Annotated in this window: 37 protein-coding genes and 3 tRNA genes; 19 read left to right on the forward strand and 21 right to left on the reverse strand. The window is 36.9% G+C overall.

The genetic code is table 11. From position 1 onward, the window contains the following. Positions 1–165: 165 nt before the first annotated feature. The 4 genes from cas2 to murD all read right to left on the reverse strand — a co-directional run bounded on the left by cas2 (position 166) and on the right by murD (position 6,088). Entirely contained in the window at positions 166–495 is a 330-nt protein-coding gene (gene cas2, locus BBROOKSOX_RS01240) for a CRISPR-associated endonuclease Cas2 (protein ID WP_139659338.1), read from the reverse strand. Continuing rightward, on the reverse strand, positions 485–1,381 hold the full coding sequence (gene cas1, locus BBROOKSOX_RS01245; protein WP_139659339.1) for a type II CRISPR-associated endonuclease Cas1: 897 nt from the start codon (positions 1,379–1,381) through the stop codon (positions 485–487). Before cas1 ends, cas2 begins: the two co-directional genes overlap by 11 nt. 2 nt (positions 1,382–1,383) lie before the next feature. Then, positions 1,384–4,545: a type II CRISPR RNA-guided endonuclease Cas9 gene (gene cas9 / locus BBROOKSOX_RS01250; RefSeq protein ID WP_139659340.1), complete on the reverse strand. Its 3,162-nt coding sequence runs from the start codon at positions 4,543–4,545 to the stop codon at positions 1,384–1,386. 247 nt (positions 4,546–4,792) lie between these two features. Then, the gene (gene murD / locus BBROOKSOX_RS01255) at positions 4,793–6,088 is read right to left on the reverse strand and encodes a UDP-N-acetylmuramoyl-L-alanine--D-glutamate ligase (protein WP_139659341.1); all 1,296 of its coding nucleotides are present in this window, start codon (positions 6,086–6,088) and stop codon (positions 4,793–4,795) included. 58 nt (positions 6,089–6,146) lie between these two features. Between murD and BBROOKSOX_RS01260 the strand changes: the two genes are divergently transcribed. The 11 genes from BBROOKSOX_RS01260 to BBROOKSOX_RS01310 all read left to right on the forward strand — a co-directional run bounded on the left by BBROOKSOX_RS01260 (position 6,147) and on the right by BBROOKSOX_RS01310 (position 15,221). After that, positions 6,147–6,812: a Bax inhibitor-1 family protein gene (locus BBROOKSOX_RS01260; protein WP_139659342.1), complete on the forward strand. Its 666-nt coding sequence runs from the start codon at positions 6,147–6,149 to the stop codon at positions 6,810–6,812. A 27-nt stretch (positions 6,813–6,839) separates the two neighbouring features. Next, complete coding sequence (locus BBROOKSOX_RS01265) at positions 6,840–7,379, forward strand: RNA pyrophosphohydrolase (RefSeq protein WP_139659343.1); 540 nt, start codon at positions 6,840–6,842, stop codon at positions 7,377–7,379. A gap of 63 nt (positions 7,380–7,442) precedes the next feature. Then, the gene (locus tag BBROOKSOX_RS01270) at positions 7,443–8,720 is read left to right on the forward strand and encodes a homoserine dehydrogenase (RefSeq protein ID WP_139659344.1); all 1,278 of its coding nucleotides are present in this window, start codon (positions 7,443–7,445) and stop codon (positions 8,718–8,720) included. Positions 8,721–8,732: 12 nt separating this feature from the next. After that, a complete protein-coding gene (gene thrC, locus BBROOKSOX_RS01275) occupies positions 8,733–9,797 on the forward strand; it encodes a threonine synthase (RefSeq protein WP_139659375.1) in 1,065 nt (354 codons plus the stop codon). A 4-nt stretch (positions 9,798–9,801) separates the two neighbouring features. Then, complete coding sequence (locus BBROOKSOX_RS01280) at positions 9,802–11,178, forward strand: AAA family ATPase (protein WP_139659345.1); 1,377 nt, start codon at positions 9,802–9,804, stop codon at positions 11,176–11,178. 1 nt (position 11,179) lies between these two features. After that, complete coding sequence (locus tag BBROOKSOX_RS01285; protein WP_139659346.1) at positions 11,180–11,725, forward strand: hypothetical protein; 546 nt, start codon at positions 11,180–11,182, stop codon at positions 11,723–11,725. Beyond that, on the forward strand, positions 11,710–12,615 hold the full coding sequence (cysM, locus tag BBROOKSOX_RS01290; protein WP_180323801.1) for a cysteine synthase CysM: 906 nt from the start codon (positions 11,710–11,712) through the stop codon (positions 12,613–12,615). Before BBROOKSOX_RS01285 ends, cysM begins: the two co-directional genes overlap by 16 nt. Before the next feature lie 14 nt (positions 12,616–12,629). Then, positions 12,630–12,926, forward strand: coding sequence for a hypothetical protein (locus BBROOKSOX_RS01295; RefSeq protein WP_139659347.1), 297 nt, complete (start codon positions 12,630–12,632; stop codon positions 12,924–12,926). Positions 12,927–12,982: 56 nt separating this feature from the next. After that, complete coding sequence (locus BBROOKSOX_RS01300) at positions 12,983–13,402, forward strand: helix-turn-helix domain-containing protein (protein ID WP_180323802.1); 420 nt, start codon at positions 12,983–12,985, stop codon at positions 13,400–13,402. A 3-nt stretch (positions 13,403–13,405) separates the two neighbouring features. Then, the gene (locus tag BBROOKSOX_RS01305; RefSeq protein ID WP_139659349.1) at positions 13,406–13,858 is read left to right on the forward strand and encodes a hypothetical protein; all 453 of its coding nucleotides are present in this window, start codon (positions 13,406–13,408) and stop codon (positions 13,856–13,858) included. An 82-nt stretch (positions 13,859–13,940) separates the two neighbouring features. Beyond that, positions 13,941–15,221: a chloride channel protein gene (locus BBROOKSOX_RS01310; protein WP_139659350.1), complete on the forward strand. Its 1,281-nt coding sequence runs from the start codon at positions 13,941–13,943 to the stop codon at positions 15,219–15,221. Here the strand turns inward: BBROOKSOX_RS01310 and hemJ are convergent. Then, complete coding sequence (gene hemJ, locus BBROOKSOX_RS01315) at positions 15,208–15,630, reverse strand: protoporphyrinogen oxidase HemJ (protein ID WP_139659351.1); 423 nt, start codon at positions 15,628–15,630, stop codon at positions 15,208–15,210. The genes BBROOKSOX_RS01310 and hemJ overlap by 14 nt on opposite strands. A 164-nt stretch (positions 15,631–15,794) precedes the next feature. Here hemJ and BBROOKSOX_RS01320 point away from each other — a divergent pair, with 164 nt between their 5' ends. Both BBROOKSOX_RS01320 and BBROOKSOX_RS01325 read left to right on the forward strand, forming a co-directional pair. Further along, positions 15,795–19,478: a DUF3683 domain-containing protein gene (locus BBROOKSOX_RS01320; RefSeq protein WP_139659352.1), complete on the forward strand. Its 3,684-nt coding sequence runs from the start codon at positions 15,795–15,797 to the stop codon at positions 19,476–19,478. Positions 19,479–19,881: 403 nt separating this feature from the next. After that, on the forward strand, positions 19,882–20,655 hold the full coding sequence (locus BBROOKSOX_RS01325) for an N-acetylmuramoyl-L-alanine amidase (protein WP_139659353.1): 774 nt from the start codon (positions 19,882–19,884) through the stop codon (positions 20,653–20,655). Positions 20,656–21,129: 474 nt separating this feature from the next. On the opposite strand, the gene BBROOKSOX_RS01330 is transcribed toward BBROOKSOX_RS01325, so the two are convergent. The 7 genes from BBROOKSOX_RS01330 to BBROOKSOX_RS01360 form a co-directional block, all read right to left on the reverse strand. Next, the gene (locus BBROOKSOX_RS01330; protein ID WP_139659354.1) at positions 21,130–21,861 is read right to left on the reverse strand and encodes a pseudouridine synthase; all 732 of its coding nucleotides are present in this window, start codon (positions 21,859–21,861) and stop codon (positions 21,130–21,132) included. Between the two features lie 205 nt (positions 21,862–22,066). Beyond that, positions 22,067–23,263 carry a tryptophan--tRNA ligase gene (locus BBROOKSOX_RS01335; protein ID WP_139659355.1) on the reverse strand — a complete coding sequence of 399 codons (1,197 nt, stop codon included), beginning with the start codon at positions 23,261–23,263 and terminating at the stop codon, positions 22,067–22,069. Further along, on the reverse strand, positions 23,253–23,858 hold the full coding sequence (locus BBROOKSOX_RS01340) for a type III pantothenate kinase (protein WP_180323803.1): 606 nt from the start codon (positions 23,856–23,858) through the stop codon (positions 23,253–23,255). Before BBROOKSOX_RS01340 ends, BBROOKSOX_RS01335 begins: the two co-directional genes overlap by 11 nt. Further along, positions 23,848–25,206: a sodium:proton antiporter NhaD gene (gene nhaD, locus BBROOKSOX_RS01345; RefSeq protein WP_139659357.1), complete on the reverse strand. Its 1,359-nt coding sequence runs from the start codon at positions 25,204–25,206 to the stop codon at positions 23,848–23,850. Before nhaD ends, BBROOKSOX_RS01340 begins: the two co-directional genes overlap by 11 nt. A gap of 27 nt (positions 25,207–25,233) precedes the next feature. Beyond that, entirely contained in the window at positions 25,234–25,881 is a 648-nt protein-coding gene (gene ygfZ / locus BBROOKSOX_RS01350) for a CAF17-like 4Fe-4S cluster assembly/insertion protein YgfZ (RefSeq protein ID WP_139659358.1), read from the reverse strand. A 163-nt stretch (positions 25,882–26,044) separates the two neighbouring features. Then, the gene (locus BBROOKSOX_RS01355) at positions 26,045–27,283 is read right to left on the reverse strand and encodes a hypothetical protein (RefSeq protein WP_139659359.1); all 1,239 of its coding nucleotides are present in this window, start codon (positions 27,281–27,283) and stop codon (positions 26,045–26,047) included. 153 nt (positions 27,284–27,436) lie between these two features. Continuing rightward, complete coding sequence (locus BBROOKSOX_RS01360; protein WP_139659379.1) at positions 27,437–27,943, reverse strand: urate hydroxylase PuuD; 507 nt, start codon at positions 27,941–27,943, stop codon at positions 27,437–27,439. A 157-nt stretch (positions 27,944–28,100) separates the two neighbouring features. On the opposite strand from BBROOKSOX_RS01360, the gene mutM reads away from it, so the two are divergent. From mutM to BBROOKSOX_RS01375, 3 genes are read left to right on the forward strand one after another with little or no spacing between them, the layout of a single operon-like run. Then, a complete protein-coding gene (gene mutM / locus BBROOKSOX_RS01365; protein ID WP_139659360.1) occupies positions 28,101–28,910 on the forward strand; it encodes a bifunctional DNA-formamidopyrimidine glycosylase/DNA-(apurinic or apyrimidinic site) lyase in 810 nt (269 codons plus the stop codon). Between the two features lies 1 nt (position 28,911). Next, complete coding sequence (locus BBROOKSOX_RS01370) at positions 28,912–29,307, forward strand: S24 family peptidase (protein WP_139659361.1); 396 nt, start codon at positions 28,912–28,914, stop codon at positions 29,305–29,307. Between the two features lies 1 nt (position 29,308). After that, the gene (locus BBROOKSOX_RS01375; RefSeq protein WP_139659362.1) at positions 29,309–29,542 is read left to right on the forward strand and encodes a DUF2798 domain-containing protein; all 234 of its coding nucleotides are present in this window, start codon (positions 29,309–29,311) and stop codon (positions 29,540–29,542) included. Here BBROOKSOX_RS01375 and pgeF read toward each other — a convergent pair. The 5 genes from pgeF to BBROOKSOX_RS01400 form a co-directional block, all read right to left on the reverse strand. Then, complete coding sequence (pgeF, locus tag BBROOKSOX_RS01380; protein WP_139659363.1) at positions 29,523–30,242, reverse strand: peptidoglycan editing factor PgeF; 720 nt, start codon at positions 30,240–30,242, stop codon at positions 29,523–29,525. The genes BBROOKSOX_RS01375 and pgeF overlap by 20 nt on opposite strands. After that, positions 30,229–31,173: a 23S rRNA pseudouridine(1911/1915/1917) synthase RluD gene (gene rluD / locus BBROOKSOX_RS01385; RefSeq protein WP_139659364.1), complete on the reverse strand. Its 945-nt coding sequence runs from the start codon at positions 31,171–31,173 to the stop codon at positions 30,229–30,231. Before rluD ends, pgeF begins: the two co-directional genes overlap by 14 nt. A 42-nt stretch (positions 31,174–31,215) precedes the next feature. Next, positions 31,216–31,292, reverse strand: a tRNA-Glu gene (locus tag BBROOKSOX_RS01390). A 598-nt stretch (positions 31,293–31,890) separates the two neighbouring features. Continuing rightward, positions 31,891–32,535: a hypothetical protein gene (locus BBROOKSOX_RS01395; protein WP_139659365.1), complete on the reverse strand. Its 645-nt coding sequence runs from the start codon at positions 32,533–32,535 to the stop codon at positions 31,891–31,893. A 190-nt stretch (positions 32,536–32,725) separates the two neighbouring features. Continuing rightward, on the reverse strand, positions 32,726–33,745 hold the full coding sequence (locus BBROOKSOX_RS01400; protein WP_139659367.1) for a hypothetical protein: 1,020 nt from the start codon (positions 33,743–33,745) through the stop codon (positions 32,726–32,728). Positions 33,746–34,041: 296 nt separating this feature from the next. Between BBROOKSOX_RS01400 and BBROOKSOX_RS01405 the strand changes: the two genes are divergently transcribed. Beyond that, complete coding sequence (locus BBROOKSOX_RS01405) at positions 34,042–34,410, forward strand: hypothetical protein (protein WP_180323805.1); 369 nt, start codon at positions 34,042–34,044, stop codon at positions 34,408–34,410. Positions 34,411–34,772: 362 nt separating this feature from the next. On the opposite strand, the gene BBROOKSOX_RS01410 is transcribed toward BBROOKSOX_RS01405, so the two are convergent. Beyond that, positions 34,773–34,847: transfer RNA gene (locus BBROOKSOX_RS01410), tRNA-Glu, on the reverse strand. Positions 34,848–34,869: 22 nt separating this feature from the next. Beyond that, positions 34,870–34,945, reverse strand: a tRNA-Ala gene (locus BBROOKSOX_RS01415). Between the two features lie 71 nt (positions 34,946–35,016). On the opposite strand from BBROOKSOX_RS01415, the gene BBROOKSOX_RS01420 reads away from it, so the two are divergent. Both BBROOKSOX_RS01420 and nadD read left to right on the forward strand, forming a co-directional pair. After that, positions 35,017–35,739 carry an MBL fold metallo-hydrolase gene (locus BBROOKSOX_RS01420; RefSeq protein ID WP_139659369.1) on the forward strand — a complete coding sequence of 241 codons (723 nt, stop codon included), beginning with the start codon at positions 35,017–35,019 and terminating at the stop codon, positions 35,737–35,739. Between the two features lie 37 nt (positions 35,740–35,776). Beyond that, on the forward strand, positions 35,777–36,322 hold the full coding sequence (nadD, locus tag BBROOKSOX_RS01425; RefSeq protein ID WP_139659371.1) for a nicotinate (nicotinamide) nucleotide adenylyltransferase: 546 nt from the start codon (positions 35,777–35,779) through the stop codon (positions 36,320–36,322). Positions 36,323–36,579: 257 nt separating this feature from the next. On the opposite strand, the gene BBROOKSOX_RS01430 is transcribed toward nadD, so the two are convergent. Continuing rightward, on the reverse strand, positions 36,580–38,208 hold the full coding sequence (locus BBROOKSOX_RS01430) for a hypothetical protein (protein ID WP_139659374.1): 1,629 nt from the start codon (positions 38,206–38,208) through the stop codon (positions 36,580–36,582). 158 nt (positions 38,209–38,366) lie between these two features. After that, the coding region (locus BBROOKSOX_RS01435) for an Ig-like domain-containing protein (protein ID WP_180323806.1) at positions 38,367–40,650 on the reverse strand (2,284 nt) is incomplete at its 5' end.

Here is a 40,650-nt window from a genome sequence, read left to right on the forward strand (position 1 = left end):
TTTTATTCGTTATAGACCCCTCCCTCTCTCTGGTCTGATATACTATCTCCCCATTGAGCAAGTGCTAGTTTTGTTATAGACCCCTCCCTCTCTCTGGTCTGATATACTCCAAAGCCATACAAACCTTATATATAAAGGCTTGCATGGCTTTGTAGTGTGTATTTTTCAAAATAACAACAACTGTTTTCCTGCATTTTTCTCCGTTTTTCTAACCGTTCCAAGCAATATTTCCATACGTGCATATTGTTTTTCGGTGACTTGCAACATTCGAATATTGCCCTTAGTTGGTAATATTGACCTTAGATATTTTAAATGGGACTCTACACTATCTAGTCCTTTACAGACCCTTGAATAAACTGAAAATTGCAACATAATAAATCCATCCTTTAAAAGATATCGCCTAAATACAGTGTAAACTTTTTTATCATATTTAGTTTTGGTAGGCAAGTCAAAAAATACAATTAATCGCATAAAGCGGTCATCTTTATTTAACATGTTGTGGTAACAATAAGAAATCAGAACTTCCACATTCGCTAGCTTTTAACAAACTAAAAATTAATTTCTGAATGGCATTCAACATAGTAGTTTTTTGGTTATCAAACGCAATCTGTTTATTTAAAATACTAACTAGCTCTATACGCACTTGTTGACTTAATTTGTTGCCACTATTGTTATAATCCTTGGTTAGTAAGTAAACCTCATAATCAACAAATGGTCTAAATGGTTCAATCAAATCATCAACTAAATTAAAGGCATTCAATTCATTTTTATGATGAAAACCAAATGCTGGAATAAATCCGCTAGCACTTACGCATCTAGCAATAACGCCACGAACAATACTGTATCCATAATCTAACGCTGAATTTCTAATATCATCCACATTGTTGCGCCTAAAATCTTCAAATAGAATGCGCCAATAAATAGTAGCAGCGTGCGCCTCACGATTGGTTTTATCTGCTGATTGCACTTTAGATGCAATTAAATTTAATTGCTTATTAGGCTGTTGAGTTATTTTTACCAGTGTTTGTTGTTGATTGTGTATTTTGGCTTTTACTAATTTTTGCCACGCTCTATTCTTAAAAGATTTAGACCAATTGTTTTGTAAAAAAGCATGTTTTGTCATTCTACTATGCTGATAAAAAGGTTGAAATACACCTATTGGCATATGCTTTTCATCTGAAAAAATAACGGCAATATTATAACTTGCGCAATGTGCCATAAAAACTGCAGTTAAAGTAACTTGTGGGTTCTCAATAACAACTGCAGAAACTTCGCTAATGACAACAATAACATCTTCTTCATCTAAACGCCTTAATAAAATATTATTATTCTTAATAGAAAGTTTACAAGGATTGCTAATTAAAATAGTTTGCCATGACATTATTATTTTTGTTGCTTTGATTTGTTTTTACGCATTTGCTTGATCAGTGGCAAGCGTTTTTCATTAATTACTTCTTGGTAATCGCCCAATATAGACACTTGATATTTTTTGATAGATTGTAAATCACTTTTTGTTGCAAGTAAAATATCTATAAAGCCTTTTTTGTTATCAGATTTTTTTCGCTCTATTTCTGCCTTATTATGTCGTTGATAAGCAATTTTCCCATCTGATTGAATATATTTAAAATAAGCCAACAAATCTCTACTTGGATTTTTTTTATTACCTTTAGTTTCAAACTTAATCAAATCATCTTTAAACAAAGAAAATAAAAACTTAGAGTCTTCATCTATTTCCTTACCCGATAAATCCAATTTTGGAAAATCATCTTTATAAAAATCTGCTGGATAAAATACTACAAATTGATATTTATTTTTTGCATTTTTAAACACGTCAACTCTTTGAATTACACCATTTTCTGCCACACCTTGATTAACGGAAAATTTATATTTTCCACCTATATTTTTTGATTTTATTGTAGCTTTATGTGCTGCTCCAGCTACTTTTCGTCTTGGTGCAAAAGAGACAAAAATATCGTTAATACTTTGATCTAAAGCATTTTTAAAATTAACAAAAGGCGGAGTGAATTTAACTAGTCTTTCATCAGTGGTTTGATATTTAAAATCTTCTCTTTTGGCGGAAATAGTTGACATTCTTTGCACTTCTCCTTGAGTTGAAAAAGCTAGAATAATTGCATCTTCAGCATGATGTAGATTATTATCTCTATTTTTTGCTTCAACGCCCCAGTTATAACGCAACTGGCTTGTCAATGCTCCATTCCTAGTTTTTACTTTTTGTTTGATTTCTGAATTTTCTAAGAATGCTAAATTTCGTTCAACAAAGTTTTTAATAAATTTAGAAGCATAAGCGGTATCATTTAAATTGCGTGCTAGAAAACCACTTTCTGGATTTTCAATATCATTATCGGTTAAATCATTGCCTCGTCTTTTAGGGAGGTTAGTGTTGAGTAATTTATTCCTCTTTGCCTGTTTAATATTAACAAAGCTGTTGATATAATTTTTATATTCTTGCCACTCACTATTATTTTTTTCGCCATTTGCCAAATATTCAAATGGTGTTTGATTGGTTTTATTTTGGTTTTCTACTTTCAAGCATAAAACTTTATTATTTAAACTGTTATCAAAAGTTCTACTCCATGGTAAGATATGGTCAATTTCAACATATCCATCCTCTAATAGCCTATCTATTTCAATAGATTGTCTAGAGTAAATGCATTTGCCGTGCTGTTGTTCGTAAAGTCTAAGCTTTAAAAGCTCCCTTCCTGTTCCTTCATAGACAAAAATCTCTAAAAATTGTGCTTTAATTGCTGCTTTTTCTTGTTGATATTCTTTTTGTCCTGTTACAATTTCAAACTTTCTTTTTTTAGAGTTTTTTAATTCTCTTGCCATTTCAATATGCATCACATCAAAACTACCATGTTTACGAATAACCGCATTTAGTACCTTTCTAAATTGAGAAAAAACACGCTTAATTGTTGGATTGGTAATTTGATAATTCTCCTCCTTGTTGAGTGGTCGTAGGTATTGCTGCGGATTAGTATTTTTAAAATGAGAGTGATGCTCATAGACCTCTTTAATAGCATTATGATATTTAAGCCCTTCTTCCTGATGAGGGATAATCTTATCAAGAGCCTGCACAGAAAGATTGTTAAACCCAGAAAAAGATATATTTAACAAACCATCAATCGCCTCATTTATAGCAATTTCGTCCAAGTCTAAATTTTTAAAAACTTGTTCTTCTAAATCTTGAGTCGCGCTTTTATCGTCTTTTTGATAGGTAATAATTTCTGCTATTTTGTTAAATTTAATCTTACTGGTAAACAATAAATCAAATACCTTTTGATTTAATTCTTTTTTGATGGAGTGATAACCATTTAATTTACCAAAAACAGTGTCCTCAACTTTAGTATCATATTTAACGCCCTTAAATTTTTGAGAATCTTGTAATGATAAAATACTGCGAATACTGCTATATTTATAGCGTTTAAATTTTTCTTTTTTATCGTCTAGCACTTGTTTTTCAAGTTTTTCTTTTTGCTCTGGCGTCAACCAATCCTCTAACTTGTAAAAATCAACTATTTTGGCTTTAATATTGGTTTTATATTCAAAATTTTGATGATAGTCTAATTGCTTAAATTCAAAATTACCCGATATTTCTAATTGTTTTCTTAAAGTGGCATACTTAACTTCTTTTGTTTTGTAAAAAATATCAAGCAATTTATCAAGTGCTGAAAACTCAAATAACCGCTTAATCTCACCAGTATTTTCATCAATTAAATCGGTGTTGTTTATTTTATTAAGTAAAACTGATTTCTCTGCCGAAAAACAATTTTTTGCACCTCTATATTTGCCTTGTTCAAAAGTGCATTTTCCTACTAAATCAGCTTTAAACTGTATTGGACGCTGAGTAAAGACAATCTGTTTATATTTTTGTTTTAATTCGTCGGTGGTAAATTGATTACCAAGCTCCGCTTGTTTTTCAAACAACACATCAATTTCCTCCCTTAAAAAAATACGAGATACTGACCAAGTATAATTGTCTTTTTTATTACGTCTAACTCTACCGCTACTCGGGTGTTTGGTTTCACTATATATCATTTCGCCAATGGTTTGATAGCCTCCTTGCTTCATCTTTTCTTGGTTTGTTTTAATGGCGGATAAAACTTTTTTCTTATCAGTGTTGCCACTTTCTTCTGCTTTTCGATTAGATTGGTAAGCTCGTCTTTTGGCAATATGATACAAAACTCTTGCCCATTCTTTATTATCAAGTTGCCTCTCTAAACCTTTTGCTCGTAGTTGCCAAATATCTAAACGCTTTTCACTATTAAACAAGTGCATAAATTCTGACTTTGAAAGTAATTTATTGCTAATAAATAATTTCTTTAATTGAATAAGTCGCTGTTTTTTACGATTTAAAGCTCTTCTACCACCTCTAAATTCTCGTCTAACGGAAGCAAGAGTTTTCCCATCTTTATTAGTAGACTGAGTAAAAATACGCACTCCAGAGTCAATAATTTCATTCTTCTTGTCATCAACCAATGCCCAGCCAACTGAAGCAATTCCTAAATCAACGCCTAATATTTTCATCTTTTACTCCGGTGCATAAAAAGTTGTTTATAATACACCTTTATAGTGTGTCAAACCAGAGAGAGGGAGGATTTACTATAATAAGGTTTCTAGGTTTCTTGATCCGATAGGCGCTAATATTTAATATTATCCTCAATAAGAAATCACCTTTTTAAAATATTTAGTCCTTCCTTAGAATTATAAATTAGGCTAAATAAAAAATATCAGGCTTGTCCTGATATTTTTTTATTTAAGATTCAAATTTTAATTATTTGACAATATCCTTAAATACATTTCCTCGCTGTTCAAAATCATCAAACATATCAAAACTCGCACAAGCTGGGGATAACAAAATTGCACCCTTGTCAATTAAGGTACTGGCAACATTAACCGCTGCTTCCATAGAGTTGGCATAGGTAACTTTTGCAGTGTGGATGTTGTTGCCTAGCTCTTTGGCGCTTTGCCCGATTAAAACAACATGGGGTATATGGTTATCAATCAATGCAAATAAAGCGTTGTAGTCTTCTTGCTTTTTGATACCACCTGCAATGAGTACAATGTTTTCGTATTGGTTTATTAATGCCTTGATTGCGGTTATAGTGGCTATGGCGTTGGTGGCTTTGGAGTCGTTGTAATAATCAATATTTTGCTTTTTTGTGACCCACTCTATGCGGTGTTCCAAGCCTTTAAAGGTTTTGATGGTTATCATCATTGAATCGGTGTTAAGCCCAATTTGCCTACCCAAAGCAAGTGCTGCTAATACATTGACTATATTGTGTTGTCCGATAAGTGGCAACTCATCTGCATCCATCAGTGCGTCATCGCCTTTTAGAATATAGCAACTACCATGACAGGTAACCGTGCCAAAATCACTGCCTTGCTTAGGCATATCCATACCAAAATATTTGGCATTGTCTAGCGTTGGGGTGAGTGGCTCATCTGCGTTAATAACTGGATGTTGGCAATATTGGTATAGACTCAGTTTGGATTTAATATAGTGTTCAAAACTGGGGTATCGGTCGAGGTGATCAGGGGTGATGTTGAGCACCACGCCAGTTAATAGTGTTAAATTTTGTGTGTAATCTAGTTGGTAACTAGACAACTCTAATACATAGTAATCAATTTTATCACTTAAACACTCTAATGCTGGCTTGCCGATATTGCCGCCAATAGCGACTCTGTTGCCATCATTGGCAATCATTTCACCGAGTAGTTGGGTAACGCTTGATTTGCCATTAGAGCCGGTAATGCCGATAATTGGGGCATTGGCATGGCGTGAAAATAACTCTATATCACTAATAACAGGGATGTTATTAACCCTAGCCAAAACCACAATAGCCTCGTTTTGAGCGATTCCAGGGCTAATAATAACCTCATCAATATTATTTAACAACTCGGGCTTCCAGTCGCCTAAAAATAAATTTTCTGTGTTAAATTGGCTTTTAAATGGCAATAAAAATGGGGGGGCGTTTCGATTATCCGCTATCCTAAAAGCAACCTGTTGTTTGGTTAAAAACCGTGCAATAGAAACACCTGTTTTTCCTAAGCCTAAAATCAGCTTCATCTTGGTTTTTTAGTATAAAATTAAATCATTTTACACGGTTAACAACAAAGGATAAATTATGAATACATTTGCAAATATGGCAACAATGAGAGTTGCCAAGGTTAAAAATAAAGTTTTGTCAGATACCATGAAATTATTATCATACACACTGGTGTTTGGTGGTTTGTCTTCTTGGTTTTCAATCTCTATTGGTGCAGGTTTTAGCTCGGCAATCGTGAGTTTAATTGCAGCAATTGCGGTCATTTGGTTTGTCTTACCAAGAACTCAAAATAGCAATATGGGGATTTTAACTGCATTTTCAGTTGCAGGCCTATTGGGCTATTCCCTTGGTCCGATGTTAACACATTACTTAGCAATGCCAAATGGCGCAAGTTTGGTCATGCAAGCACTCACTGGTACCGGCGTTTCCTTCTTTGCAATTAGCTTTTATGTACAAAATACCAAAAAAGATTTTAGTTTTCTCAATGGCATGATATTTTTTGCTATGGTTGGCATTATTGTTTTGTCTTTAGTTAATATATTTTTTATTGAATCTTCTTTTGTTGGCTTGGCCATTTCATTTGCTGTGGTATTAATCATGGGTGCATTTATGCTTTCACAAATGTCCGCTATTATTAATGGCGGAGAGACTAATTACATCTCAGCAACGGTTGGTCTATATTTAGCACTACACAATATGTTTACGAGTTTGCTGCATATTTTAGGTGCTTTTGGCGACGATTAGTCACTCAACAACAAACCACCCCTTCTTATGATTGATAAAGAAGGGTATCGTGCCAATATTGGTATCGTTATTACCAATGACAAAAAGCAGATACTCTTAGCCAAGCGCCACCAGCAGGATGCTTGGCAATTGCCACAAGGTGGCATTAACAAAGGTGAGAGTGAACTTGAGGCATTGTTTCGTGAATTAAATGAAGAAATTGGACTCTTACCTAAGCATGTGGATTTGGTTGCTAAAACACCAAAATGGTTGCGTTATGATTTACCAAAACAACACATAAGACACAGACAAAAACCACTTTGTATTGGGCAAAAGCAGATATGGTTTTTGCTAAAACTTACGGGTAAAGAGAATGATATCAAACTAGACACACACTCTGATGTTGAGTTTGACGATTGGCAATGGGTGGATTATTGGCACCCTATCGAAGCAGTCGTTGACTTCAAAAAGTCAATTTATGAAGACATGCTCAAATCTTTAGCCCCTGTGTTGTTTGACAATCAACATAAAGTGCCTGCACAATATTCCCGTTCACTTAAATGCGTGGCAATTACACTCAACAAATAATCTAATGCAGTGGTCTATTGGTATAATTCCAACCTTTGTTCATTCATAGATAGGACTAAACTTATGAATATAGGAATTTTAGGGCTGGGCACCGTTGGTGGTGGCGTGGTTAATGTCTTGGCAAAAAATCAAGCCGAAATTATGCGTCGCACGGGCGCACAAATACAAGTAACGCACGCTGCAGTTAGAGATATTAATCAATCTCGTATTTGCCCGACAAAAGGCATTCAGCTCACTCAATCGCCCCTTGACATCGTCAACAATAACTCAATTGATATTGTGCTCGAATTAATGGGTGGTACGACTTTGGCCAAAGAATTGGTAGAGACAGCCCTTAAAAATGGCAAGCATGTGATTACTGCCAATAAAGCCTTGATTGCCACACACGGCAATGAATTACTGGCTTTGGCAAAAGACCACAACGCGCATTTATTGTTCGAGGCGGCAGTGGCTGGTGGCATCCCAATCCTTAAAGCTTTAGAGCAAGGGATGAGTGCCAACCAAATTGAAATGGTCGCTGGTATTATCAACGGTACAGGCAACTTTATCCTGACTGAGATGCGTGATAAGGGTAGAGATTTTGCTGATGTGTTGAAAGAAGCACAGGAGTTAGGCTATGCGGAAGCTGACCCAACTTTTGATGTTGAAGGTATTGATGCAGCGCACAAATTAGCCATATTGTCCGCCATTGCTTTTGGTTGTGAATTGCAATTTGACAAAGTATCCACACAAGGCATTAGTCAAATCAGTGGTGAAGATGTGGCTTTTGCTACAGAGCTGGGTTATTCTATCAAACACTTAGGCATTGCCAAAAAACTCAACGGTAAAATTCAAATGCGTGTACATCCAACACTCATTCCAAAAACTCGCCTATTGGCAAATGTTGATGGGGTCATGAATGCCGTATTAGTCAAAGGCAATGCGGTGGGTCCAACGCTGTATTATGGTGCTGGGGCAGGCGATGAAGCCACTGCCAGTGCCGTGATTGCTGATTTGGTTGACATAATTAAAGGCTCGCTCAGTCGTGATGTTTTGGGTTGGCAGTCACTTGAAGCAACCCCCTATCAAAACCAAGATGATATTGAGAGCATTTTTTATCTACGCTTATTAGCCACTGACAAACCAGGCGTATTGGCAGATATTACCGCAATTTTTGCCAATCACCATATCAGTGTAGAAGCAGTCATACAAAAGCAAATTGATGCACAAGACAATGCGCATATTGCCATTATCACCAACCAAGTAAAAACCAAAGATATTAATGCAGCGGCAGCAGCAATCCAACAACATGATTCTATCCAAGAAGAGGTTAAAATCATTCATGTAGAAACACTCGATTAAAAGGACAATATGATGAGATATACCGGCTTAATTAACCATTATAAAGACAGACTACCTGTTGATGAAAACACAAACTTTATCAGCTTAGGTGAAGGCAACACACCACTAATTCGCTTAGAAAATATCCCCACCCTACTAGGCAAAAAAGTGGATATTTATGTGAAATACGAAGGCTTAAATCCAACCGGTTCATTTAAAGACCGCGGTATGACGATGGCAGTAACTAAGGCGGTAGAAGCAGGCTCAAAAGCCATTATTTGCGCCTCTACAGGCAATACCTCTGCCTCTGCTGCGGCTTATGCAGCGCGCGCTGGTATTAAAGCATTCGTACTCATTCCAGAAGGTAAGATTGCCTTAGGAAAATTGGCACAAGCCATGATTCATGGCGCTGTCATTATCCAAATCAAAGGTAATTTTGACGATGGCATGCGCTTGGTAAAAGAAGTGGCTGAGCATGCGCCCGTATCCATTGTAAATTCAATCAATCCGTTTCGTCTGCAAGGTCAAAAAACAGCGGCATTTGAGATTGTTGAAGAATTGGGCGATGCCCCTGATTACCACTGTTTACCTGTGGGCAATGCAGGTAATATTTCCGCCCACTGGATGGGCTACAAGGAATACCACCAAGATGGCAAGGCCGCCAAAACACCTGCCATGGTAGGTTATCAAGCAGAAGGTTCTGCGCCTTTTAAACAAGGGGCAATGGTGGACAATCCTGAAACCATTGCAACGGCTATTCGTATTGGTCATCCGCAAAGTTGGGATTTGGCTCATGAAGTTGAAAAAGAATCCAATGGCTGGTTTGACGCATTAAGTGATACCGATATTTTGAGCGCACAAAAACTATTAACTGAAAAAGAAGGTATTTTCTGTGAACCCGCCTCAGCCACCTCACTAGCAGGTGCGATGCGTGATATTAAAAGTGGCAAGATTCCTGAAGGCTCTACAATCGTTTGTACCTTAACAGGTCATGGCTTAAAAGACCCTGATACTGCGATTACACAATGCAAAGATACAATGATTAATATTAATCCTGTGATGGAAGAAGTTAAAAATGCAATTTTAGATAATATGTAATTTTATGAAAATTAAACTAAAAAATCTTGGGGCAATCAAACAAGCAGAATTTGAAATAGGTGATTTAACGATCATTTGTGGTAAAAACAACACGGGGAAAACTTACACAACCTATGCTTTATTTGGCTTTTTAGATTTAAAAAACGAATTTTTACGAATAACTGTTCCTGATGCCAGTGTTGAAGATTTATTGCGTGACGGCAGTACATCCATCGATTTAATGCATTACGCCACTCAAATTGATGATATTTTACAAATAGCATGCCAAGAATACAGCAAACAATTAGCAATCACTTTTGCCTCAGAAAAGAGTTTGTTTCAAACTTCTAAATTTAGCATTGAAATTGCTAAAAATCCACCTTTAGAAAAAGAATTTAAACAAACTATTGGTAGTGGAGAGGGTGAAATGTTTTCTTTAACCAAAGAAGAAAATAGTAATATCTTATTGATTTCCTTATTGAGCAAAGAGAAAATAACATTTCCACATCACATTATTAAAGATATTATTGCAAATTTTATTATTGAAATTTTATTTGATAATTTATTGCCGAATGTCTTTATTGCAAGTGCAGAACGAACAGGGGCGGCAATTTTTAAAGATGAGCTAGATTTTGCTCGCACTCGATTGTTAAAAGAAATGCATAAAAATAAAGACATTGACCCATTGGAATTATTGCTTAAAAATTATCATGATTATGCTCTTCCAGTTGAAAAAAATGTAGAATTTCAAAGAAAGTTGTCAAGTATATCTAAAAAAGACAGTTTTATCACAAAAGAACACCCAGAGATTCTAAAGAAATTTAATCGTATTCTTGGTGGTAAATACCAATTAGATAAAGACGACAATTTAAACTTTCATCCAGAAAAATCAAGGGTAAAACTAGAAATAGGAGAAAGCTCTAGTGCGGTGCGCTCATTGCTAGATCTTGGTTTTTACATGAAACATATTGCCAAACCTAATGATTTGTTAATTATAGATGAGCCAGAATTAAATTTACACCCTGAAAATCAACGCCTTATTACTCAGGTTTTAGCCAACTTGGTCAATATAGGTATCAAAGTATTTATCACAACCCACAGTGATTATATTATCAAGGAATTCAGCACTTTAATTATGCTTAACGCTGACTCTGAAAATGATTATTTAAAAACAATTGCCAGTCAAGAAGGTTATTGTTCTGATGACTTATTAAAAGCACAACAAGTTAAAATGTATGTCGCTAAAAAAGAATTAGTAAAATTAGATGGCAACAGCAAAAAAACCAAAAACAACACTCTAACCTCGGTAGAAATAGACGATAAATTGGGAATTGGAAACAGTGGTTTTGATGACACTATCGACAAAATGAATAAAATTCAACAAAGCATTATTTGGCAATAAAATGGATGATTTTGAATTATTGCAGCAATTATTTGGCGATAAATTAATTCAAGCAGAAGAAGGTGGATATGGAAGACCTCAATTAATTCTTCAAGAAGAGGATTGCTACTCTATCTGTATTAGAAATGTACCTGAGAATGTCGTTGCCATTAAAACAGATAGTTTTCCAGATTTAAGACACTTTTTCCACTGCTCTAGTAATGTGGGTCAATGTAAGCGCGCAGATTTTGTTGTTATTAGTAATGACAAAAAGTTAATTTTTATTGAACTTTCTACTACTAAAAAACAAACAAAAGAGGTTGAGCAACAATTACAAGGCGCACAATGTGTTATAGAATATTGTCGCAGTATTGGTGAAAAATTTTACCAATGCGATTCTTTTTTGAAGGACTATAATCCCTATTTTGTTAGTATTTATAACATCGGTGTTGATAAAAAAACCTCAACAAGTATATTAAATGAAGGAAATAATAATAGCCCCAACAATTTTCTTAAAATAAACGCACCGAATAACATACAATTTAAGCAACTATGTCACAAAAGATAATACACAAAACCATAGAGCAAACCATCGGCAACACACCACTGGTACGCCTACAGCGCCTTAATCCTAATCCATCTAATGTTATTTTGCTTAAGCTTGAGGGTAACAATCCTGCGGGTTCGGTAAAAGACCGCGCCGCATTGAATATGATTAGCCAAGCTGAGGTGCGCGGTGAAATTAGTGTCGGTGATACCTTGATTGAAGCTACCAGTGGCAATACAGGGATTGCTTTGGCAATGGTGGCAGCAATTAAAGACTATAAAATGATATTGATTATGCCTGAAAATCTCTCCCAAGAGCGTAGAGATGCGATGGTAGCATATGGTGCTGAGTTGATTTTGGTCAGCGAAGCAGCGGGGATGGAAGGTGCACGAGATTTAGCCGACACCATGGAAAAAGAAGGCAGGGGCAAGCAACTTGACCAATTCTCTAATAGAGATAATTCAGGTGCACATATCAACACCACTGCACAAGAAATATGGCAAGATACCAATGGCGAGGTTACGCATTTTGTCTCGGCTATGGGGACGACTGGCACGATTATGGGGGTGTCTGAAACCCTCAAAAAGCACAACCAAGCCATTCAAATTATTGGGGTGCAACCCGAAGACGGGGCAAAAATTGCAGGCATTCGTCGTTGGCCAAAGGCATATTTACCTAAAATATTTGATGCTGCTAAAGTTGATGCAATCATGGATGTCTCACAAACTGCCGCCGAACAAACCACCCGTGATTTGCCCACAAAAGAAGGTATTTTTGCTGGCGTATCGTCTGGAGGTGCCGTGTCTGCTGCTATTGAGCTGTCTAAGCAAGTGGATAATGCGGTGATTGTGACTATCGTTTGCGACCGAGGCGATCGCTATCTTTCTACCGGATTATTTAATAAAAATTAACTTATAAGTTAATTATGAAAAGAAATAAGGTAAAATTATTCGGTGATGGTGAAATAGAATTTTATATTGACGAGGAAAATAAAGACAACATAATAGACTTCTTAGATGAGAAAGGTATGGATAAGTTACGCCATATCTTTTCAAGAATATGTAATGGAAAACAACCACCAAAGGATGTCTATAGTCAAGAAAATTATGATAAAAATATTAAAGATGTAACCGCAATTAAATTTAAAGGAACAAGCTTTAACAATGCACGAATTTATTGCAAAGATTATGGTAAAAATAAACCAAGAATTATTGAAAAGTAAAAAACAAAAAAAACTTACATACAAAGAAAAGAGTTTAATAAAAAAGGTAAATGACTATGACTACTAAATATACCAACCAAGAGGCAATTGATTTTTTCCATGATATTTTCAATCCCACAGGCGATGCACTAATTGACACTAAAGCTTATGATTTGATGGGGCAATACTTAACCCAAATAGAGCAAGTACTAGACCAGCAATCAATGACGCAAAAAGACTTGGCAAATAAAATCGGCACATCTGCCAGTTATATTTCTCAGTTTTTTAATTTTAATAAATTAATTAATTTCAAAACATTGGCAAAAATAGAGCTGGCATTAGACATTAACTTTGAATTAAAACAACCTATTACAGATAGTGTGAGAAACGAGAATAATATTATTCCTGTAACAGAAAAAATTTCCATTAGTAATGAAGAATTTCCCGTTAGTAATGAAGAATTTCCCGTTAGTAATGTTGAATTGTATGCAGCATAAAATATGAAAACACAAAATTCACCCTTACAATGTCAAGCAAGTTTTTTAAACTCATTATCAGTTAAAGCATTTGTCCCTAAACAGGGTATTAAAGAATCTCTTTCAATGTCTGATTATGTAATAGATTTAAATTTTGATATTTTAGAAGACGCTAATGAGGCGAATGAATTTATGGTTCGCATTGAAATAGATATTAACAACAAAGGTAAAAAAATGCCTGGTTATGTTATTTCATTAAAAACAGACTATATATTTCAAATAACAGATATTGGGTTAGATGAAACTGCTATTAATAATTTAAAAACCCTATCAGCAATCTCAATCTCTATTGCCAAACTACGAGGGGATTTAGAGCGTATGACCCAATCATATCAATTTGGCATATACAACCTGCCTTCCATTGATATGAAAGATTTGCTTACAAAAAAAAACGCTTTAATTGATCCTAAAAAGTAAAACTCTTTTATAAACCTTGAATTAAAGCATTTTTTATACATATCTTCCATAAACATATATTTATGGAAAAGCATTTTTAATAATGAAAAGATACATTACCCACCAATTTCCCAATGAGTTAAAAACTTATGCGTTACTAACGCTTGCCAGTGTTTTAACAGTCGTGGCTGTTACTTTTTTCTTATCTGTTAGTGGATTTTCACAGCATGTTTTTAAAACTTTCATTGTTGAACATCCTATTTTAAATTTTATTATTACACCAATTACTTTTGTGGTGATTATTTATTTTGCCAAACAGTATTGTCACTTTGTGCAGGGTAGCGGTATTCCACAACTCATTGCCGCTACTGACTCTCGTAATAAATCTATTCGTGAGCAATTACTTTCTTTTAGGGTGGCAGCGGGAAAAATAGGTTTGATTTTTTTGGCGATGTTGGGGGGTGCACCCATTGGCATTGAAGGGCCTAGCATTCATATTGGTGGCTCAATTTTTTATGGCTTTAATCGTTTTATCAAACTCAATCGCAAGTTTTTAATTCATGCCCTGATTGCCATTGGTGGTAGCGCAGGACTGATTGTAGCGTTTAATGCACCTATTGCTGGTGTGTTGTTTGCTTATGAGGAAATCGGCAGAAACCTAAAAAAACAAGCTTTAATTCTTATTACAATTGTGAGTGCAATGGTTTATTTATTGGCCGTTATTTATCGCGGCAATACACCTTATTTAGGTGACCTATCTTCACATTCATTTGACTTAAGCTTAATTTGGCAACTATTGCCTTTGGTGATTGTCACAGGGATTTTGGGTGGTTTATTTTCTATGGCAACACTTTATTTGATTAAAAAATTTATTGCCCATACCAAAACCAAAGTTATTACTATTGCTTTGTTGCTGGGTGTTGTTGTTGCGATTTTTAATTATTTGTCTGCGGGGAAAATTGCAGGTTCTGGACACGCTGAAGTTTTGCAAATCCTTAATAACAAACCACTAGGCTTAGACTTTGTTGTGATGAAATACTTTGCCACACTCAGCTCATTTGTATCCACCATTCCAGGTGGCGTCTTTATGCCAAGTATTTCAATTGGTGCAGGGCTTGGCTCAGAAGCAGCTAATTTCTATACACAAATTGATACACAAGTTGTGATAATAATGGCAATGATTGGGTATTTAAGTGCGGTGATTAGAGCGCCACTTACTTCTACTTTTGTCGTTCTTGAAATGACGCTAAGCCTGCATTTGTTAATACCAGGATTAGTGGTTGCCTTTGTTGCTAGTTTTATCTCTAAACAAATCTATAAGCAACCTATCTATGAAGCATTGGCTGATAATTATCTTAAATTATCTAAATCTAAAAAGGCTTAACCACCACTAAAATAACAATTGCCACTAATATTAAGACTGGAAACTCGTTAAACCAACGATAGAAAATATGCGAATAGGTGTTTTTATCCGCTTTGAAAACTGACAATAAATACCCACAATAAAAATGATAAGCAATCAGTGGCATAACCAGTGCCAACTTAGCATGTAGCCAATATTGAGTGCTATAAACTACCCAGTTATCAATCACCATCCAAGCACCTAATATTGTTGCCAAAACAAAACTCGGCATCATAATACCGCGATAGAGTTTACGCTCCATCACTTTAAAACGCTCAATACTCACTTGGTCATCACTCATGGCATGATAAACAAAAAGGCGCGGCAAATAAAACAAAGCCGCAAACCAAGTAATCACACTAATAATATGAAAGGCTTTTATCCACAACATCAAACAACTCCGAACAAACAAACAATAACTATTATTATAGTAGAGACCTTTGCATAAATATGAATAATCACCTATTCGGCAAAACTTGTCATTTTGCTAATCATCTCTATTGATGCAAAAGTCTCTAGTAAAATAAATGCAGTTTAACAACCCTCTTTACAAACTTGCAACAATATCGCGAAATTCCTTACAACTATACTTCGTTCTCAGACAAGGAAATCGTGTGTCGATTTTTGGGTGATCAATCGTGGGAATTACTTGAACAACTACGAGAAAATCGCAACACAGGTCGCAGTGCAAGAATGTTGTTTGAAGTATTAGGCGATATGTGGGTAGTGAATCGCAACCCTTACTTGCAAGAAGACCTGATTAACAACAAAAAACGCTGGAAGGCACTTACCCAAGCACTGTATTCTCGTCTTAACCAAATTCGCCTGCGCGCTAATGGCAATAAAAAAGTATTGGAGTTATTAAATAGTGCTGATCAAGCCGTCGATGATTTTAAATCTTGTTTGCGTGAATTTAAAAACAACAAAACACGCATTAAAAAAGCACTACTCAAAGTCACCCACAATAATAATATTCGCTTTGATGCCCTATCACGCTCATCCCATGCCACCGATGCAACTGACTGGCGTGTTGAATATCCTGCGGTGGTTATCACCCCAGATACTGAGCTGGAAATTGCCAACATCATCAAAACTTGTATTAAATTAGGGCTCACAATCATCCCGCGTGGTGGTGGCACGGGCTATACAGGGGGTGCTATTCCTCTGAGTGCACAAACAGCTGTTATCAATACAGAAAAACTCAGTTTTATTGATACCGTCCAACATAACGATGGACTGTACAGTGTGAATGTCGGCGCAGGCGTGATTACCAAACGCGTTAGTGAGGTAGCAACGGCAAATAACTTAGTCTTTGCCGTTGATCCAACTTCGCAAGATGCTTGTACCATCGGTGGCAATGTGGCAATGAATGCCGGTGGCAAAAAAGCCTTAAAATGGGGAACCACAATTGATAATCTTTTGTCTTGGAAGATGGTCATGCCTGATGGTAATTGGTTACAGGTGGAGCGCCTTAATCATAATCAAGATAAGATTCAATTGCTCAAGGAAGTGAGTTTTGAAATTCATCATTTAAAGAGAGATGCCAGTACGCCCATAAAATCTGAAATACTCACTATTAACGCTAAAGACATGCGTAAAAGTGGCTTAGGCAAAGATGTTACCAATAAATTTTTAGATGGATTGCCCGGTATTCAAAAAGAAGGCTGTGATGGCTTTATTACTTCCGCACAGTTCATTTTGCACCAACCACTTGCACATATTAACACACTATGTTTGGAGTTTTTTGGTTATGACTTAGACCGTGCAGTTTCTGCCATTGTTGCCATTAAAGACAGCGTAGATGGCTCTAAAGATGTTGATTTAATTGGCATGGAGCATCTTGATAGTCGCTATATCAAAGCAGTCAATTACACCACAAAAGCCACTCGTTCAGAATTACCAAAAATGATTTTACTACTTGATATTAGTGCAAACCAGCAAGATTCATTAGAATCACAAATTGAAAAAATCATCACGCTAACACAAGACAGAGATGGGGAGTGTTTTGTTGCACGCTCAGCAGAAAAACGCCAAATTTTTTGGAAAGACCGTGCCAATACTGCAGCGATTGCCGCTCATACCAACGCTTTTAAAATTAATGAAGATGTGGTTATTCCTCTGGACAAATTAGGGGATTATTCTCATGGCATTGAGCGCATTAACATTCGTTTATCGATTGAGAACAAACTTGCCACATTAGGTGCAATTAAAGATTATTTTCACAGCATTGATGCAAACACCAGTCTTGTTAAAGACAAAATCAATCATACTCTGTCACTGCTTGATAGGGTTGAAAGCGCATGGCAAGATGCACTAACAAGCCTTGAACAAGAAGCTGGATTTAAAGCACTACAAACCAGTGAGCGTGTGATCTCTTATGTTGCTGACTTCTCTCAGCCTTTGAATGATCTATTAATGGGTGATGTATTTACTCAGATTCGTGAAAAAGTCAAAACAATACATAATGAATATCGTGAAGTTCGTCTATTCGTAGCCACGCATATGCACGCTGGCGATGGCAATGTACATACCAACATCCCCGTGCACTCACACAACACACAAATGCTAGAATCCGCTGAAAAAGTGGTGGATGAAATTATGATTTTAGCACAGCAACTTGGTGGTGTAATTTCAGGTGAGCACGGTATTGGGTTGACTAAATATCAATACCTATCCGACAAATTCAAGCAAGACTTTTTCAAATACAAAAACCACATTGACCCTAACGGACATTTCAACAAGGGCAAGCTGATGCCAGGTGGTAATCTCAACAATGCCTTTACCCCTTCTTTGCGCTTAGTTGAGCAAGAAGCCTTGATTCTAGAAAGCAGTGGTATTGGTGAAATTAATGATATGGTGAAGTCGTGCTTGCGTTGTGGCAAGTGCAAAAATGTTTGTGCCACCCATGTTCCAGAAGCCAATTTACTCTATTCACCGCGTGATAAAATTATTGGCACCAATCTTATTTCAGAGGCCTTCCTTTACGAAGAGCAAACGCGTCGTGGTGTGTCTATTGAGCATTTTAATGAATTAAACGATGTGGCAGACCATTGCACTATTTGTCATCGTTGCGAAAAACCTTGTCCAGTCAATATTGATTTTGGCGATGTTTCCATTAAGATGAAAAATATCCTAGTCAAACAAAAACAAAGACACACCAATATCGCCTCTAAAGCGTCTATTGCTTATCTTAATATGAGCCAGCCGTGGAAGATTAATATTACCAAAAAGCTACTCATTGATTTTAGCTATAAAGCACAAAATATCGCTTCAAAATTAAGTCGCTCATTCTTAAAAAAACAACCTGATAAAACCGTTGGCAGCCCAAGCGTTTTCACAGAATTGGTTACCATTTTAGATAAGCCCCTGCCGAGCGACACATCAATGGCGCCATTAAGAAGTCTGCTTAATATTAATGATGCAGGCAGTGTTCCGATTTTAGCGCACCCTGAAAAATCAAATGCCGACTCCCCCAGTGTATTCTATTTCCCTGGTTGTGGCTCGGAGCGATTGTATTCCAATATTGGTTTAGCCACCATCGCCCTACTCTATCATCAAGGGGTCAAAGTTGTCTTGCCACCCAGTTATTTGTGCTGTGGCTATCCACAAAAATCTGGTGGATACGAGCAAAAGGCCAATGCCATGGCAACTGATAATCGTGTTTTGTTTCATCGTATGGCAAACACACTTAATTATCTTGATATTAAGCATGTACTAACTTCTTGTGGCACCTGTATTGACCAACTGATGACTTATGAATTGGGTGATATTTTTAAAGATGCCAGCCTTACTGATATCCACGAATATTTACTAGAAAACAAGGTGACGCTTGATAGCTCAGATGAGCAATATCTTTATCATGCCCCTTGCCATGACCCAATCAAATCAAATGATTCCGCAACTGTTATTGCTAAAATTATGAATTCAGAAGTGATTAGTAATGATCGTTGCTGTGGTGAGGCTGGTACTTTTGCAGTGGCTCGCCCCGATATTGCCAAGCAAGTAAAATTTCGCAAAGAAGCCGAAATAAAAAAAGATTTAGCCACGCTACAACCAACCAACCAACCAACCAAAATACTCACCACCTGCCCTGCTTGTCGGCAAGGTTTATCGCGTTATAGTGATTCAACAGGTGTTGAGGCAATTTATCCAATAGAGTTAATGGCCGAGCAACAGTTAGGTAAAAATTGGCAAAAAGACTTTATTAAATCTGTTCAGATTGAAAAAGTTTTGCTTTAATTTTTGGTTGCTACATCAACCCAAGCATGGTGTCAGATGGACTAGGCAGTGCAATAGGATGGTGTGTTTCTCCACTAAGTTTGACCATACTTGCGTCTTGAATTTCAAGCATTGCTAATCTGTAGTTGAGTAAAAAAAAGGGGGCTCCTTGGATTTACACCATAAGGGCAACACTTAATAAGTCAGTCTCAGGATATTAACCATTTTTTAATCCCATTCATTTAAAATAATTTTAAATTTTATATCAATAATTTTTTCTATATAATTTGTATTTTATGCATTTTATATTTGGAAAAAATCAAATATAAAATGCATAAAGTATTTGTGATTTTTTTAATGCAGGAATAGATTGGCACATCAACCTATTTTTTCTCAATTTAACAACTGTCTTGGAGACTAAGTTATGTCTAAAAACCATACAACTGAATCTGATATTTTACCGATTAATACAGATTTTCCTATCAACAATAAGTACAAATCCATCAATTTTAATTCTAGGATACGACAAATTATCATTCATTACACGGCTGAGGATACGCAAAAATCTTTTGATACTTTACTAGGAAAAGACAAAAACAAGGTAAGTGCTCATTACATAATCAATAATGCGCTTACTGAAAAATATCCAGATTTTATCTACCAAATTGTCTCAGATTCTAAGCGTAGTTGGCATGCAGGTGTTAGCACATGGGGTAATGACTCTGATTTAAATAACTCATCAATTGGGATTGAAATTGTTAATTTAGATGGCAATGTAGACGCCTATCCAGAAGAACAATTTCAAGCCATTGTGTTTTTAGTTAAGAAACTTAAGCAACTTTACAAAGTTAAAGATGTTGATATTATTGGTCATTCTGATATAGCACCCAGTAGAAAAGTAGATCCGGGGAAGTTATTCCCATGGGAAAGGCTTGCCAAAAGTGGTGCCTCTGCTTGGTATGATGAATCTGATGTTGAGTATTTTCGCTCAACCCTTGAAACCGCACCTAATGACGAAATAGGCAAAGAAAAGTTAATTGAATATGGCTATCATATAGACAAACATATCAAAGATCTTAAGCAATATAAATTTGTTGTCGCCGCCTTTCAAAGGCATTTTAGACCAAGTGGCGTAGACAGTATTATGGATGTAGAGACCTATGCAATTTTATTGGCGTTATTGAAAAAATATCGATAATTTACGCACTCCCCTTGAAAATACCTTAAAAAAAAGGCTGTGCACTACAAAGGTCTCTGTCTACACAACTGTTGATTTTTTCACTCTTTAGGTTCAAGTTGATGTGCGAGAAGATCAAGTTTATTCGCTTTCTTAGCGAGTACTTTGGCTCTTTTGTCAAGAAGATGCCAAATATGAACTTCATGATCATACAAAGCAACTGAAAAAGGCTTTACAATATCGAAAATTATAGCATTAGACTTAAGTCTCTTAAAAATAAGTCATTTCACTGTCGTTGACAGAATCTGTGGTGGCTTTATTTATATTACCCCAAAACCTCTGACAATTTTTTAAATGAAAGTGTTGCAGTTATGGGTTGAATTCACCTTAATTTAATTTGGCTTATTCAAAATAAGAAATTTTAGATTGTTGTTTGGAATTGTTGAGGTTGTATATTATTCAAAATAAAAGTTATCTTAAATTAATGGAAGTGCCCTAGCCTTTCAAATTGACCGCATCTAATAACAATTTTACTTGCCCGGGTTTAAGCGTGTCAACTTGGTTTGCTCTAAGATTATCTGGCAGACGAATTTCACCAAAACGAATACGAATTAAACGAGATACTTTAAAGCCTAATGATTCCCATAGGCGACGCACTTCACGCTTGCGTCCTTCTTTCAGAACCACTTTATACCAACGATTTGCCCCTTGTCCACCACCAACAGAGACACGGGAAAATTTGGCAAAGCCGTCGTCTAATTCAATACCATCTGTTAATTGTCGCAAGTCCTCTTGTTCGACTTTTCCCAATACTCTAACGGCGTATTCTCTATCAATTTCAGAGCTTGGGTGCATGAGTTTATTGGCTAAATTGCCATTATTGGTGAATAACAACAAGCCTGAGGTGTTTAAATCTAGTCGCCCTACCATGACCCAGCGTGATTCTTTAGGTAATAAATCAAAAACACTCTTACGCCCTTCCTCATCTTTGTTAGAGCAGATAACCCCTGCTTGTTTGTTCAGAATAATAACTTTGGTTTCTTCCTCTTGATAACGCGCAAGGTCAATTTTTCGCCCATCAATCTTAACGGTGTCTGTTATTTGCGCCTTATCGCCAATACTGGCAGTTTTGTTGTTAACTTCGATGCGTCCTTGCTCAATCAATCTCTCCGCCCAACGGCGTGAGCCATAACCGGCTGTGGCAATCAATTTTTGTAGTCTATCCATTGAGAATCTTGGTAAATTTTTCAAATTCTATATATATAATAACTAAAACAGCCACTATTAAAGTGGCTGTTTGTATAATTTGAAAAATGATTGAATCACTCCAGTCCATTTGAGCCTTCTTTTAAAATAATCATTATTTTGTCCTTGTGTTTTTTTATCAATCGTTAACTGTTTGAAGATTATAACATAATTAACTAATTATTGATTAATAGATGATACCCATAGCTTCACGAACTTCTGCCATTGTCTCTTTAGCCACATTACGCGCTCTTTGCGAGCCGTCGTGAATGATTTGCTTAATGTGGCTTGGATCAGCTTGATATTTAGCAATGCGCTCTTGCATAGGTAGTAATTCTGCTTGAACACTCTCAATGACCGGTTGCTTGCATTCAACGCAGCCCATTTTTGCGTGTACACAGCCATCTTTTACCCAATCGCAGGTTTGTTCATCCGAATACACTTTGTGCAATTGCCAAACTGGGCATTTTTCTGGATCGCCTGCATCGGTGAGTTTAACGCGCGCTGGGTCAGTTGGCATACGCTTAATCTTGACTTCAATCTCATCTGCACTGTCACGCAAAGAAATAGTATTACCATAAGATTTGCTCATTTTTTGCCCATCTAAGCCTGGCATTTTTGACGCTTTTGTGAGTAGAGATTCTGGCTCGGGCAAAATGATCCTACCTACACCTTCAATATAACCCAGCAATCTTTCTCTATCACCTAAAGTAATATTTTGTTGCTCTTTTAGCATTGCTTGCGCTTTGATTAACGCTTCATCATCACCCGTTTCTTGATAAGCCTTACGCAATGCACGATAAGATTTGGCTTGTTTTTTACCCATTTTAGTAATAGCAGTTTCGGCTTTTTCTTCAAAATCAGCCTCTCGTCCATACACATAATTAAAACGCCTTGCCACTTCGCGCGTCAGTTCAATATGTGCCACTTGGTCTTCGCCTACAGGCACTAAGCCTGCTTTGTATATCAAAATATCTGCGCTTTGCAACAACGGATAACCCAAGAAACCATAGGTGCCTAAATCTCTGGTTTTTAATTTTTCTTGCTGATCCTTATAGGATGGTACGCGCTCCAACCAAGGCAAGGGTGTAATCATTGATAAGAGCAAATGTAATTCTGCATGCTCTGGCACTTTTGATTGCACAAAAATGGTTGAAGTATTTGGATTAATGCCTGCTGCTAACCAGTCAACCACCATCTCGATGACATTAGACTCAAGGTCAATTTTGTCAGAATAATGGGTCGTAAACGCATGCCAATCAGCAACAAAAAAATAAGAATCGTACTCATTTTGTAATGCTAACCAGTTTTTTAAAACGCCATGATAATGCCCTAAATGCAGTTGCCCTGTTGGCCTCATTCCTGATAAAACTCTATTTTCCATTTATTATTTCCAATCCTGTTATTACTAAATTTTGATGATATTCTGCTTGCTTAATATCCACTATTACTTGCCCACCGCCCGTGATTAAAATCTTGCCATTAAATGCATCACAATGCTTTTCAATGGTATCACGCAACATATTTTTTGTTCCCATTCGCCATGATTTTTGACTGTCATCACCCACAAAAGTTTTACACTTTTGTAATTGCTCAAGCCCTGGTGCAATGCCCTCATCAATATGTCGCTTACTGCGCACAATATCAAGAGTGACAAAAGTACCAATATCCACCAACATAAAATCTTGTTCTGGATATTTATCATACCCTGCCACAAGCCCCAAAAAACGATCAACCCCTAATTGTTCCAAACTATAATCAAAAACCAAGTCTTTGTAAGGTTTGGGTTTGATAATTATTGGTTTGGAAAAATGCTGAATCAGTTCGTGGTTAGCAACACAGGCGATGGTGCTAATCTGGTGTTGTGGTATAGCGCTGACTTGGAAATCTTTAATATCAACACGACTATAACAATCACCAGTTTTCCAACTGATACTGCTATTACCAATATCTACTAATAAGTTAATTTTAGATGCCATTAACAAGGATGTGTGCATAAATACTTGCACCATACCCCAGTGCAATAACTGGCGTCCACTTTAAATGAGAGACAAAGGTATAAAGACCTTTTGACTGCCCCATCAGTGCCACACCTGCAGCAGAGCCCACTGAAAGCAAGCTACCACCCACACCCGCAGTCAATGTTACTAATAACCACTGATTTAAACCCATATCAGGATTCATCGTTAACACCGCAAACATCACTGGGATATTATCAACAACTGCCGATAAAACACCGACCAAAATATTGGCATAAGTTGCTCCTAAAGAAGCATACATTAGCTCTGAAGTGAGTGCCAAATATCCCATAAAACCTAAGCCACCAACACTGATAATTACCCCAAAAAAGAACAATAATGTATCCCACTCAGCAAGTGAAATTTTGTTAAATATATCAAAACCACCATCCTGCGTTTTTCTTTCCTTTCTACGAACAAAGAAGGACATGACCATCAAATAACCCAATCCTGTCATCATCCCCATTGCTGGCGGTAAATGCAAGAAGTTGTAAAAACCCACTGCGGTAAAAATAGTCAACATAAACAAAATAACAATCGTCAAACCACCCGTTTTAATCTTAACTGTCTGATTGTCGCTGGTTGCCACCTGGTTTTTAATGAAAAAATGCATAATCGCCGCTGGCACCAAAAAGTTAATTAAAGATGGGATAAATAAATTAAAGAATTGGGAGAATCCTACCACCCCTTTTTGCCAAACCATTAGTGTGGTAATATCGCCAAACGGACTAAACGCACCACCCGCATTGGCTGCCACCACGATATTAATAAATGCCAACGAAACAAACCGAGGATTGCCCTTGCCAACCGCCATGACCACCGCACCCATAATCAATGCCGTGGTTAAATTATCTGCAATCGGTGAGATAAAAAATGCCAAAAATCCTGTGAGCCAAAACAACTGGCGAAATGTCAAACCCTTATTCGTCAACCAAACTTTCAACGCCTCAAATACATTGCGCTCACGCATCGCCTCAATATAAGTCATTGCCACCAATAAGAATAAGAATAACTCCGAATATTCTAACATATTGTGCTTAAGTGCTACTTCGGCGCTATGCGGCAAACCGTGCTGGGCATAAGTCCAACCAATCAACCCCCAGATAATACCTGCCACTAAAATAACAGGCTTGGACTTCCTAAAAAGGGTAAATTCCTCCACCATGACAAAAATATACGCCAATACAAACAACGCCAAAGCAATGTAACCCACCCAATGGTTAGTTAAATCTAAAGTGGTTAATGAATCGGTAGTTGCAAAAGCAGGAGAAGTCAGCAACAAGAATGCCAAAATTTTAATAAATTTCATGTTTATATAGAGATTTTTATAGCGGTATTATGATGAAAAATTAGCCAATTCAAGCAACTTAACTGGCTGGTTGTTAACAAAAAGTGTTTTGTCTTTTTCAGCGATTTTAAGCACCGCAAAAAAGCAAGATTTTACCTGATTAAGCACTGTTCCAACATTTTTTGTGGTGTCTTCCAGTGTTAATTTGTCCAATGGATTAACCTCAAAATCACACTCAAATCGATACAATCTGCGCTTCGGCTTGCCTAAATAATGCACTCTTGCCACCACTTCCTGCCCAGGGTAACACCCTTTGGTAAAACTCACACCCACCTCCTCAATATCCAAATTCAAATCTTGTGGAATAAATTTTTCACTGGTTGCCAGTGTTACCTGCGCCTCTTCAGTAGATTTTTTTTGATTGTCAACCTCGCTAAAAACCACCTCGGCATTCAAGGCAAACATCTGCAAACGATTTTGCACTACTGTTTTCAAATCTAGGGCAAAGTCTAAATAAAAATCATCACCCTGTTTTTGCACCCACATCAACGCAATAATGCGCCCCTGATGCTGGCAATAAGTATTCAACTGCCATTGCTCATCAACAATCTTATTAATATCACTTGACAACTGCCCTTGCAAAAAACTCTGCGCATCTTTGCCACTCACTTTTAAAATAGGTGTTCTTTTTATCATAACGATGAATTATACCATTTTTTAAAAAATCATACCAAGCCCCTGAATCCAAAAATGAAACCATTGACACCAAAAAAATCAATGAGCGTATATCAATTAAATCACGAACCCCACATCAGAAGTTTTAGGATAATGCAGGTGTTAAATAACGAGAAAATAATTTTTATTCAGCAGAAATTGCAAAGAAAATAACATACAATAAAATCAATATAATTGCGACATAAAGCACCTTGTTAACAATGGTTATTTTGGCGCTAGAATCGCAATCTTTGTGACAATAGAACAAAGCTAAAAGGGTTTGTAACAAATAATAAGTGGCAAAAGCTTTAGATGCTAGTGTGATTATCTCCATTAAATCAACCGCCCAAACTAACAAAATGGCACCCATAGAAATGGCAACATAACTGATTTTGGTGGGCAATCGATTGCCACTATTTTCATTCAAGAGTCCGCCAGCACCTCCTGTATCGGCAACAGCAGCACTAAATTGACTCATTAAGGCGGCAATAATTAACATAAGCGGCAATATCAGTGCAGCAGACCCCGTTGCATCAACAATTTGAGCAAGATCAATATTAATTAAATCAATATTTTGCACAATCGGCATAAATAAAATAACCGACACAACATACAGTATTGCAGAAATTATTTGGGCATTTCTCATACTGGCAACACGCACTTCTGGAGAGTATTTTTCTCCTAAAAATCGAGAGGTTTCAAAGCCCTGAACCACTAATAATGCACCTGCTAGCATTTGAATTTGTGCTGAAATAGGTCTTTTGGTGTAATGAAATGTTAATACTTCATCGGATGCCAAAAAATACATTCCAAACACACCTAAGCCAATTAACAGAGCAACCACAATTGCCAGTTGGACGGTCATTGATAAAGATTCTAATTTCTCCAGCCCACTCAAGCCTTTTAAATAGCCTATGACTGCTATAAAGATAATAATCGCAGTGGTTAGCCAACGCTCATAAACCAAATTAGAGATACCAAGATAATGAAGCAAAAATGAAGAAAGCAAAGACAAATAGAACGCAACTGCCACCATATATGCCAACACCAAAACAACATTCCCAAGGTATTCTATTTCTTTTGCGCTATGAGAAAGTAGCCCTTTATTACTTCTAGGCTCAACATGCATAATGTTAAATCTTAGCACATGCCCTATGCCATAGGCGAGTATCACAATACCTAAAACAGCCAATGGCGACAGTTTGCCAACAATACTAGCCAACAATGGCGCCATAATAAGAAAACCACTGCCCACTATTGATGAAAGCGGGGTTAATGTGGCTTGCCAAGATTCGTTGTTTTGTAATTTTGGTCTTGATAACAAGAAAATGACAACGATTGAAATGATAACCAATAAAGAATTAAAAAATATATTGGTTGCCATGGTGTACTTTTGATTAATTGTTTATGAATTATACCATTTGAGGTCTTTGTATAACATAGAGGTGCATGCCGATTATTTAAAAAAAAATGGCATGACAATAGACGAAAAAAAACCGAGCATAAAACTCGGTTTTTTCTAATGAAAATGACTATTTTAATGCCATGCAATCATTGTTAACAACATAGGAATTGACAAAATAACATTCACTGAAGAAGCTAATGCTGCTCTGCCTTTTGCAGTTGCAATTTCTTCTGCTGTTGCTACTTTCATACCTAGAATCTTTTGCTGATTTGGCCAAATAATAAACCATACATTGAACGCCATAATGGTTCCCATCCATGCGCCGATACCGATAATTTGGTAGCCTTGCGAAAACGAAAATGCACTAATAATGCCTTCCATACCGCGGCCTTGTAATGCCAATAGTACCAAGCCTAAAACCCAAGTAGTGGCAGCCGCCATACGAAACCACAACAACGCTCTTGGTGCCACATATTTACCAATTGCCGCTGGACCTGGTCCATCACTATCAGCAAGTGCTGCGCCCATTGCAGGAACTTGTACAAAGTTAAAATAATATAAAAGACCAATCCAAACAATACCCGCTAAAACATGTAACCAAACACTGAAGGCATAATGTTGGTTGACGATAGAATCCATCCCCACAAAATAAACCACAATGGCAGTCGACACAAAACCAAGTGCAATTTTGCACCGAACTAAATTAATACGATTAAACATTTTTCTCTCCGTTATTATAAAGTTGACTATTATAATAGGTTATTTTATTCGTTATTTAGTTAATTAAATCATAAGTATGCCAGAACTACCTGAAGTTGAAACCACAAAACGAGGGCTTGAGCCACTGATTGTTAATCAGACGGTTGAGCGTGCGTACTTACATCGAGCCAATTTGCGCTGGGATATGCCTAAGCATTTAGTAACAACACTGTCAAATCAAAGTGTGGATAAAATACAGCGGCGAGGCAAGTATTTGTTGATTAAGTTTGAGGTAGGTACACTGATTATTCATCTGGGTATGAGTGGCTCAATTAAAGTGGTGGGTAATGGTACGCCACTTGAGAAACACGATCATTTTGAGCTGGTATTTACAAACGGAAAAAGACTGCGTTTGAACGACCCAAGGCGCTTTGGTGCCGTGTTGTTTTCTAAAGATGGCACACATTCTTTGTTGGATAATTTAGGTGTTGAGCCGCTGAGCGAGTTGTTTGATAATGAACACTTATACACCCGCTCACGCAAAAAGCAACAAAATATTAAGTCCTTTATTATGGACAGTAAAATTGTGGTGGGTGTGGGCAATATTTATGCTTGTGAGAGTTTGCATAAAGCCGGGATTGGTCCTGAACGCAAAGCCAATAGCGTGAGCAAAAAACATTACAAAATTTTAACCCAATGCATTAAAGAAATTTTGTTACGCTCAATCGCTGCAGGTGGCACGACTTTACAAGATTTTTCTGCGGTGGATGGCAAACCTGGATATTTCTCACAGACTTTGTCGGTGTATGGGCGTGAAAATGAAAAGTGCATGCAATGTGGTAGTAAAATAACACGCATTATCCAAAATCAACGCTCAACCTTCTATTGTAAGAGTTGCCAAAAATAAAATGAGTAAAGAAATATTCGAAACTAATTGTGGTACCAATTCAGAACCCTTTGCCTTGCAAAATTTGGGCAACACGATGGAGCCTGAGTTTAGTGAAAACTGCATTTTAATTATTGACCCTGGCATGCAAATCCACAACCGTGCCTACGCCGTAGTGCGTTATGCCAACGAACTGTATTTTCGTCAATACATTGAACGAGGCAACGGAAAATTTTTGGTCCCGCTCAGTACTCAGCACGACGAAATTGAACTCAAAGACGATTTTGAAACTATTGGTTGCGTGGTACAACAAAAACAACGCAAGCAAAAAGCCTTACATTATTATCATCTAAACCCTGAGACTAAAGAGTTGGATTTCACTATCTCTGGCAAGGAAAAAACAAAGGAAGGCAAATAAGATGGAAAAAAAGAAAATGGAGAAGCGTATACATTTAAGATTTAGTATCGTTATGTCGCTATTTATGATTGGCATTATGTCATTTGTTGTGACTTATATGAATATCGGTTGGAACGACCAAACCATTGAAAAATGGTTATCCAGTTTTGGCATTGCTTGGTTAGTGGGTTTTCCACTATTATATATTTTTGGGCCTATTTTTAAACAAGCAATCGTTAAGAATCTATCCAAATAAGGTGTGCCATTCGCCCTGAGTTAGCACCATCTCGGCGATAGGAAAAATAGGTTTTATCTTGTTCAACAGTACATTGGTCTCCACCTGTAATAGCATCAACACCCAAATCGTTCAGAATAATTCGCGCGGCTTGATAAATATCTAAGTGATATTTATCGCCTTTTTGCGTTAAGGCCGCACTCAGTTTTTTATTCTTAGTGATAAAGCACTCAAATACCTCACTACCGACCTCAAGATTTTTTGCACAAATTGCTGGACCAAAATGTATCAATAAATTATGTTCATCAAAGGCCTTGATGAATGACTCAATCACACCGTTTAAAATCCCCTGCCAACCTGCATGTGCCACGCCTACTTGTGTGCCCGATTGATTGGATGCAAAAATCGGCAAACAGTCAGCGGTCATTACTGCACAAACCACACCTTGCTTGCAAGTAATAACGCTGTCGCCTTCGCAATCATTTGACTGGGCATCTACACAAATCTCAGAGTGGGTTTGATTTAGCCATTTTGGCTCACTGGGCAAATTATAATGCTGAACAAGCAATGCTCGATTATGTATAACTGATTCAACATTATCAAGCGTATGCATTGCGAGATTAAAATTCTCATAACCCTCTACACTTGCGCCCCCTTCTAAGTATCGTGTGGTTGAAAGGTATTTGACCTTACTTGGAAAACTAGCGCTAAGCTGGGTCATATTTTTGTAACACTTTAATTAACGCTTGCATATCTTTTGGTAATGGTGCTTTCCATGACATTTCTTGCCCTAAAATCGGGTGCGTTAATGTGAGTTTTTTGGAATGCAATGCTTGACGATCAAATCCTTTAAGTGCGTCTTTAAGCACTTCATCTGCCTTCTTTGGGAAACGAATCTTGCCACCATACATTGTATCAGCAATCAGTGGATGTCCTATATGCGACATATGCACACGAATTTGATGAGTGCGTCCTGTTTCCAAAATTGCCTTAACATGCGTATGGTGTCCAAACCTATCAATCACACGGTAATGCGTAATAGCATCCTTGCCATCTTCGTTCACCGCTTGTTTAATGCGGTCTTTTGCATCACGCCCGATAGGCTTATCAACCGTACCACCTGAAATCATATGCCCATAAACAATAGCACTATATTCTCTTGCTACGCTGTGTGTTTGCAATTGCTCAACTAGATTTTTTTGCGCTAATTCACTGCGTGCTACCACCATTAAACCAGAAGTATTTTTATCCAAGCGATGCACAATGCCCGCTCTATCAAGTTTAGCCAATGATGGATCATGATATAACAATGCATTTGCCAATGTAGCACGCCAGTTACCCGCGCCAGGGTGCGTCACCAAGCCGACTGGCTTATTAATGATAATAATGTCTTCATCTTCAAAAATGATATCGATAGGAATATCTTGCGCCACCCAATCATTGGTTTTTTCTTGCTTGATTTTCAGCTTAACAATCTCACCGCCTAACACTTTGTCTTTAGGTTTAAAGGTTTTATCATTAATAAAAGCACTCTCTGATCTAACCCAAGTGGTGATTTTAGAACGAGAGTAATCTGGCAACATTATCGCTAGCGCACTATCAATGCGTTGTCCGATAAGTCTATCTGGAATAATAATATTAAGTTGATTCATGTAAGCATTTTGTAAGATCTTTACATATTTAATTTTATAATTTGGCGTCCCGTAAGAGATTTGAACTCCTGTTATCAGGATGAAATCCTGAGGTCCTGGGCCAACTAGACGAACGGGACGGTGATATTTTACACCATTTAAACACCACTAAAAACCCCCACATAAAACAGAACTTTTTTTATTCAAAAACTCATCAAATAACTGCCGTTTTATTACCTTGCTTCTGTCATTGAAATTTGTTGCCCCATGGCTATATATCTCAACCCTTATTTTTACCAAAAGAATTAATCACACTGGGTAAAGAAAAGAATGCTAAAACATCGTAACACAACTTTAATCAAAGTTTTTACCAAGAATATTTTAAACTTTTAGCCTAAATCGGTTAAAAATAAAATCAAATAACTTTTAGAGACCTTTGCGTAAATAGGGATGATTAGCAAAATCCAATTTTTGCCCAATTGGTGATTTCTTTAAACCTTGTCCTAGCAGGGCTAAGGCTGGGTTTAAAAAATCGCCAAGTGGGTGAAAAGTGGGTTTCTGATGATTGTTCCTATTTATGCAAAGGTCTCTTTTAAAACAGAAAAATGCCGTATTGGCACTACATTATTATGTGAGTGGTGATTTTCAAAATTTGGCACAGGACACGAGTTGGTATTATTTTTGACATAAAAAAGCCCACAATTAAGTGAGCTTTTTGATTGCTTTTTCAATCGTTGTTTACATGACTGCTAAGTCAATAGAGTCTTGAGCTCCCCAAAACCAAGTTTGAACCCTAGAAGCAACCTCAAGGGCGGCCTCAACAGTAATCCCAACATTAAGAGTGCCACCCTCAAGAGTAACCTCAAGAGTAACTTCAACAGTAGTCTTAGAAGTAGTCTCAGAAGTGCACTCAGGAGTAGTCTCAGGAGTAGTAGCCTCAGGAGTAGCCTCAGGAGCAACCTTACCACCACAGTCAATAATGTCATCTAATTCTAATATTAGAAAATCATCCGAGTTAGTAAAATACTGAGATAAATCATTGCTATTGTCTAGTTCCAAGATGGTAGTGTCCTGTTCGCCGAAATGCTGAAATGGTACATCGTAGAACCATCCAGTATTATCACCGGAAGCAACATTATCGCCCTTGTCTTCGAGACAAGGACCACCCGTTTCCATCTTTACTTCTGTTTTAGCGGGTTTGTGATCTTTGGCAGCAGCATCGTTAATAATTTGTGTGGTAATAGGGTTTTCATCAATCGGAAGTGGTTGATGATGACCCCATCCAACCTCATCACCGTCAACAATATCAACAATATCAACAGCCTTGCCTTCAAAATCATCTGATTTTATTGATGTAAAACCTTTCATTTTTGTGTGTTTCATAATAACCCCCTTTTATTAGATAATACAATATGCAAATGAACACTTATCACTTGCATATTGTACTAAAATTATAACATTATTAAACTACCCATTAAAAATTAATTTCAAAAAAATTCAATCTGTTTTTTCAGTATTTTAGGTCTATGAATAATTAGAAGATATCAAATGATGTAAATTCAGGTTCAAGCACTCAATGCTCAATCCAGATTACATCGCATTTAGTGCTTGAACCTGAATTTACATCATTTGATATCTTAGTGAATTCTCCTTTTGAGCCAGGAGAGCGAGCCCTTATTCTGGTATCTGCGGTAGCTCTTGGTTCTATATCCTGCACATTGGTTTCAGGATAAGCATTTTTTTCCCTTAATGCACTTATCTCCTCATCAGACAGCATCTCCTGCTCATTAATTTCATAATAAATTTCCTCTGGTGCACCATTTACCCCCTTATCAAACGCCACATTCCGCCCATTAATTTCAGAACGAGCACTTCTCTCAATACTCCCCACTTGATTTGCTAACTCATAGGTATTTACAGGTTCCATTGCTCCAAGCTCTGTTGGAGAATACGCATCTGTATATTCTGTAGAACTTGTATTTTTTGGTCTAAGGTTTAATGAAGGATACGCATATGCATATTCTGTGGGATTTGAATCAATTAACACATTTCCCAAATCCACTTGAGAATCTGTATTGGTAATAAGCATAGGATTAGGATTTTGATTGGTGGGGACAAGATACCCACCTTCAGATATTTCAATTGTATTTGTATTTGGAGTACTGCCTGATAGATCAGATATTTTATTTTTTAGTTTAAGTGCATAATAGCCAAACGATGTACCTGCAGTCGCAGCAAATATAGAAAGGGGTATTATCCATGTAGAACTTGATAGTTCTTCGTTGTCTTTTGGTGCGTTGTCTTTTGGCATAACACACTGCCACTTTTCTCCTGTACCTGTATCTGCAAAGGAATTATCCTGTTCTTTTGTAGATGATAATTTTCCCTGAAAGACATAAGGGCTAAACTCATATTTTTCTTTGCATATACAGGTATCATTTTTAGACAAATAAATTGACGATATGATTTCATATTTACCTTCATCAATCGAACAAAGTTCTCCTAGCACATTAAAACTACTAACAAGCAACAAACCTAAAGCATATAATTTAATTTTTTCACCCCCAAGCATATGTTTTTTAACCCCTAACAATAATACACAGTTTTTTGTAAAAATTTATAATGCTATAAGAGACCTTTGCAAAAATTGGATTTTGCTAATCACCTCTATTTATGCAAAGGTCTCTATAAGTCATTTACAAAAATGATAAATTATGGGGTACCACTACGATTATAAACAAAATCAGACAAAAATAGGGGTTTTTTAACTCCATTGTCAAAAAAATATAACATTGCCTACAATACTGTAAAAATGGAAAAGTCGCGATAGCGTGAAAGACAGACAAACCCACGGGTAACAAACCATTAAAAATCATATTACCAAGGTGTTTGGGTAAATACCAATTTACGCTGAGAGAAGTACATCAACAGCTACTTGAAGATGGTTTTAAAATCAGTTTAAACACCGTTGCATGCTATCGTCAAGCATTAGGTCTAAAGGTAGCATTAGCAGTTAAACAAATCAATACAACGATACAGAAAAAATACAGTTACAAGCCTCAAGGACTTGATATTAAGCATACTAACCATGTATGGAGTACAATATCAAAATTGCAAGTAGCATGGTTTATATGGCTACCGCTATTGATTGGCATAGCAAAATATCTAATACGAGACCTTTGTATAAATAGGAACAATCATCAGAAACCCACTTTTCACCCACTTGGCGATTTTTTAAACCCAGCCTTAGCCCTGTAGGACAAGGTTTAAAGAAATCACCCATTGGGCAAAAATTGGATTTTGCTAATCATCCCTATTTATGCAAAGGTCTCAATACAATGGATTCACAGTTGGTGATGGGCGTATTTAATGATGCTTTAGAAAAGTATCCACGCCCAGAGAGTTTTAATGCCAATCAAGGCTTTTAATACGCTAGTGAAGTATAGACTCAACGCTTAAAAAACTGGGCGTTAATATCTCAATGGACGGCAAGGAATGGCGAAGGCTTCTCAAGAGGGCCTATATAAGAAATTTTAAAAAATTGTCAGGGATTTTGACGCCCATTTTTTGAAGGCGAAAAAAAATGGCTCAGTTTTTATCAAACTGAACCATTTTAAATATGGCATCGCCTAGGAGAATCGAACTCCTCTTACCAGGATGAAAACCTGGGGTCCTAACCGATAGACGAAGGCGACATATTTTTTTGCATCAAGACGGTGGTGGAGCTAAGCGGGATCGAACCGCTGACCCCGACACTGCCAGTGTCGTGCTCTCCCAGCTGAGCTATAGCCCCATTTGTTGGTTGCCAAGCAAAAGATGCAAATTATAGTCTGTATGCTAAATTAGTCAAGTTAAAATACACTTATGTTAGAAAAAAAGTACACTGAAAAAACTTTTACTTTAGAAATTCTTTACCATGTAGGTGTTTATGAGAATTCTATTCATTTTATTTTTGACCACACTTCAAAAACTTGCGCTATTATTGACCCCGCTTGGGAGGCAGATTTATTCATCCAACGCGTTAACGATAAAGGTTATCAACTTACCGATATTTGGCTCACACATTGGCATGGAGACCACATTAATGCCGTTGATGAAATTGTAGAAAAAACAGGGGCAAAGATCACGGCAGGCATCAATGAAATTCCTTATCTGCAAATTAAAAATAAAATGCACACAGTTAATGATGGCGATACAATGCGCCTAGGCAAAACAAATGCTAAAGTCATTAATACACCAGGGCATACCGCGGGTGGCATTTGCTATTTATTAGATGGACATCTGATTGCAGGAGATACCTTGTTTGTCTATGGCGCAGGACACTGCTCACTACCTGGGGCTAACAGTGTAGCGTTGTATCACTCTATGCAAAAACTCAAGCAAGTTGATGACGATATAATGCTGCATTGCGGACATGATTACGGCTCAAAAATTGAAACCACGATGAACGAACAAAAGCATGGCAATGCTTGGCTTGTTATTGACACACAAGAGGTTTTTGTTAAGTTTGTTGATGATATGGCTCAAGGTTTAATTGCTTATCCGACTGATGCACTCAAGCTAAAAGAAATCCAAGCTATGCTATGAGAGCGTTGTATACACTGAATAATCATACAATAACCTTATGATTGGTTTTTTTGGCGGGTCATTTGATCCCATACATTACGGACATTTAAAAACGGCTCGTGCTATTAAAAAAGAATTGGCATTAAGCCAACTTTTTCTAATGCCATGTAAAGCACCTGTGCATAAAGATGCCTTGCAGTTCTCTAATAAGCAGCGCCTTGAAATGCTAAATTTAGCACTCATTGAATTTAACGATTTAAAAATTGACACGCGTGAGATTGACAGACAAACTCCGTCTTATACGATTGACACACTCAAACACATTAAGGAGGATTATCCAAATAAAAAGATTTTTCTGATTATTGGGCAAGACAGTTTTAACACGCTTGAGACTTGGAAGGACTATCAACAGTTTGGTGACTATGCCCAACCGGTAATTTTGCCACGCACTGCTGACACTCAAAAAATTCATACCGGTATATTTTTTTCCAAGACACCGTTAGTTGATATTTCATCCACACAAATTAGAAATAAAATACGCAACCAGCAAGATTTATCAGGGCTATTGCCTGAAAACATTATTGAGTATATCCACAAATTATGAATTTAAAAACGCAGTAAAGAGATAGTAAAAAAAACGAACCAAATACACCTCAGCATTTAAAACAAAATTAGTGTTTGAGTTATTACAAGAGACCTTTGCATAAATAGGAACAATCATCAGAAACCCACTTTTCACCCACTTGGCGATTTTTTAAACCCAGCCTTAACTCTGCTAGGACAAGGTTTAAAGAAATCACCAATTGGGTAAAAATTGGATTTTGCCAATCATTCCTATTTACGCAAAGGTCTCTATAAAAATTATTTCTTGTTACTCACCTTAAATGCTTTAGCCTTTTTCCTAACAGAAAACAAAAGGTTTGACTTAACGCCAAGAAGTATATTGGTAAACGACTGAGCGGTGTCTGATATATCAAGAAGTGGAGTAATACGCTCGTTCTTCAAGAATTTAGCAAACTCTACATAACTGTCGCTTTGCCCATCAAGGCATTCTTCTACTCGACTATCTATAAAGAGGAATAGATTATTTATGCCTTCGAGGGTGGTAATAAGAATTTCATCTTTCTTTGGTTTGTAAGGAACGACAGTACAATCGTAGTGAGGATGAGCGTATTTAGCTGTATAGTCCCAACAATATTTATTCATATTCTGCCCGCTATTGTTAAGACCATAACGCTCTCTAAACATTTTTTTTGTCATTTTTTGTGCTTCTATTTTCGCTCTTTCTAAAAATTTGCTTGCAGTGTCTTTCATGGAAGAACATATTTTTCCTCTTCCTTGTTTTCTTTGTTTGTAAAAAGCATTGGCGTAAGAGATCTTAAGGTTGCTTAAAAAGTAATTGTAAGTTTTCACATAACTACCTAAAAACTTAGAAAGTGAATAACTTTTATCGCTTTCTGTGTGAGGGAGTTTGCTAATATCAAATTTTTTGATGTCGGTTATTCCTTCGGTGCCATCAGGTGATTTTATTGTAATCATATCATCTAATTTATAAGCACTAAAATGAGCTTTATAATCATAAAAAATATCGCCCAAACATTCTTGTATTTGTTTTGGATTCATATTTTTCAAAACTAAGGTGTGGTTACTGCTATCATTAATACCACATAAGGCAAGTGTTGAAGTGGACAAAATACTAGGTGGCGTAGTTGTTATTCCTTTAATTGAGTGATCAAGGAATTCATCCAAGGCAATAAACTTTGGAGAGCCCTTCATCCATTGAAGGGAATATGTTTTCGTTAATAATTCTTGTAATTTTTTAATAGATTTAAAATATTGCTTCATATAAATGATAGACAACTCCCTCCCATGTTCGGAATAAATTTTTTCTAAATCAGCGGTATTATCCATCCCTAATTTTAATGAACTTTCAATTTTTGACACAAATGAAACCATATCACGAATCTCTGCATCAGGAGATTCGTATTCGCCAATATTATCAATAGCCTTTAATTGCTTATCCACTTTTGCCTCTATTCTGTCTCCTGGTGAAGGACCGAAAGCAGCAAATATGTTATATACCAATGACGAATCAATAAAAGATAATATTTTGTCCATAGTTGTTGACTTGGGATTCTCAAAAACCTCTACAATATGATAAATCATCAATCCCACCGTTATAACGACACCAATAACCCCTATAACTTCTACTGCTGTTTCTGCAGTCAGCAAAGCCGTGTCCATTATTGCTCCATCCAAAGCCTCAGTGGTCTCTGCTGTAGTATTGGCAATATTCTTAGAAACGGCGGTAAAGTCATTTTTTGTAGGAATATCCTCTACTTGGAGTTCTGGATTCTCACCTTCTTGCTTTACTATTCGATCATCAAATTCATCATTATCTGGGGTGCACAAAGAGCCTGCAACGCCGACATTCAATGTTATTAAAACGCTAAAAATTAGGGTTAAAAAATTAAATTTTATTAGTTTCATATATACTCCAAATATTTTTCAAATATGTATTCTTTGAAAAACTCTTTTTAAATTAAAAAAATATATCGTTATTTTTTAAAAGTGAAAATGTATTTTGCGTTCATGTCATTTTCAAAAAAATCATCCTATGTCTATCTTGGGGTTTAAGGTAAATATTTTTAATGCTCGTTGTATTGTTTTAATTGATTGGTACGATACCCAGGAAGTTCAGAATAATTCCCATTCCCATTCCCAATCTCATAAATATCATCGTTACCTATAAAACCCCCTGCTGGTTCCTTGCCCGTAAAATCCCCTAGTGACACCTTTGGTTTCTTTGGTGGTTCCTTTAGTTTATTACCTATACAACGCACACTAAGACCATGGTTTGGAAGGTCCTGTTCAAAACTAACCGAGTCTTTTGCATTGGTAAAACTCAAGCTATTTATTCTAAGTGCTATCGGTACAGTTCCAAGACCCTCCACTGTGATACCCCAAGAAGATGAGGCTACAACTTTAAGTTCAGGCTTGCAATCATCAACAAGGTCGCCAGTCCAATATCGACCAGAAGCTGGAATAGAATGCATGGGAGGAGTCCCAGGCTTCAACAAGGAAGATACAAGCTCTTCGTCAGGTGTCATCTTATACAAGGTTTCAGTGCCAGCACCTACAATTCTTCCTTCAACCCTATCTCGTCTACCTGATAAAGGCAATTTTAAAAAGTTGTTAAAAGTAGTTTTAAGTCCTATTTTTTCATCCTTGAATTCCTGCATAGTGGGCACGGAAAAACCAACTGGGCAAATAGAATCAAACTTATTAGAGCGAATATTCCCTTTAGTGTCAGCACTCGTCCAGTCATAAGCCGATAGAGATATTCCATAAATTTTATCATTAGATGGGTTTATTGTACGTGTACGATGTAAGGTCATATTACCATTAGAACGCTCCTGATGCCCATCAGCAGAACGCCCAAACTGATACAAATCACCAAAACACAATGGGTCTGTAGCATTTCCACAAACCTTATCAGCACCCAAGTTTCTATCTAGCCAAATTCGTCCTGTTGTTGGGGAGGTAACTGTGTTATAGGTCTTGCCATCAAGAACCCTGCCAATAACATGGATAGTCAACCTAGAAACAACATTACCTCCATCTAGTGAAGTTGCACTCAGCACTACTGTGCCTTTATGGACACCTTTAAGTGTTGTTATACCCTTTACAGTATGGAGGGTTGCATTTCCAGAAGTTAGCGACCATGAAACTTTTTGAATAGTGGCATTGTTAGGGGTAAAGCCAGCACTAATCTGAGCAATTTCACCTACCTGAAGAATGTTTTTATCATTCAATCGCTTGGTGTTGTGTGTTAATTGAATGCTGGTAACAGGCACAGCAACAGGGGTTACCGCTATGCGAACGACTGCTGAACTGGTGCCAAAATTATTAACAGCAGTAATAGTATAGAGGATTTCTGGCTGTAATTTGGTCGGTGTACCTGAAATTATTCCAGTTGAATAATTCATTTGCAATCCAGCAGGAAGTCGATCAACTGACCAACTGGTAGCAACGGCACCAAAATTGGTAAATGTGATCGGAGTAATATGGGCGCCAAAGTGAGTATGCAATACATCAACACTAGGTGTGATAATAGGTGGACCAATATTAGCATCCTTTATACAGCGAATATGAAGACCTTTGGTGTGTATTTCCTCTGGAAAAGATTGTACGCCATCTTTGCCAAATACAAGTGCAATGGATTTATTGTTCGCACTACCGGTAGATCTTGTCCAATAAAAACCTTGGTTGTCTGCCTCTTTTGTTACGCCACTAACATTACGATAGCCAGTGAGTGGCAATTTTCCATTAAAGACTGAGGTGCTACCACCGCCCTCTTGCCTGAATTCTTCAGAAGTAGGCACACTGTAACCGCTTGGACAAATATCATTAGCACCTTTATCTATCGAAAAAGGTACTCCACTGTTACCGGAAGAGTCAACAGAACCTAGTATCAAGTCAAATATATCAGCAGGGTTATTGGTTTTATCAGGGGTAATCGCAGTATAGCTTCCATCTTTGGCTTCGTTCCATTGGTAAGGATCGCCATAACAATTTGAATCTGTAATGGTTTTACAAACCTCAGATGCACCTAAGTTTCTGTCTAGCCAAATTCTTCCTGTTTTTTCAGACAGTATCATTTTATAAGCTTTCTTGTTAAAAGCAATGGAATGTGGGGCAATAACAAGTATTACAAACTCATCCACTACAGTGCTATTATGGGCAATAGCTCTAATAGTGGAAAGACCTTCTTTAAGGGCAGTAACTTTACCTGTTGATTGATCAATGCTTACTTTATCATCAACTTCCCATGAGAATTTTTTGTTGCTTGCATCATTAGGGCTAATCGTTACATGAAGTTGAGCGCTTTCACCAATGACTAGCGTGTCACTAGTGCTTGATATTTTAATA

The organism is bacterium endosymbiont of Bathymodiolus sp. 5 South (assembly GCF_900128535.1).
In the GTDB taxonomy this organism is placed as follows: domain Bacteria; phylum Pseudomonadota; class Gammaproteobacteria; order PS1; family Pseudothioglobaceae; genus Thiodubiliella.

Excerpts from the sequence above, each read along its gene's own strand:
- BBROOKSOX_RS01355 (WP_139659359.1), bottom strand. The coding sequence starts at position 27,283 with ATGGCAACCAATATATTTTTTAATTCTTTATTGGTTATCATTTCAATC.
- BBROOKSOX_RS01260 (WP_139659342.1), top strand. The coding sequence starts at position 6,147 with ATGAATACATTTGCAAATATGGCAACAATGAGAGTTGCCAAGGTTAAA.
- BBROOKSOX_RS01430 (WP_139659374.1), bottom strand. The coding sequence starts at position 38,208 with ATGAAACTAATAAAATTTAATTTTTTAACCCTAATTTTTAGCGTTTTA.
- BBROOKSOX_RS01310 (WP_139659350.1), top strand. The coding sequence starts at position 13,941 with ATGAAAAGATACATTACCCACCAATTTCCCAATGAGTTAAAAACTTAT.
- BBROOKSOX_RS01395 (WP_139659365.1), bottom strand. The coding sequence starts at position 32,535 with ATGAAACACACAAAAATGAAAGGTTTTACATCAATAAAATCAGATGAT.
- pgeF (WP_139659363.1), bottom strand. The coding sequence starts at position 30,242 with ATGACCCAGCTTAGCGCTAGTTTTCCAAGTAAGGTCAAATACCTTTCA.
- BBROOKSOX_RS01360 (WP_139659379.1), bottom strand. The coding sequence starts at position 27,943 with ATGGATTCTATCGTCAACCAACATTATGCCTTCAGTGTTTGGTTACAT.
- nadD (WP_139659371.1), top strand. The coding sequence starts at position 35,777 with ATGATTGGTTTTTTTGGCGGGTCATTTGATCCCATACATTACGGACAT.
- nhaD (WP_139659357.1), bottom strand. The coding sequence starts at position 25,206 with ATGAAATTTATTAAAATTTTGGCATTCTTGTTGCTGACTTCTCCTGCT.
- BBROOKSOX_RS01270 (WP_139659344.1), top strand. The coding sequence starts at position 7,443 with ATGAATATAGGAATTTTAGGGCTGGGCACCGTTGGTGGTGGCGTGGTT.
- rluD (WP_139659364.1), bottom strand. The coding sequence starts at position 31,173 with ATGAATCAACTTAATATTATTATTCCAGATAGACTTATCGGACAACGC.
- BBROOKSOX_RS01375 (WP_139659362.1), top strand. The coding sequence starts at position 29,309 with ATGGAAAAAAAGAAAATGGAGAAGCGTATACATTTAAGATTTAGTATC.
- BBROOKSOX_RS01325 (WP_139659353.1), top strand. The coding sequence starts at position 19,882 with ATGTCTAAAAACCATACAACTGAATCTGATATTTTACCGATTAATACA.
- BBROOKSOX_RS01420 (WP_139659369.1), top strand. The coding sequence starts at position 35,017 with ATGTTAGAAAAAAAGTACACTGAAAAAACTTTTACTTTAGAAATTCTT.
- mutM (WP_139659360.1), top strand. The coding sequence starts at position 28,101 with ATGCCAGAACTACCTGAAGTTGAAACCACAAAACGAGGGCTTGAGCCA.
- BBROOKSOX_RS01285 (WP_139659346.1), top strand. The coding sequence starts at position 11,180 with ATGGATGATTTTGAATTATTGCAGCAATTATTTGGCGATAAATTAATT.
- BBROOKSOX_RS01340 (WP_180323803.1), bottom strand. The coding sequence starts at position 23,858 with ATGGCATCTAAAATTAACTTATTAGTAGATATTGGTAATAGCAGTATC.
- BBROOKSOX_RS01295 (WP_139659347.1), top strand. The coding sequence starts at position 12,630 with ATGAAAAGAAATAAGGTAAAATTATTCGGTGATGGTGAAATAGAATTT.
- BBROOKSOX_RS01330 (WP_139659354.1), bottom strand. The coding sequence starts at position 21,861 with ATGGATAGACTACAAAAATTGATTGCCACAGCCGGTTATGGCTCACGC.
- hemJ (WP_139659351.1), bottom strand. The coding sequence starts at position 15,630 with ATGTTGTGGATAAAAGCCTTTCATATTATTAGTGTGATTACTTGGTTT.
- cas1 (WP_139659339.1), bottom strand. The coding sequence starts at position 1,381 with ATGTCATGGCAAACTATTTTAATTAGCAATCCTTGTAAACTTTCTATT.
- cas9 (WP_139659340.1), bottom strand. The coding sequence starts at position 4,545 with ATGAAAATATTAGGCGTTGATTTAGGAATTGCTTCAGTTGGCTGGGCA.
- cysM (WP_180323801.1), top strand. The coding sequence starts at position 11,710 with ATGTCACAAAAGATAATACACAAAACCATAGAGCAAACCATCGGCAAC.
- BBROOKSOX_RS01370 (WP_139659361.1), top strand. The coding sequence starts at position 28,912 with ATGAGTAAAGAAATATTCGAAACTAATTGTGGTACCAATTCAGAACCC.
- BBROOKSOX_RS01305 (WP_139659349.1), top strand. The coding sequence starts at position 13,406 with ATGAAAACACAAAATTCACCCTTACAATGTCAAGCAAGTTTTTTAAAC.
- ygfZ (WP_139659358.1), bottom strand. The coding sequence starts at position 25,881 with ATGATAAAAAGAACACCTATTTTAAAAGTGAGTGGCAAAGATGCGCAG.
- BBROOKSOX_RS01335 (WP_139659355.1), bottom strand. The coding sequence starts at position 23,263 with ATGGAAAATAGAGTTTTATCAGGAATGAGGCCAACAGGGCAACTGCAT.
- BBROOKSOX_RS01265 (WP_139659343.1), top strand. The coding sequence starts at position 6,840 with ATGATTGATAAAGAAGGGTATCGTGCCAATATTGGTATCGTTATTACC.
- BBROOKSOX_RS01280 (WP_139659345.1), top strand. The coding sequence starts at position 9,802 with ATGAAAATTAAACTAAAAAATCTTGGGGCAATCAAACAAGCAGAATTT.
- thrC (WP_139659375.1), top strand. The coding sequence starts at position 8,733 with ATGAGATATACCGGCTTAATTAACCATTATAAAGACAGACTACCTGTT.
- BBROOKSOX_RS01300 (WP_180323802.1), top strand. The coding sequence starts at position 12,983 with ATGACTACTAAATATACCAACCAAGAGGCAATTGATTTTTTCCATGAT.
- murD (WP_139659341.1), bottom strand. The coding sequence starts at position 6,088 with ATGAAGCTGATTTTAGGCTTAGGAAAAACAGGTGTTTCTATTGCACGG.
- cas2 (WP_139659338.1), bottom strand. The coding sequence starts at position 495 with ATGTTAAATAAAGATGACCGCTTTATGCGATTAATTGTATTTTTTGAC.